The organism is Bartonella mastomydis (assembly GCF_900185775.1).
GTDB classification, from domain to species: domain Bacteria; phylum Pseudomonadota; class Alphaproteobacteria; order Rhizobiales; family Rhizobiaceae; genus Bartonella; species Bartonella elizabethae.
Genome location: NZ_LT883138.1, coordinates 692,739 through 750,409, shown reverse-complemented (window position 1 = coordinate 750,409; position 57,671 = coordinate 692,739). Strand labels below are relative to the sequence as shown.

Here is a 57,671-nt window from a genome sequence, read left to right as displayed (position 1 = left end):
GGAGGAAACGGTTGAGTCTGCTTAAAATAAATTGCCATAATGATAAGAATGCTAGCAGTGACAAAAATGCTAAAACCGATAATTTTCTTTAAGCTTCTTAGATTGAAATGAGAAAGAAATTTTTTCATGAAATAAAGAAACTGCCACTATTATTATAACGCATTCTATTGAGCATTGTTTATAATTCTTTCCAAAAATTTTATTCACATGACGAAAAAACATTCCGTTTTAATGATAAAATTTCTGTTAGATATTACAAAAATCAAATACGCGCGCAGTATAATATGTAAGAAACTTAAACAATAAATCAACTTAGCTGAATCTGTATAGACCATACAAAACAAATTTAAAGTTATACAGATTTTAAAATAAAATTAAAAAAACAAAAAACACTCCTCAGAAAATAACTTTGAAGAGCAATAATCCCACATTTCTTTTGAAGTATAAAACCTACCAATAAGGATTGGCTGATTTATTTAATTTTTGTTTCTTTAAATTCAACGTGCTTTTTTACAACTGGATCATATTTACGTTTGCTCATTTTATCTGTCATTGTACGGCTGTTTTTCTTTGTTACATAGAAAAAACCAGTATCTGCAGTTGATAAAAGCTTGATCTTAATGGTTGCTGCTTTAGCCATAATGTAAAAACCCTATTTATACTGAAAAAAATATTATCGCTGTCAGAACGTATTTCTGACATCACCAAATTTTCTGGCAACAGTACGGATGTTCTCAAAAAAGTCAAGAGCTGATTAATTTTCTCATCAGTTGGATAAATAGCAAAATGACATATAAACCGAAAAAAACAGCCATGGCTATTGAAAAACCAAAAAGATCAAAGATATCCATGGATTTTCCGATAAAGGTTGGTCCTATGAGCATACCAATTCCATAGCAAAAAATAAAAGCAGAATTAGCAGCAGCAAGTTTTTGCCCCGTAAGACGTGCTCCTAGATGTGCAAGACCAATTGTATAAAGGCTTGCTGATACACCACCTAGAATAAATAGATCAAACATCAGAATCCATAGATATTGAATAATCCATGGTACTATAAAAGTTCCCACAAAACCTAAGATAGCACAACCTATCAGCGGATAGCGCCTATCTTTGACGTAGTCGCTTAACATGCTGATAGGAATTAAGAGGACAATATTCCCGAGTGCAAGGGTTGCCATAAAGTGTGCTGCTTCATTCTCATGATAACCAATGGATAAACTAAAGGGGATTATAAGCGTTAATGCGCCCATTTGAATAGCCCCGTAAACAAGGGCGGCCATCATCGCGCTTGGAACGTGAAAAAGATAACGAAAAAATGGCGTATATTGATTTTTTTGAAATTTTGGACTTAACTTCCAAGCTGCAAGAATTGGTATAGTAGCAAGTATAATAAGGCTATAGCCAACCGCAAAAGGAATAAATCCCTGTGTTCCCACTTTTGCTAGCAGTGTCAGGCCTATCACAAACCCTAATCCTAAGACAATAGCATAAATAGAAAGAATCAAACCGCGTTTTTTAGGGGAAGCATAACTGTTGATCCAAAACTCTGATAGGATAAACATAACTGTCATCGTGAAATGTAATATAAACTTTAAAATAAACCAAACCCATATAAATTCAAAAAAATAGAATCCTAAAAAACTTAAAGATCCTATCGCCATCATAAGCAATATTGTTTGAGCGATGCCTAAACATAAGGCAATTCGAGACGTAAAAATAGCTGCAATAATTGTGGCGATTCCACCAACTGTTCCACTATAGCCGATCGTACTGTTGGAAAGTCCTTTCTCTGCCATAAGAAGAGAGACAAGTTGTGTTCCCATTGCCAATGCTGTTCCAACAGTGCCAATGGTTGCAATAGCGGCAATAATTGCACGCAAAGAATTATTTTGAGAGTCAAATTTTTTTTTCATGAGAATGGCTTAAGGTACTTTTGTTTATTAAAACAACGAAAAGGTGAGCTGAAATGAAAGAAAAATCAAACTAATTTTTGCAGATTCTCTCACTTCATTGAGTATAAAAAACTCTGAAATACTTTTAATATAAAATAAAACTTATGCCTTTATATGCTAAAGAAAGCATATTGTATACATAAAATAATATAGTACTCAATATTATAGACAGTTTCTTAGTTTAGAGCATTATAATCTTATTTATTATTAAATATTGAAAAGAGAGTAAAAAGCTTAATTATTTTTTAATAAAACTTTTTAGCATTTAAAATACAAAAGGTGATCGTGAAAATTTAAGCACTATTTTTTTATTTTTAACTAATATTTTCTTCTTCCATAAAAACGATGCTTTTGTTTTTTTAATTTGTTTTTATGGTAGGATGTCGGTGAAAATTTGATGGGACGAGGCTCTGTTAAAAGCTCAAAGCTTAAAGCACCAGCAAAGGGTTGTACTGTTATAAGTTTTACTTCTACAATATCACTGAGCTGATAGCCTTTATGGCTCTGTTGTCCTATAAGAACATGTTGCACTTCATCAAAATGATAATAATCATTTTTAAGTGTAGAAATATGGACAAAACCATCTGTATTGAGTTTATCAAGTGAAATAAAAAGACCTGCTTTTGTGACTCCAGAAATGCGGCCTGTAAAAACACGGCCAATTTTATTCGTTAAATAGTGCGCAACAAGCCGATCAATCGTTTCTCTTTCAGCGATCATTGCACGACGCTCATATAAAGAAATTTGCGTAGCAATTTCTGCAAGATTTTGTTCTTGTGTATCCGTTAATTGATCATTTCCTAGTTTGAGAGCTTTAATGAGTGCTCGATGAATAATGAGATCAGCATAACGGCGAATTGGTGATGTAAAATGTGTATAATTCTGCAAATTCAAACCAAAATGGCCACTATTTTTAGGATTGTATTCCGCTTGTGATTGTGAACGCAAAATAACTTGATTGACCAGCTCTTGTTGTTCGGTATGAGCAACCTTTTCTAAAATTCTATTAAGGCGTATTGATGTTAATTCTGCACTTTTTGAGAGTGATATCCCTAAACTTTGAAGAAAATTTCGCAATATTTCTTGTTTGGCAAGAGAGGGTTTGTCATGAATACGATAGATGAGGGGCTGATGATGTTTTTTTAATGTTTCAGAAGCTGCAATATTGGCTTGTATCATAAACTCTTCAATCAAACGATGCGCTTCTAAATGTTCTTCACTTACAACATCTTGGATGCATCCATTTTGATCAAGAATAATCTTTTTTTCTGCTATTTCTAATTCTAGGGGCTGTCGACGATCCCGCGCGATTTTAAGGCACGCATAAGCTTCCCATAAGGGCTGCAAGATATTCTCAAGCAGGGGAGCATTTTTTTTATGGATATGTCCTTTTCTTGCCAATTGTACTTCTTGATAGGAGAGTTTGGCTCTTACACGTATCATAATACGATGAAAACTATGTTTTTGTTTATTACCGTTTGCATCAAAAATCATACGAACGGCTAAAGCTGGCCTTTCTTTCCCTTCATGCAGAGAACATAAATCATGAGAAAGGCGTTCAGGCAGCATTGGTACAACAGTATCAGGAAAATAAATAGAATTTCCGCGTTTTAATGCTTCTTTATCTAAAGCACTTCCTGTTTTGATATAGTAAGAAACATCTGCAATGGCCACAATAATAATCCAACCACCATTATTGCTTGGGTCCTTATCTTGGCTTGCATAAACTGCATCATCATGGTCTTTTGCGTCTGGTGGATCAATCGTAATAAATGGTATTTGTCGCCAATCTTCGCGATTATCCATATTGGCGGCTTTGATATGTTTGACTTGCTCAAGAACGCTTTCAGGAAAAATATAAGGAATTCCTTTTGAAAGAAGAGCAATCATTGAGAGTGTTTTCTCACTTTTTATATGCCCTAAAACATTTTTTATTTGCGCACTTTTTAGTCCATAACCCGTATTTTTTTTTATTTCAACTTCAACGAGATCACCTGTTTCAATCTTTATTTCTGGAGACATTTCAATGATGAGCTCATTGGTTTTACGGTCTATAGGATCAAGGCGCCATTGATTATTTTCTAGCTTTCGTACAACACCAAATATGCTCTTTGGGGATACATCAATTTTACGAATAATTTTTCCCGTATAAGCAGGATTTTGAGAATTTTTATTTCGAAAAACTTTTATAAGAACATGATCTCCAACGCCAATGCTCTCTCCCTTTATATGACGAAAAGAGTGTATTTCGATATTGGGCTTTGGCGTATCTTCCCATTCAAAAGGTTGTGCAATAAAACCACCATCTTTATCACGGCCGCTAATTTTTACTAAAGCAACAGGGGGTAATTTTCCTTTGTTTATTGCTCTTTTGCGCTGTTTAGATATAAGATTTTGATTCTTTAATGCCCGTAATATATCTCTAAGCCAGATACGAGAATCGCCTTTTAAATTAAAAGCTTTGGCTATTTCTCGTTTACTTGATCGATCAGGGTTTTCATTGATAAAGGAAAGAATTTCTTGCCTATTGGGTAATTTTCCTCCCCTGATTGAGGAGAGGAATTTTACGTTTTTTTCACCTTTAGCCAAATTTTATGTCTCTTTTGTTTTTGCTTTTGTTTTGGAAGAAGCTTTTTTTGATGTTGTCTTTTTACTCGATGCTTTAGCTGATATAAATTCTAATGCCTCTGAAAGGGTTACACTAATGGGATCTTTATCTTTTGGCAATGTTGCATTAATTTTACCCCAATTGACATAAGGACCATAACGTCCATTGCGTACAGTGACAGTTCCTCCTTCGGGGTGTTCCCCTAATGTTGCCAATGCTGCAGATGTTGTTCTGCTTTGCTTGGTTTTATTTTCTTGTTGTTCTGCCAATACTGTAACAGCACGATTGATACCAATATCAAACACTTCATCTGCATGAAGAAGGCGTGCAGATTTTCCATTATGACTAAGGTAGGGACCATAACGTCCAATTGTCGCTGTGATCATTTTGCCAGTTTCAGGATGAATGCCAATTTCACGGGGAAGGGAGAGTAAAGCCAAGGCTTTTTCAAGGGTTATATTTTCTGCCTGCCATTCTTTTGGTAGTCCTGCACGCTTAACATCTTTACTTTCACCCAATTGGATATAGGGGCCAAAGCGTCCATTTCGAAGAGAGATATCTTTTCCTGTTTCAGGATCAATACCAAGCATAACAGGTTCGTCATTGTGCACAACTTTATTTTCTTCTTCTGTCTCTGTTCCAAGTTGGCGTGTGTATTTACATTCAGGATAATTGGAACAGCCAACAAAGGCACCATAACGACCGAGTTTTAAGGATAATTGACCATTTTTACACAGAGGACAGGAACGTACATCACTTCCATCTTCGCGTTCAGGAAAGGCGAGAGGTGCTAATGTTACATTTAAAACATCAAGGACATTGGCGATACGAAGTTCTTGGATATTGCTAATAGACGCATTAAATCCATCCCAAAAATCACGCAATACGTCTTTCCAAGAAAGTTTGCCATCAGAGATAAGATCCAGCTTTTCTTCAAGATCTGCTGTAAAACCATATTCTACATAGCGATTAAAGAAATTTTCTAGAAAGGCTGTAACAATACGCCCCTTAGCATCAGGAATCAGCTTCCGCTTATCAATGACAATATATCCACGATCACACAATGTTGCTAATGTAGAAGCGTAAGTGGAAGGACGACCAATCCCTAACTCTTCAAGCTTTTTAATTAATGAGGCTTCAGAATATCGGGAAGGAGGTTCTGTGGTATGTTGTACAGATTCAACTTTTTCTTTTGTAAGTGCTTCACCCGTATTGATTTGTGGTAAACGTGTTGTTTCATTTTCTTCATTATTTTCTTCATCTCGTTGATCCGTATAGACGGAAATAAATCCGTCAAAACGAATAACAGATCCTGTTGCACGAAGATTTGCATGATTGTCTCCCTGCTGGGCTTCAATTTCAACGGTTGTACGTTCAATTTCAGCAGAACGCATTTGGCTGGCAATAGCGCGTTTCCATATCAGTTCGTAGAGCTTTGCCTGATCACTGTCTAGAAAATTGCGGACTTGGTCGGGGGATCTTTGAAAATCTGTTGGACGGATTGCTTCATGTGCTTCTTGTGCATTTTTTGCCTTTGTTGAATAAAAACGCGGTTTTTCAGGAACATAGTCTTTTCCAAAAGATTCATGAATGACTTTTCTTGCTGTATCAATGGCTTCTGGCGCCATTTGCACACCATCGGTACGCATATAAGTAATAAGTCCCGCCATTTCGCCGTTAATTTCAATCCCTTCATAAAGCTTTTGGGCAATTTGCATCGTGCGAGAAGCTGAAAAACCTAATTTTGAAGAAGCCGCTTGTTGTAGTGTAGAGGTTGTAAAGGGAGGAAAAGGATTTCTTTTTGTAGGTTTTGCTTCAACACTGAGTGTGTGATATTGGGCCTTCTCCAACATAAGGCGAATTTGATCTGCTTGTTCTTGAGATTGAATATCAAGTTTGCTAATCTTTCTTTGATTAAACATTGTCAATCTTGCTTGGAAATGATCATTTCTGATGGTTTTTAACTGTGTTGTAATGGTCCAATAATCTTCTTTGATAAAATGCTCTATTTCTGATTCACGATCACAAATAATCCGCAAAGCAACCGACTGAACACGCCCAGCCGAGCGTGCACCAGGCAGCTTACGCCATAAAACAGGTGAAAGTGTAAAACCAACAAGATAATCGAGAGCACGACGTGCAAGATAAGCATCGACCAGTGATGTATCGATATCACGTGGATTGTTCATAGCATCAAGCACAGATTTTTTTGTGATGGCATTGAAGACAACTCTTTTAATAGGTTTATCTTTTAAAACTTTTTTTTGATGAAGAACATCCAGAATATGCCATGAAATAGCTTCCCCTTCACGATCAGGGTCTGTTGCTAAGATAAGGCTATCGGCTTCTTTAACGGCTTTTGCTATTTCATTTAAACGTTTAGCAGCCGCAGAATCTATATCCCATTTCATTGAAAAATCTTGATCCGGTAAAACGGAGCCATCTTTTGCAGGCAAATCACGAACATGTCCAAATGATGCGACAACTTTGTATTGAGACCCAAGATATTTATTAATTGTTTTTGCTTTTGCTGGAGATTCAACGATAACGATATTCATAATTTTACCCGAATATTGAAATAAAAAACTTTTTTATAAACGCCTTTCACGCGAATAGCTAATGGCAATTGCTTAAGAACACATAAAAAAAATATTAGCCATATAAAAAACATGAATATTGTACAACTTGTGATTGTTATTATTAAAGTGCACCCTATATAGAATTACACGATTTATTTTCCACTGTTATTACAAAAACATACGGCGAAATACTAAGATAACGTCTATTGAGAGGTAGGAGGGGAAATGCTCAAGGATAGAGGATTATGTTTATAAATCATTTGAAAGTTATCCAATATATTACAGACATGTCAAAGCAAATGAATCAGATGGCGCGTCAGGCGCATAGTCCGCTTTTAGCATTGCTTTTGGATATGGTTGCCAAAGAAGGGCAAAGTATTATTAATAGTGCTGAGGCTCTTGGGGAAGATCAAGATTCGACAATGACACACAACCACCAGAGTGTCGAATAAGCTTTCCAGAAAGCTCGAGTTCTACCAATAAGAGGTAGAGAGTTGGGAGTGGAATGCCTGTGTGGGTACTGAGTGTATCTATGTCTATTGGCGTTGTTGAAAGGGCACAGAGAACTGCTGCGCGTGCTGCATCGTCATCTGTTAAAGAGGAATGAGAGTTTTTTTCATCTGCTGAATTAAAATTCTCCTTTTCAAGTTGTAAAGAGGATTCTTCCTCAAAAAAATTGAGTTGGGAATTGGGAAGCGGTGAAATTAATGGCGTAAGTGTTTCGATGATGTCAGAAGGATGTGTGGTGAGGAGAGCTCCATCCTTGATAAGGTTATTTGTACCAACAGATCTTGGATCAAGTGGAGAACCGGGAATGGCAAAAATCAGCCGTCCCATTTCAGCTGCTTGGCGTGCAGTAATTAAAGATCCTGAGCGCAGGGCTGCTTCTACAACCAAGAGACCAAGTGATAGAGCCGCAATAATACGGTTTCTTCTTGGAAAATCGATAGCACGCGGCTTCCAAGAGATGGGCATTTCGCTGATGATAGCTCCACCGTTAGCGATGATGTCTTCATGCAACTTTTTATTTTCAGGAGGATAGATATGATCAATTCCTCCAGCCATGACTGCAACAGTTCCTGTTTTTAAACTTGCTTGATGCGCAACGCTATCAATTCCACGAGCAAGCCCAGAAATTATTACAAAATCTGCTTCTCCGAGACAATGCGCAAATTGAGCTGTAAGCTTTTTTCCCGCAGCTGAGGCATTTCGAGAGCCTATAATGCCAATAGACGTTTTTTGAAAAATCGAAACATTACCTTTGATAGCAATAAGTGGCGGAGGGGCTTCTGTAACTTTCAGAAAAGCTGGATAATCCGGTTCTCCCATACCGATAAACCGAATACCTAATCTTTCAGCTTCTTGTATTTCTTTTTCTGCATCTTCTAAGCTTGCTATTTTAATAGATGCAGAACCACCTCCTTTTTGACTAAGTTCTGGCAGTGCTGCTAGAGCATTTTCTGCTGTTTTATAATGATCAATGAGATTACGAAAACTGACAGCTCCAATATTTTCACTGCGCAATAACCGTAACCAGCTTAGACGTTGACGATCAGTAAGCAGAATTCCTTTATTTATCTCTGTTTTGCGTACCAATCTTATTTTCTTCCCCAATTAATAATCTACGGATATTTGCAGAATGTTTTATGAACACAAATAGGCTCATCGCAATTAGCATATAACAGAAATAAGAATCGGAAAAATAAAAAACAAATATCGGCGTGATCGTAACGGCAGCAAGCGCAGATAATGAAGAATAACGCATGAGAAGAAAAATCGCACTCCATACAATAATAAAAATAATTGCTGCGGGCCAATAGACTCCTAAGCAAACCCCTAGATAGGTCGCAACACCTTTGCCACCTTTAAATTTAAGCCATACGGGAAAAAGATGTCCTAAGAAAGCGAAAAAACCCGCTAGAGAAACAAAGATACTATTGTCGAGTGGATCACTAAAGAACTTTATAACGAAAATAACGATAGCTCCTTTTAACATATCACAAAGAAGTGTTAGAGCAGCAACTTTCTTATTTCCTGTTCGTAAAACATTTGTTGCTCCAATATTGCCGGAACCGATTGCTCTTATATCGCCAAGTTTGGCCAATCTCGTCAACAGAAGACCAAATGGAATTGAGCCAATGAGATACGATACGAGGAAAATAAACCATGGAGTGGACTGAAAAAATATTTCTGTTTCATTCATAAAGAATCTCATTAAGTTTGTTGATCAAGTTTAAAAACGGATTTCCCTTTCACAAAGGTCTGGAGAACACGTCCTTGAAAACATGCATTCTTAAAAGGAGTATTTTTTGAACGTGAATAGAGCTTCTCTGTTGAAACAACCCATGGTTCTTCAAGATCAACCATAATAAGGTCTGCATAAACACCTTTTTTGAGTGTTCCTGCATTGAGTCCAAAGAGCTTTGCAGGCGTCGTTGACAAAAGTTCAGTTATCCGGAGAAGAGATAGATTCTCATCATGATAAAAACGCAAAGTTGCACTCAATAAGGTCTCCATACCAACAGCACCAGCTGTTGCATCATTGAATGGTAAATGTTTTGTGTCGATACTCTGAGGGTCATGGGAAGAAACAATAACATCTATAGTTCCATCTCTTATTGCTTCAATCAGTGCTATCCGGTCTTCTTCTGTACGCAATGGAGGCATGAGGCGGAAAGAAGTTTGATATTGACCAATGTCATTTTCGTTGAAAGATAAATGATTAATCGATACACCGGCTGAAATTTTCTCACTGCGTTGCTTGCTTAAGCGAAGGGAATCAGCAGAGAGCGCAGTCGATATCTGAGCGGCATGATAGCGTGTTTGCGTTAGTGCTGCTAAGCGCAGGTCCCTTTCAAGTGAGATCACTTCTGCTTCGCGGGGGATGCCAGAAAGACCAAGCCAACTGGCGAGCAGTCCTTCATTCATCACGCCTTGTCCTGTAAGATCTTTATCTTGCGTTTCGTGGATCAATGGGACATCAAAATCGCGTGCATAAGTCATTGCACGTCGCATAACAGATGAATTTTGGAGTGTTTTTTTTCCTTCACTAAAAGCAACGGCGCCTGCATCCTTGAGCAAACCAAATTCAGTTATTTCTTGTCCGTTGAAACCTTGTGTGATTGCCGCAACGGGATAAATATTGACCGATGACATTTCCCCTGCTGTGCGCTTAATAAATTGAACGAGGGCAACATTATCAATAACTGGATGCGTGTCTGGCATCATAAGAAAGGAAGTAATACCACCTGCTGCAGCTGCTTGACTTGCAGATGCAATTGTTTCACGATTTTCATTTCCTGGTTCTCCAACAAAAACACGCGCATCAACAAGTCCAGGAAGAATTGCTTTATTTTGTGCATTAATAACTTCTGCTTCTGCAGGGATTCCTTGATTCAAAGCTTCTTTTCCAGCGGCTGTAATCCGTCCATTTTCAACAATAACTGTACCAATTTCATCGATTGCGCGTGAAGGATCAATAATACGAGCCTGTTGAAAAACAATTGGTTTTATCATTTTTTTTCTCCATTGATCTTCAAGCGTGAATCTAATAAAGCTTCCATAACCGCCATACGCACTGCAATTCCCATTTCTACTTGTGTATGAATCATACTTTGTGGCCCATCGGCGATATCCGATGCAATCTCCACACCACGGTTTATGGGACCAGGATGCAAAATAATGCAATCGCTTTTCGCATAGGCTAAATTTTCTTTATGTAAACCAAAATAATGAAAATATTCACGCGTGGAGGGAATAAAAGAGCCCGTCATCCGTTCATGCTGTAAGCGTAACATCATGATAACGTCAGCATCTTTAAGGCCTTCTTTCATGTTGTTAAAAACCTCAACACTCATCTGATTAATTTCGGTGGGTAAGAGTGTTGAAGGGGCAACAGCACGAACACGAGCACCCAAAGCATTAAGACTAAGAATATTAGAACGTGCAACACGCGAGTGCAAAATATCTCCGCAAATGGCAACCGTTAATCCTTCAATACGATCTTTTGCTCTTTTAATGGTTAGAGCATCTAATAAAGCTTGGGTTGGATGTTCATGAGCACCATCACCTGCATTAATGACACAACAATCAACTTTTTGCGCTAATAAAGCTGCGGCTCCCGCACTGCTATGGCGAAAAACCAGTATATCTGGCTTCATCGCATTAAGCGTTGCAGCCGTATCAAGTAACGTTTCTCCTTTTTTTACAGATGAGTTGCCAATCGCGATACTCATCACGTTTGCTCCCAACCTTTTGCCGGCTAATTCAAAAGAAGATTGTGTTCGCGTAGAAGCTTCAAAAAAGAGATTAATTTGAGTCCGTCCGCGCAAAATAGATTTTGTTTTATCAATTTTGTTAGAAAGAATAATGTTTGCTTCTGCACGATCAAGCAATGTATTAAGATCTTGTACACTCAGATCTTTAATAGCTAAAAGATGTTCATGAGGGAAAGGTGGAAAAAAATTATCTTGAATCATAGCATTCTTCTTTATCTCTCTTTAAAACAGATTAAACAAGCATTTGTTGAATATGATAAATGTTTCTTAACTCTAAAAAGACAAATAGTCTATGATATGAATGATTTGAATATAGGAATAGACCTATGAGTGCTGTCTCTGCGCAAAATGCTCGTCGAAAAAATACATTTCTTAGCGATACGCTTATGTTTCGTATGGCTTCTACTTTGCCTAAGTTTTTACTAGCAAGCTTTGAAGAAATAGGGGATTTTGCTGCGAGTCGAGAAGCATGGAAGCTTTCTTGCTCAGCGAATCATTATAAGCCTTTATTATGTTATAACGATGAATGGGGACAGCGGACAGAAAAATTAGAAATACATTCTTCTTATCAAGACCTTCAACAATATTCTAGACAAGCGGGGTTGGTGACTTCGCTTTGGGAAAATACTTCTTCAGAAAATGGGGTACGTTATCAAGCACGTGCGATTCGTTTGGCTTTATCTGCTGGTTTAGAAACGGGGCATTTGAATGAGGTTATTATAACGAGTGCAGCGATTGCTGTCTTAATTAGTGATAGTGAGCTCTTCAAAAAATGGCAAAATGTCCTTTTGTCACGCCAATATGATTCTTCATCAAGACCTATTCATCATAAAAAATCCGCTTCTCTGACGTGTGCCTTTGATGATATTGAACAATACGCTTTCAATTTTCCAAGTGTTAAGAAAATTTCTTTCGATGAAAATATGGAGCGAGATCTGTATCGTTTAAATGTCGTAAAAACCAATGTTATTAATCCTACAGCTGATGGATATCTTGTTAGTGCAGATTTAAATGGTCATTTAAGTTGCTTTTTTGTTCCACGTATACAGGAAAATGGTGCATTAAATGGACTGATATCGATTCGTCATTTAATTCAGCGTTCTGGAGAACTTTTAACACCAGAGGGGGTTGTTGATTTTCAAGGCAGTTATGGCTGGCTTTTGGGAAATGCTGGAGAAGGTCTTAAAGTTATTAAAGATATCGAAACGATGATGCGTTTTGATCAATCTGTCATATCGGCAGGTGTTTTGCGCGCTGCCCTTCAATTTGGTATAGATTTTTTCCGCAAAAAAATGCCAAATCAGCCTTTACCACCGCTGACAGAACGTATTTTTGCAGATATTGCATTAGATATTGCTGCTTCACAAGCATTGGTTTTGCGTTTAGCGCGAGCCTTTGACAATGCAGCAAATGACCGTTCTGAAGCAGCTTTCGCGCGCATTATGACACCTATTATTGCTTACCACGTCAGTCAATTGGTTGTGCCTATTATTGGCGAAATTATTGCACAACTTGGTATTGAAAGCTTTATAGAGAACAATCCATTATCACAAATGTTGCATAATGGACCTGCGCGAATTGTGAGAAATAGTTCGGCTAATCAATTGGTAAAGGATGCCATTCTTATTGCCGAAAAAGCACCGGGATTGTTTCAGAAATTGTTAGAAAAAATTGCTCTTGATATTGGACCAGCAGGACCACGTGCCATTGAAATTATTAAGTCCGCCGGTGATATGGCCGCGGAAAATGAAGGAGCAGGAAGGTTTTTTGTTGAACAAGTAGCCTATGCAGCTGCTGCCGCATCATTACGTTCTACGGATATAGAACATGTTGCAAATGCCTATATGGAAAGCCGCCTTGGGGGACAATGGAGATCTTCTTACGGGATGCTCATTGCACGCTATAATGCAGGGCATTTGCTCAATGTTCTCTATCCTTCCATATGATGAAAGTTTTGAATTCTATTGAGAGCACCTTGTAATATAAAAGCAGCGGCTGCCGAATCAATTCTGCTTGCTCTTTTAGCGCGCGATACATTCATTTCTAACAAAGAGCGCTCTGCGGCAATGGTTGATAAGCGTTCATCCCAAAAAACAAATGGAATTTTTGTATGTTCTTTCATATTGCTCACAAAGGCTTTGGTTGCTTGAACACGAGAGCCACTGCTTCCATTCATATTAAGAGGTAAGCCAATGATAATAACACCTACATTTTCATGATCAAAAATTTTAATCAATGTTTGGGCATCTTCTGTAAATTTTTTTCGCTGCAGCACAGGACGCGGGTTAGAAACAGTCAACCCCATATCAGAAATCGCAATTCCAATCGTTTTTGTCCCTAAATCTAAGCCTGCTATTGTTTGTCCAGGCAAAAGATGCGTCATAACTTCATTGATATTAATAACAGTCATAAGAATTATAATACGTTTTTTTATGTTACAGATCTATAATTATATTCTTTATTCATGTTATCTAATATTCTTGCGCTTGCAAGCGCAGCCTTGTATAGCGAGAATAAAGATCAATGCATAAAACAAAAAAAACAGAAAGGCGTAAAGAGTATGTCTGTTGATCAAGAAACCGTCAAGCGGGTTGCTCGTTTAGCGCGGATTGCCATCCACGATAATGAGATAGAACCTATGACAAAAAAATTCAATGCTGTTCTCGGTTTTGTAGAGCAGTTAAATGAAGTTGATGTCAGTGAAGTTGAGCCATTAACATCTGTGATACCGATGACTCTACGAATGCGTGAAGATCATGTTACAGATGGCAATAAAGCAGCAGATATTGTCGCCAATGCACCTGTTACAGAAGAAAATTTCTTTCTTGTCTCAAAAATTGTTGAGTAACTTTTTATATTTTTGAAATTTGAGAACCAATATGACTGATTTAACAAACCTCACAATTGCACAAGCTCGTGATGCTCTCATAAAGAAAAAGCTCAAAGCAACGGAATTAACGGAAGCTTATTTAAAAGCAATTGAACTGGCTAATCCAACTTTGAATGCTTATGTAACAATAACAGCAGAACAAGCAAGAAAAATGGCTGCTGAATCAGAGGGCCGTTTGGCGAGAGGAGAGGGGGGGACTTTGGAAGGAATCCCTCTAGGAATTAAAGATCTTTTTGCAACCCGTGGTGTTCATACTCAAGCCTGTTCAAATATCCTTGATGGTTTTAAACCGCACTATGAATCAACCGTTACGGCTAATTTATGGCAAGATGGTGCCGTAATGCTCGGAAAACTTAATATGGATGAGTTTGCTATGGGCTCCTCTAATGAAACGTCATATTATGGTCCTGTTATTAATCCATGGAGAAAAAAAGGCTCGAATGAAAAACTCGTCCCCGGTGGTTCTTCGGGGGGATCATCTGCCGCTGTTGCTGCACAAATTTGTGCGGGTGCAACAGCAACAGATACAGGTGGTTCAATACGTCAACCAGCAGCTTTTACTGGAACTGTAGGAATAAAGCCGACTTATGGACGTTGTTCACGATGGGGCGTTGTCGCGTTTGCTTCATCCCTCGATCAAGCTGGACCTATTGCTAGAGATGTTCGTGACTGTGCTATCTTACTCAGATCAATGGCCTCTTTTGATGAAAAAGATTCTACTTCCATGAATTTACCAGTTCCTGATTATGAAAGTTATCTTGGTCAATCAATTAAAGGAATGAAAATTGGTATTCCAAAAGAATATTATCTGGATGGAATGTCTTCTGAGGTTATTGAACTTTGGCAAAAGGGAATAAATTGGTTAAAAGATGCGGGAGCTGAAATACACGATATTTCTTTACCTCATACAAAATATGCTCTACCTTCTTATTATATTATAGCTCCTGCAGAAGCCTCTTCTAATTTAGCGCGTTATGATGGTGTCCGTTTTGGTTTGCGTGTGCCTGGAAAAGACATCATCGAGATGTATGAAAATACGCGTTCTGTTGGTTTTGGTGATGAAGTCAAGCGGCGTATTTTGGTGGGGACTTATGTTCTTTCATCAGGCTATTATGATGCCTGTTATCTTAGAGCTCAAAAAGTAAGGACACTCGTAAAACGTGATTTTGATCAATGTTTTGATTCAGGCATTGATGCTATTCTTACCCCAGCAACACCAACACCTGCCTTTGGTATTGCTGATGAAAAAATAAAAAATGATGCTGTCGCAATGTATCTTAATGATATTTTTACGGTACCGGTTAATATGGCTGGTTTACCAGGAATTTCTGTTCCTGCTGGTTTGTCATCAAGTGGTTTACCCTTAGGATTACAACTGATTGGTAAGCCCTTTGCTGAAGAAGTTATTTTTCAAATAGCGCATATTATTGAACAAGCCGCAGGAATATTTTGTGCAGAAAAATGGTGGATATAATCATCAAACTGAAAAACATTTCTCATCAGTGATGAGAAATGTTTTCTTAAAAGTGAGGAGGAATAGATTCTATTTCCTTAATTTTTCGTCTTTATCCACCAAGATAGGCTTCTTTAACGCGCGGATCAGAAAGCATAGCTTTTCCTTCACCGTGAAATAAAATATGCCCTACTTCTAAAATATAAGCATAATCAGCGATAGAAAGTGCAGCAAATGCATTTTGTTCAATAAGAAGAACAGTTTTTCCCATATCATTAATTTTGCGGATAATCGAAAAAATCTCCCGAACGAGAAGGGGGGCTAACCCCAGTGAGGGTTCATCTAATATAACCATATCAGGATTACTCATAAGTGCGCGCCCTACAGCAACCATTTGTTGTTCCCCACCTGACATTGTTCCCCCCAACTGTCTTGATCTTTCACGTAGACGTGGGAAAAGATCAAATATCCATTCAATATCACGAGAAATTCCCTGTTTATCATGACGAATATAAGCACCCAGATGGAGATTTTCTAAAACAGTGAGATGGGGCATAATACGTCGCCCTTCAGGGCTGAGAGCAATCCCTAATCGCAAAATCTCTTCTGGTGATTTTTTAATAATTGATTCGCCATTATAGGTAATTTCTCCATAGACAGAGCGATTAAGTCCTGTAATAGAGCGTACAATACTGCTTTTCCCAGCACCATTGGCCCCAATTAAAGTAACAATACTGCCTTTTTTTATGGACATAGAAAGATTTTGAACAGCTTTAATGGCGCCATAATGAACGTGAAGATTTTTTATTTTAAGAATATCCATAAACATCTCCGCCGAGATAAGCTTCAATAACTTTAGGGTCATTACGAATTTCATCTGGTGTGCCACTGGCAATGCAACAGCCATATTCCATAACCAAAATATGTTGGCAAAGCCCCATAACCACTTTCATATCGTGCTCAATAAGAAGAATTGTAAGATCAAAGTCTTTTTGCACTTTTGCGATGAATTTTCTAAGATCTTCACTTTCTTGAGGATTCATGCCAGCGACAGGTTCATCAAGAAGAAGCAATTTAGGCTTTGTGGCTAATGCGCGTGCGATTTCTAAACGTCGCTGTACACCATAAGGTAAAGCTGTTGCTAATTGATTGGCAAGGTGATCAAGTTGTAGCCGTTCAAGAAGCTCCATGGAACTTTTATACACTTCTCTTTTTTCTCTCATTGCTTTTGAAAAAAAGAGAGCTGAATAAAACCAAGGATATTTTTGACGGACATGAGCGCCTACCATAACATTCTGTAAAACCGTTAACCCTGAGAAAAGACGAATGTTTTGAAATGTTCGGGCAATATGACGCCTGCAAACAATATAAGGAGGCTCTCCAGAAATTTTTTGTTCATCAAAAAGAATAGTACCACTTGTAGGAGCATAAAATCCAGAAATCATATTAAAAACTGTTGTTTTTCCGGCACCATTAGGACCAATTAATCCTGTTATGCTTCCTCGTTTAATGGCCATATTAACATTATTGACAGCAATTAACCCGCCAAAACGCATTACAATATCATTGAGTGAAAGAAGAGTGTCGTTCATAGCTTTCCCTCAGACTTAGAAAACTTTTTGCGTGCCAAAAAGTTATAAATTCCATTCCATGAAAATTCACGTTGTCCCATCAACCCCTTTCTCCAAAATAAAATAATTACCAGCAATAAAAGAGAGAAAACAACCATGCGAAGTCCTGGTGTTTCTGGAATATGTATAAAACCTAAGTCAAATGGACTTTCAATAATACGAAGCCATTCGAGCATGACTGTAATAATAATGCTGCCAATAATGCTTCCTGTAATTGAACCAAGACCACCAGCAACGACAATCATCAAAATATTAAACGTGAGCAAAAAATTAAACATTTTTGGATCAATGGTTGAAATAAGAGCAGCCATTAATGCGCCACCTATTCCTGCAAAAAATGCTCCAACAGTAAAAGAAAAACTACGGTAGAAAAAAGCATTAATTCCCATCGTTTTTGCAGCAATTTCATCATCACGAATAGCCCGTAATACGTTACCCGTATTGCTTCGCAGTAAGAGGACAATAAAAAGAACTGTAAATGCTAACCAACCATAGTTCCACCATAACGTTGCATTTTGAGGTATTCCTTTAATTCCCAAAGAACCATTTGTAAGCGATGTTGCATTGGTAATGACAATACGGATAATTTCTGCAAAACCCAATGTTGCAATTCCGAGATAATCGCCACCAAGACGTAATATTGGCAAAGCAATCAATAAACCGATAATTGCTGCACACAAACCACTGATAACAACAGCGACAAAAAAAGGGAATTGTAGATGGGATAATGGTTCAGCGATAGGCTCAAGAATCCACATCATCTCTTTTTGTTCAGGAGAAAGAAGTAAAATTGCGCAGACATAAGAACCAATAGCCATAAAGCCGGCATGCCCAAGGGAAAACATACCTGTAAAGCCGTAAATCAAATTAAGTGAAATTGCCAAGATTGCATTAATAGCAATCAGATTGATGATACGGAGTGTATAGTCATTAAAATGGTTATCCGCATAGAATAAAAAACCTATAAGAACGAAAATACTGATACACGATAAAAAGGTTGTCGCTGATTTTGTCATTAGATTTTCTCCTGACTTTTTTTACCCATTAATCCCGTGGGCAATACCAATAAAATCAGAATCAATAAAATGAAAGCGAAGGCATCACGATATCCAGATAGCGCGGGGAAAAATGCGATAATCATAATTTCAATAAACCCTAATAACAATCCTCCCAACATTGCTCCTGGTATCGAACCAATACCTCCGATAACGGCGGCAATAAAGGCTTTAAGACCAGGAAGAACGCCCATATAAGGCTGAATTTGAGGATAACGTAAAGACCACATAATACCAGCTATAGCAGCAAGTGCTGAGCCTATCCCAAATGTAAATGCAATAACTTTATTGACAGAAACCCCCATCAAACGCGTTGTTTCGATATCATGAGAAATTGCACGCATAGCAAGACCAGGTTTTGTTTTATGGATAATCCATAACAATAAGGCAATAAGAACCAATGATACGATAGGAACAATCAGAGACATGGGAGCAATTCTAATGACACCTTCTGCTTCTGATCCTAGGTGCCATAAAAATGGTGTTACCAGAAAATCTGGTTGTTTTACGCCTTTGGGAACACCACTAAAGAGTACAGTAGCAATATTTTCAATAAAAAAAGAAACACCGATTGCACCGATAAGTGCCGAAATACGTGGTGCATGGCGTAAAGGTCTATAGGCAAATTGATCAACAATAATCCCCACTGCACTTGTAATAAAAATGGAAAAACAAAGAGCTAAAACCCAGATCGGGGTAAAATTTTGTGGAGAAATTTTAAAATAATAAATAAATCCTAACGCAAGAATCAAAAAAACCGCCATCCAATAAGTTGGAGGGCGCCTTTTAAATCCTATAAATACTGAATAGTAAATAAGAGCAGCGAGGAATAAAAGAAGAAATGCTGCCCAAGCCGGCATAAAGCTAATTGTGGAAAAGAAAACAAAATAAGCTCCCAGCATAAAGATATCACCGTGAGCAAAGTTAATCAGTCTCAATATACCATAAACCATGGTGTAACCAATAGCGATAAGCCCATAAAGAGACCCCAATGCCAGTGCATTAAAAAAATACTGGATGAACATTTCAGTGCTCATCTCTCATCCTTCCACATTTGTTAATTTACTAGGATAATAAGAAAATCTTTAAGCTTTTTTGGTTGAGAATATTTTTCTCAACCAATTTTTGCATTTCAATTTTAATACGTACAACTCTTAAATTAAAAAGCAGGTTTAACTTCTTCTAAATAAACACGTTTTCCATCCTGTATTTTAATGATACCAATCGGAATCGTAGGGTTATGATTTTCATCCATCGACATATCACCAAAAGGCGTCTGAAAATCTTTTAACTTGCTTAGTGCAATGGTAATTTTCTCACGATCAGCGCTGCCAGCATTTTCAATAGCTTTCATGAACATCATATAACTTGTGTATCCCAAAACTGAATTGATATTTGGCTCTTTGTCAGGATAAACTTTTTTCCATTCCTCTGTAAATTTTTGCGCAGCGGCTGACATATTTGGCATATCCTCACTATAGGGAAGTGTCGTATGTAAAAAACCTTCTGCAGCACTTCCTGCAATCGTAATAGTTTCTGGATTGTCCATGGCATCTCCACCCATAATTTGAAACTTCGCCCCTAATTCACGCGCCTGTTTCATGATGATGGCTCCCTCAGAAAAGTAAGATGGAATGAATAAAATATCAGGTTTTTGCGCAATAATTTGTGTGAGAACAGCTGAAAAATCCTGATCTCCGGAATTATAATTTAAATTTGAGATAACTTCACCACCTAATTTTTTGAAAGCACGCGTAAAATAACTTGCAAGCCCAATGGCATAATCGCTTGAAATATCTTTGAGGATAGCGGCCTTTTTTGCCTGTAAAACTTGGCTTACATAAGTTGCGATTCCTACGCCTTGATAGGAATCAATAAAACAAGCGCGAAAGTAATATTTTTTACCCTGTGTAACAAGGGGGTTCGTTGAAGAAGTTGCAATGGTCGGAGTCTTTGCTTTTTCAGATATTTCACCACCTGCTAGCGAGAGTGAAGAACCATAGCTACCAATGATTCCACTCACCTTTTCACTTGCTGTTAAACGCATAACAGCATTCGCCGCTTCCACTTTATCAGACTTATTATCAATAATAACAAGTTCTACTTTGCGTCCCAAAATTTCTGGGACTTGTTTATGGGCTAATTCGATCCCTCGAATTTCAAGCTGACCTCCAAAGGCATTTTGACCACTTAATGGAAGATAAACACCAATTTTGATGGGGTCACTCGCATAAACATTCGCTGTAAGTGCCATAAAAGCGGTGATTGTCGTAAGGATTTTCTTCAATTGCATTGCGCATTTCCTTAATTGAATTGTCGTTTTTGCACCTTATATTGAACTTCTTCATCATGCAAGTTTCACATTAATGAAAATATCATTATGTAAAAAAACTTTTATATGATCTTTTTTGTAGAGCCCTCTTTGTAGGATATGTAAAGCGCACAATCAAATAGTTTTATAAATATTTTTTATAAATTTCATGTTGATATTAATATGTAAGAGATACGACAATATGGGGAAATCTTATCTTGGGGCTTGCGTGTTAATACAATAGCAATGTTTACTTAAACTTAGAGAATCAATATCGTACAATTTATAAGCTACAGGATCACGTTATTATGACGAGTAAGGATGCATTCAAAGATTGTTCCCTATCTGAGGATAGTATAGGTGCTTGTGGGGAAATTATCGAAATCAGTGGTGTCATTAAGTGGTTTGATGGTAGTAAGGGCTATGGATTTATTGTACCTGATTTACCTCATTTTCCCGACATATTATTGCATGTTACAGTCATGCGAAGGGATGGTTTCCAAACAGCTTTAGAGGGCGCTAGAGTTGTTTGTGCTGTGGAAAAAACTGAGCGAGGATTAAAATGTGTTCAGGTGAAATCCATCGATTGTTCTTCAGCGGTTCATCCATCAGAAGTTCCTGCCCGTACTCATGTTGTGGTTACTCCAGAAAGTGGACTAGAACGTGCAATTGTTAAATGGTTTAATCGTGACAAAGGTTTCGGTTTTCTTAGCCGTGGGCAAGGGACAGAAGATATTTTTATCCATATGGAAACCTTGCGCCGTTTTGGTTTAGCAGAGCTTCGTTCAGGACAAGTTGTCCTTGTCCGGTTTGGTAAAGGGGAAAAAGGTTTGATGACAGCAGAAATTTATCCAGATATAGGATTTCCTTTTGCTACACATTAAACCGCTACTCATTGAACTTTCGAGTAAAACCTTTTAAAGGATGGTTATTGCGTAAACAGCTATAGAAGTATCTCTGTTATAGCTCTCGTGAATTTATAAATTAAATGAGAAAATGCGCGTATCTATAAAAAAAATAAGGAAAAAAGAGAACAACTCTCTTTTTTTTGGCTTTTGAACTCTGATTATTTTTATTTCAGAAACAAAATTTAAGATTTTTTTGTGGTGGAGACAAAAATGTTAAAACCTTTTAAAAGAGGGTATATTGTTTTATTGGCGGTGTTTTTTATGCTAGAGATGCGCGTTGTTGTCGCGAAGGAGCCCATGGAGCTTCCTATTCACCCGATTCCTTTAGAAATACACACAAACCAGGGCACGATTTCTTATAAGGTAGAGATTGCTTTTACCCCCTCTCAAGCAGCAGCTGGTTTAATGTATCGGACTGATTTTCCACGCGATCGTGCAATGCTTTTTAAACAGCAAAAAAGTTATCAATCGGGAGATGAACAGAAGTTTTTTATGTGGATGGCTAATACACCTTTGCCCTTAGATATGATTTTTTTAAACTCTGAAGGCATTATTGTATCGATTATTGAAAACACTTCTCCATTTTCAAAAAAAACCATTTCATCAGGCGTTCCTGCAGCTTTTGCACTTGAGATTAACGCTGGTGAAGTTTCTGAAAAACAGATACAAAAAGGGCAACGTATTATTCATCCTGTCATTTGTGGAAAGTGCAATAAAAAATGACAGCTGAGGACGTTCGTTTTTTTGAATATGATGGTTTGCGATTTGCTTATCGAGAAGAAGGGGAAGGTGCACCTATTTTGTTGATCCATGGTTTTGGATCTTCTGCTCGGGTGAACTGGTTTGCAACGGGTTGGTTTCGTATTCTCACTGAAGCAGGGTATCGTGTTATTGCTCTTGATAACCGAGGGCATGGAGATTCAGTTAAAAGTTATGATCCTAGCTTTTATACGCCTCAAGCTATGGCTGGCGATGCCGTAAGACTCTTACAGCATTTAGAGTTATCTAAAGCCCATGTTATGGGATATTCTATGGGAGCTCGTATTAGTGCTTTTATGGCTCTTTTACATCCAACATATGTGAACAGCGTTATTTTTGGTGGTTTAGGTATTGGTATGGTAACGGGAGCAGGAAATTGGGAGCCTGTTGCTGAGGCTCTTTTAGCGGAAGATCCCTCTACCATTACCAATGCGCGTGGTTTAATGTTCCGTAAATTTGCTGATCAAACGAAAAGTGATAGACGTGCTCTGGCTGCTTGTATTATCACATCAAAACAAGAGTTAACGGCATCTGAAATTTATAAAATTGAACAACCTGCACTTGTTGCCGTTGGTTCATTAGATGAGATTGGCGGTGCTGCAGAGCCATTAGCAGCTTTGTTGCCTTGTGGTGAAGCTTTACCAATTCCTGGTCGAGATCATATGCTTGCTGTAGGTGATAAAGTTTATAAAAAAGGTGTTATCGATTTTCTCTCTCGTTATCCTATAAGATAAAAATTTTTGATAGATCTTAGCATTTACAAAAATACCTAATACTTTTGCGTATAAACTGAAAAGATTATTTAAAAACTTTCCTATTTGGACATAAATTTTTATAAAAAATAGGCAGACAGATAAGCTCTGATCGCTTATTTTATATATTTTTGAAGTTGTTTAATTCTTTTAAGGTTAGATAACTATATTTAAAATTCATTGAAAAGAATTATTTTTGAATGATGTAATAATATTTTTTGCTAAAAAATGTAGTTTTAAATAAAAAATTATTATTATTTTAATTTTTTATAGAAGTAACAAAATTATAAATCGTTGATTAATTTTTCTTCTAAACAAACCTCATAAATGCAGATGCTAAAATTGGAGATAAAGTAAAATTATTTTAAATATACACAGTTTTCTGCCATTTTTTTATCTATACGGGTATATTTAATAATGATAGACTCCTTTTATAAAAGTTCTTTATGAAGATATAAAGAAAGAGCTGTAAATATATGTAATATTAAGTCAATATTCAGATTAAGCTTTTTTACTGGCTTTACAGAATCAGATAAGTGTCTTATTCGCGCGACATGCAATTATTTTAATCGTTTCAAAAAACAGGAGAGCATAGTGAATGCTGATGAAATAAAAAAACTTGATAATTATTTAAAAAATACATTCCAAAACTCAGCATTGCAAGTCAGAGCACGCCCTAAAAAGGATGATTCTTGTGAGGTTTATATGGGGGATGAGTTTCTAGGTGTTATCTATCGAGATGAAGATGAAAATGAGCTATCCTACAGTTTCTCAATGGCTATATTGGATATTGATTTAGAAAATTGATTGACTATTTTCATCCTTGAATGAAGTCTTTTTTCCCATAAGGTTTATATGAGTTTTAATGCTTTAAAGCTTGTATGGTTATGGCGTGCAATAATAAGGTGATCATGGATCGTAATGCCTAATGCATTTGCTGCGTCTTTTAATCTGTATGTCATTGTTATATCTGCATCAGAGGGGGTAGAATCACCAGAAGGATGATTGTGGACTAAGATAAGTCCTGATGCGGATAACTCTAAAGCTCGAGAAATAACTTCACGAGGATAAACAGGGGTATGATCAATGGTTCCAGTTTGTTGTACTTCATCGGCAAGTAAGCCGTTTTTCTTATCGAGAAATAAAATACGAAATTGTTCACGTGTTTCGTGAGCCATAACCGCTTTACAATACGCTAATACTTTATCCCATGATGAAAAAATATCACGTTTAAACAACTCTGCACGAGCAAGGCGTCCAGCAACATCTGAAATAATTTTTAAATCAATTGCTGTTGCGGGGCCACATCCTTGAACCTCTTGAAGTCGATGAATATCAGCTCCTAACACATCAGCGAGTGAACCAAAATGTGCTATCAAATTTTTAGCTATAGGTTTTGTGTTTGCGCGGGGTATTGTGCGAAAAAGCAATAATTCAAGATATTCATAATCTTCAAGTGCATTTCCTTTTGACTTTAAATAGCGCTTTCGAAGACGTTCACGATGTCCTTGATAATGTTTATCAAGCTGTGTGTTTTTCTTAGGAGCTTTACTTTTTCTTTCTGATACTGAGGTGGGGGGAGAACTTGATGTTAATGCAAAGTGATTACTTTGAATATCTTCCTTTTGATTTAATTTTTTAGCCATAACATCTCTACAGTGGATTAGGTCTGAGAATTTGGAATATAAAAGATATTTTTAGGCGATTGTGTAAATATTTCATACCCTTCATTTGTAACACCAATTGTATGCTCATATTGTGCTGTAAGAGAGCGGTCACGAGTAACAGCAGTCCAACCGTCAGATAAAATCTTAACTTGTGGCTTACCAAGATTAATCATAGGTTCAATCGTAAATATCATCCCTTGTTTTAATTCGATTCCTTCTCCAGGATTTCCATAATGGAGAATATTGGGGGCATCATGAAACAGCTGACCGATACCATGTCCGCAAAAATCTCTCACAATTGAGCACCGTTCAGATTCTGCATATTGTTGAATGGCTGCACCAATATCACCTGTCGTTGCTCCAGGTTTAACCACAGCGATTCCTCTCATAAGACTTTCATAGGTTATTTCTAAAAGGCGTTCTGCAGCACGTCTGATTTTTCCAACAGGATACATGCGGCTTGAATCACCATGCCAACCATCAAGAATAAAGGTTACATCAACATTCACAATATCGCCTTCTTGCAAGGGTCTTTTATTGGGAATACCATGACAGACAACGTGATTGATAGATGTACAGCATGAATGGCTGTATCCATGATAATTTAGGTCAGCAGGAAGAGCCCCTTTTTGGGCACCAAAAGTAAATACAAAATCATCAATTTCTTGCGTAGTGACGCCAGGTTTAATGATATCCATAAGAGCATCAAGGCATTCTGCCGCAATACGACCAACTTCACGCATTTTAGCAAAAGCATAGTCATCGAAAATGCGAATTTTCCCGTTAAATTTTAAAGGGGTTTTATTATATTCAATATACTCAATCATCGTTTTTTCTGTTTTCTATTTTTACTCTCTGAATCGGAAAAATACCTTCTACACTTACATGACACTTTACAGCATAACATTCTACTCCTGATTTTAATGCTAAATCAAACTTACGTCCATAGAGTGGATCAAGATCGCGACAGATTGTAAAAGCAGAACAATCTTCCCGTTGAATAACATAAAGCATAGCAGCTCGTTTTCCTTGTTGTACGACTTGTATGAGTTCTTCAAGGTGACGGGCGCCCCGTTTTGTTGCGCTATCAGGAAATTCTGCTAATCCTTTTTGACGAATAAAATGAACATTTTTGACTTCTAGGTAACAATCAGGAAGAATGTCATCCTGCAAAAGAAAGTCAATGCGTGATTGTATCCCATAGCGTTGTTCTTTTAAAATTGTTTTATACCCACTTAATTCTGGTAGTAATCCGTTTTGAATTGCTTCTAATGCAAGTTTATTAGGTAAAGCAGTATTAATACCAACTAAAGTATTATCGGATTCAACAATTTCTAATTGATAGGCATATTTTCTCTTGGTATTTTTATGATATGAAAGCCAAATATTGGCGTTGGAAGTTGTCAATCCAAGCATTGATCCTGTGTTTGGTACCGACACAGTGAAGATATGTTGGTCATCCTGTTTAACATCTGCAAGGAAACGTTTATAACGACGGATAAGCTTTGCAGGAAAAAGTTTGGGAATAAAGTACATATTTCTTTTTTAGGATTTATGATTTCATAATTCAACTGAGGTTATGATTTGTAGAGGCTCTTCCCTATTAAAAAAGATAAAATTGATGTAAAAAACGCTACGATATCTTATATAAATTGTTATAAACTTCATCGTTTACTTTAATGGCTTTTAAAATTTTTATGAGAGAATTTATACCTTTTGAGTGAAAAAATAACATTGTTTATAATTTATTATTAAGCAACATTAGAGTACTGTGAAGAAGGTTGCATTAAAAAATAGTGGAGAGGGAGATTATTTAAGTGAAACTAGGTAAGGTTGATGGCTGGAACGAATAAGAATCGTGAAAATTTAACAAAGGGGCCCATTATTATTTTAGTTGAACCGCAGCTTCCGGAAAATATTGGTATGGTCGCAAGGGCAATGGCAAATTTTGGGCTTTCTAAGCTTCGGCTTGTCAAACCTCGAGAAACATTTCCAAATGAAAAAGCTAGAGCTGCTGCAAGTAAAGCTGATCATGTCATTAACAACACCGTGATTTTTGACACATTGTGTGATTCAATTGCAGATTTACATTATGTCTTTGCTACAACAGCCCGTGAAAGATGTGGATTTAAAACTGTAAAAAGTGCAGTCGAAGCAGCAAATGTACTCCGTCAGCGTGAGAATATCGGACATAAAACAGGTATTGTCTTTGGAAGAGAGAGATGGGGACTAGAAAATGATGAAATCAGCCTTGTTGATGAAATCATCACTTTTCCAGTTAATCCTGCTTTTGCATCACTTAATATTGCACAAGCAGTTCTTTTGATGTCTTACGAATGGATGAAAACAGGTCTAGAACATATAAGCGATACGGCATTTCGTGCAGTAGAGATGGAGCCTGCAAATAAAGCAGTATTTCATGGTTTTTTATCTCAATTAGAAGAGGCTTTGGATATTCGTGGGTATTTTAGACCTCGAGAACGAAAAGAGGTTATGCTTACAAATTTGCGCTCTGTTTTTACGCGTGCTAACTTTAGTGAATCTGAGGTTCGCTTATTGCGAGGCGTTATATCTTCATTAGATCATTTTTCTCCAAAATATCCACGGGGGAGTAGAGCCCCTAAAGAGCGTGATCGTCAAAAAATTAAAAACAAGTGTGAAAACTGATGGATCTACGACCTGTTCTTTTTTTTGATAGTGGTGTTGGTGGTTTAACAGTGTTAAGGGAAGCACGCGTTTTTATCCCTGAAATACAATTTATTTATGTGGCTGATGATGCTGGATTTCCTTATGGAAATTGGGAAGAAAATGTTTTAAGAGAACGTATTTTAAAGATTTTTACAAATCTTTTAATACGTTATAATCCCGTCTTATGTGTGATTGCTTGCAACACTGTTTCTACATTGATGATGGCAGATCTACGACAGAATTTTCCTCATGTCCTTTTTGTGGGAACGGTTCCTGCAATTAAATCAGCTGCTGAACAAACGAAATCTGGTTTTATTTCCGTATTAGCGACTCCTGGAACAGTTAAACGTGCCTATACAAATGAATTAATTAACTCTTTTGCTGGACAGTGTCATGTTCAACTTGTAGGAAGTGAAAAGCTTGCTGGATTTGCTGAAGATTATTTACGAGGAAAATCTATCGATTTAGAAGAGTTAAAAAAAGAAATCCTGCCATGTTTTGTAGAAAAAAATGGCAAATATACTGATGTTATCGTTTTAGCCTGCACTCATTATCCTTTTTTGATTAAATTCTTTCGTGAACAAGCTTTATGGTCCGTTAAATGGATTGATCCAGCAAAAGCGATCGCCAAACATATCAGATCATTATTGCCCTTGTCGGAAAAGATACATCAGCCCCCCATAAAGAAATATCAAGATTTTGCGTTGCTGACATCAAAAAATATTACTTCTTCAACAGAGCATTTATTAAAAGGATTTGGCTTAAAACTGATGAAAGGAGTTGACTTTGAGATACGGGATCAATAAAGATACTCTTCTAGCTTTTTCTTTCAAGAAAATGGCTGTCATTGACGTGTCCCGTGGATAGTTTTGTATCATTGGTATGTTAAGCTATTCTGTCAGTCTTTTGTATTTAAAGGCAGAGGAGGGCGCGTTTCCTTGGGATCTTAAGATCTCGTGTTTTATTTTAAAGGAAATGCGATGAGTAAACGCGAAACAACAAAATATAAAATTGACCGACGTATGGGAGAAAATATTTGGGGGCGTCCAAAATCTCCTGTCAATCGTCGTGATTATGGTCCAGGTCAGCATGGACAGCGTCGTAAAGGAAAACTTTCTGACTATGGGGTGCAATTGCGCGCTAAACAAAAGTTGAAAGGGTTTTATGGCGATATTTCAGAAAAGCAATTCCATAAGACTTATGTGGAAGCTGCTCGTCGGCGGGGTGATACGGGTGAAAATCTTATCGGTCTGTTAGAATCACGTTTGGATGCTGTTGTCTATCGTGCAAAATTTGTGCCTACGATTTTTGCTTCTCGCCAATTCATTAATCATGGTCATGTGAATGTAAATGGGCGGCGTACAAATATTCAATCGTATCGTTGTAAGCCAGGTGATGTTATTGAGGTTCGGGAAAAATCAAAACAACTTGTTTTGGTTTTAGAATCAGTACAATTAGCAGAACGTGATGTCCCCGATTATATTGAAGCAGATCATAAACATATGAAAGCGACCTTTACACGTATTCCTGCTTTTGCAGATGTTCCTTATGCTGTGCAAATGGAACCTAATTTGGTTGTTGAATTCTATTCTCGATAATTTTTATGAGAAAAGTGGTCTCTCTTCTATTATTATAATTTCAAGCTATTGTGTTGTTTTTATAATCTTTGAAGTCAGCAAATATTTTCAAATGGTTCTATATTAAGTTTGTTACACTATTTTAGTGTCATAAGCTTATATAGTTCCATTTCTTTTTTCATATCTATTTTTATAAATTCAAAAAACTTGAAATGTAAGCTTGCTTTATATTTGTTTTTATCTTTGAAAATGGGCTATTACTTGTGCAGGATATGATCTTATGAATGATGTTTCCGTTGAATATCAAGCAATAGAAGAAAACGAAGAGAAAGATGATCTTTTAACAAGCAAAGAAGATGATTGCCATCCAATATTTCGGCGTGCTCCTTCAAGTGTGGAATTTAATAAATTGCGCAAACGACTTTTGCGTCATATGAGGCAAGCTTTAGATGATTTTTCTATGCTCTCTACTGGAAAAAAATGGCTTGTTGCTTTATCGGGCGGAAAAGACTCTTATGGTTTATTAGCACTTCTTTTAGATTTAAAGTGGCGTGGTCTTTTACCCGTTGAAATTCTCGCTTGTAATCTTGATCAAGGTCAACCAGGTTTCCCTAAACATATTCTTCCAGACTTTTTGAGTTCTTATAAAATTCCCTATCGTATTGAATATCAAGATACTTATTCCATTGTTACAGATAAATTGTCAGAAACACAGACATATTGTTCACTTTGTTCTCGATTGCGACGGGGTAATCTCTATCGTATTGCACGTGAGGAGGGGTGTTCGGCATTAATTTTAGGGCATCATCGTGATGATGTTTTGGAAACATTTTTTATGAATTTGTTTCACGGTGGCCGATTAGCCGCTATGCCTGGAAAACTTAAAAATGATGAAGGTGATCTTTTTGTGTTACGTCCTCTTGTCTATGCCACTGAGGAAGATATGGAAAAATTTGCTCAAGCAATGCAATTTCCGATTATTCCTTGTAATCTTTGCGGTAGTCAAGATGGTTTACAACGTAATGCAATGAAAGAAATGCTGAAAAATATCGAAAGACAAATGCCAGGACGCAAAGATACAATGATTCGCGCTTTAACGAATGTGCGCCCAAGTCATTTACTTGATAAGAAATTCTTTGATTTTAAAACATGTGAATAAAAATGAAGCATTGTTAAAAAATAAGTTTAAAAATTTCAATTTAAGTCACTTATTTATAATAATAATTCACTGTTTTGCAATTTAACTACCATAAATATTGTATTTTGAATTTTCTTATATTGTATCCATAAAAAATATCCCCCCATATCACAAGCAGAACTCTTGGACATATAAAACATAATTTAAAGAGATTCTTTTAAAATTGGTTTGCTCTTTTTTAAAGTAAACATGAAAGAGTCTTGTAGATTTTATCTTATTCTGTTGTGCAATAAAACATTGTCATTTAGAGCGATAAATGAAGAGAATATAAAATTCTTGATAAAAATAAGTTGTTTTTAGAATGTACAGCGAACATTCAAGACAGGGATTGCCTATAAATTCTCATGAAGTGAATCACATAAGTAACCAAACCCTATCGTGAGCAGTTGCTTTTTTATAAACTAACACTGATGGAGAACCTTATCATTGGGATGGGAAGAAGCTCAATTTTTTAAACGGCTATACCATAAAGGTCATAAGCATCTGATTGTTCGATTTTAACGGTGACAAACTCACCAACACGCAAGGGGCGTCGTGATGATATATGGACAACACCATCTATTTCTGGAGCATCGTATTGACTACGTCCTTTGGCGACTTTTCCTTGACTTTCATCGATAAGAACTTGGAGTCTTTTTCCAATTTTTTTCTTTAAAAGATGTGTAGAAATTTGTTGTTGTTTTGCCATAAAACGATGCCAGCGGTTTTCTTTCACATCTTCAGGAATATTTTCTAATCCCAAATCATTTGCAACGGCTCCTTTTACTTCTTCATATTTAAAGCATCCAGCGCGTTCAATTTTTGCTTCTTCTAGCCATTCTAGAAGCATATTAAAATCCTCATTTGTTTCGCCTGGAAATCCAACAATAAATGTTGATCGCAAAGTAAGGTCTGGACATATTTTTCGCCACTTTTCAATTCTACGGTTTGTTTTTTCCATAAGAGCAGGACGCTTCATATGACGCAAAACAGTCGGTGATGCATGCTGAAAAGGAATATCCAGATAAGGGAGAATTTTTTTTGCCGCCATAAGTTCGATGACTTCATCCACATGGGGATAAGGATAAACGTAATGCATACGTACCCAAATGCCCATATCACCTAGTTCGCGACAAAGATCAAAGAATTTTGTTTTAATTGTGCGATCTTTCCAAGAATTTTCGAGATATTTAAGATCAATACCATAAGCACTCGTATCTTGTGAAATAACTAAAAGTTCTTTTACACCTGCTTTTACCAACTTTTCAGCCTCACGAAGAACATCACTGATGGGACGTGAAGTGAGATCACCACGCAGGGTAGGGATGATACAAAAACTACACCTGTTAGAACATCCTTCAGAAATCTTTAAATAGGCATAATGGCGAGGTGTTAAACGAATACCTTGGGGAGGAACTAAATCAAGAAAAGGATCATGAACAGGGGGAATTGCCGTATGAACAGCTTGTATAACACTTTCATAAGCTTGTGGTCCTGTAATCGCCAATACATTAGGGTATTTTTGGCGAATAACATCAGGATCAGAACCAAGACACCCTGTTACAATAACTTTTCCATTTTTTTTGAGAGCTTCATCAATATTGGCTAGCGATTCTTTTCTGGCAGAGTCGAGAAAACCACAGGTATTTACAATAACGACATCAGCTCCTTGATGTTGACGTGAAATTTCATACCCTTCAGAGCGGAGACTTGTAATAATTCGCTCAGAATCTACGAGTGCTTTTGGGCATCCGAGGGAGACAAAACTAATACGAGGTGCTGCCATGATAATCCTATAATTACTATGAAGATTGCGTTCCGCTTTTATTGACTTAAAAAATCAAAAAATGTTCTTTATTTTTACAGATAATAATTTGTTATAAATCGATTTGATTTTTTTCTACAATATTTTGTGTATGCTTACAATTTTATCTTATTATACATACTATTATTGAGAGCGGTGATATAAGACAGACTCCTTCAAAATATTCAAGCTCTTTTAGAGTAGGTGGTGAATATTTTTAAGCTTTTTTGTCGAGCCTTACGTGAGTGAACAATATATGAGAGCAGAGGGGTAGTGAAACGAGTCCCATAAGGATTTAGATTTATTTATAAACCCAATTGGAGGCATCTTTTAGCTATGGGGAGAAAGTCAACTGCGTGTGGCACAATATTTTAAAATACTCAATAGTTTTTTACTGTATTTTATTGCGATATATACTCCATATATAAGTTTATTTTTAATATTTGCGAATAAGTCCGGTAAGTTTTCCTTGTATTTCTACACGCTCAGATTTGTATGTACGTACTTCGTAGTGAGGATTAGCAGCTTCTAATGCAACAGATGTTCCTTTGCGTCGATAACGTTTTAATGTTGCTTCTTTTTTATCAATAAATGCGACAATAATTTCACCTGATATTGCTGTATTTTGACGTTTTACAATAATCGTATCTTTATCAAGGATCCCAGCCTCAACCATAGAATTATCTTTAACTTCTAATGCATAGTGCTCACCTGTATTAACCATATCGTGTGGGAGAGAAAGAGTGCTTGTTTGTTGCAGTATAGCAGAGGCGGGCACACTCGCAGAAATACGTCCCATAATGGGGATTGTGATATTTTTTTTTTCTTCTTCCTCAACACTTCCAAGATTAGCCAAGTTTTTTGATATTTCTCTTTTATTTTTTTCTATCACACTGGGAGAAATCTTACGGGCTAGAGAAAGGTTAAATGTTATTTTTTCAGGGAGTCGAATCACCTCCACTGCACGAGCACGATTGGGTAAACGACGTATAAACCCCCGTTGTTCCAAGGCGATAATAAGCTTATGAATGCCAGACTTTGAAGAAAGCTCTAAAGCATTTTTCATTTCTTCAAAAGAAGGAGGAACACCTGTTTCTTTTATATGATTGTGAATAAACAAGAGGAGCTCATATTGTTTACATGTCAGCATTCAATGTTCCAATCAAAAAATAAAAAAATTACAGTAAAAAATACGTGTATATAAATAATTATACAACTTTTTTTGCTAAATCAAAATTATTTGCTTTATTTTTGATCTTATAAGTGAAGTTAATTAGGCAATATGTTTATTTATAGACATATTTAATATATAATAAGTATGAAATTTTACTTTCATAAATTTATCATAATATTGTTTATATATTATAAAACTACACTAATATTAAATGATATATAAAAAATATTTTATAGCTCTGACTGAATAATTTAACACTCAATTTTATGGTCAGTATTATCCTTCTACTTTTTATACATCTATGTTTTTTATTATTTTCTCATATAATAAAATTAAATAAAATACATTCTCTCAATAGCGCAACGGATCACTCTATGTATATTTAGAATCATTTTGCACATTTTTTCTATTTTTTTATTGTTTAGTCAAATTATCTACAGTAACAATAATGAGCATAATTTATAGTCGTGCCTGATATTTTCAATGAGACTGAATTTTTTTGTTTCACAGCTGCTTTATTCTATAAAATAATCGGCTTTTATTATAGAATCATCGTGCTTGAATAAAAGTCACATCCTCAAAATGCCATTGTTGCTCGTTCACATATTTATTTTAAAAAAGATATCTTTCAATGTACTCGCTTCCATCAAGATGATTTTGCAAATAACATAAAATCTCTTAGGCAACGCTACCTTCACATCTTAATAATCTACACCACCATACTTATTTTTCCCACCCCTCATGTTGTGATAATTTTTGTTTATTGAAAGAAAATACAAGAGGCAGTTTTATTTTTTTAATCGATTTATTTTTCTCTTTGTGTTGAGCCAAGCAAATGAGTTTTATAAGTTCAATATAAAAGAAACAAACGAATTAGAAATAAGAAAATCTTACGGTATTCAGATCTCTCACTCGAGTAAGAAAATAATAAATTATTATAAATCAATATGTTATTTTATAAATCTCTATTCATATTTAAAAATTAAAACATAAAATAAAAATGATATAGAGTAGGAAGTGTTTTTCTGCTCACCCCATGATGCTTCATAGCCTATGTATGGAGGAAGAGGGGGGCGTTTTTTGTAATTTTAGCATTTCGAATCTATGAAATATTTTTATCGTTAGATTATTTTTTTATCGAAATTTCAAAAAGAAGATCACAGAGCAATTCTATAATGATGAAGAAAGGAAAAAAACGGAAAATTATTGATAACTAAAAAAAATAATAATATTTTTTTCAAAAGGTGTTGACCAAATGAAAAGTCAACCGTATGTTCCCCTCACTTTCTGCAAACTAGATAGCTTGTGTGAGAGCGCGTAGCTCAGCTGGTAGAGCAACTGACTTTTAATCAGTAGGTCCAGGGTTCGAATCCCTGCGCGCTCACCAACTTTATATGATACCGATAAGCTATGCAGAAGTTTGAGAGCTTTTCTATTTTGATTCTTTTTATTTTTTTGATTGCCCTAGTTTTTGGGGGCGTTTTTTGGTTGATTCTATAGCCAATCATTTTTTATCAGCTATTTGTATGTTAGAGTGCTCTTTTGTCCAATCTAAAGGTGTGCTTTAAAGCTTGTGATACAATTACACTTGCGTTGATAGCTGGTATGGCTACTCGTCTTCGTAATTTATAGGCTGTTTTTTAATACCGCTCTATTACATAAAACAAGCTGGTAAAATCGTCATACTTATTCACAGTTTGTATTTATTCACAGCTTATCTTATAAGATAATTTTCTATAACATATTGATTTATCTATTCTTTATTGTTTTTACACTTTTATATAGTGCATTTATTTCTTATGACAATCACAAAATGGTTAACAATGTGTTAATTTTTTGATAAAAGAAGCAAATTCAAGGATGGTATATGCGCGAGGGATATCATTTAAAAACGTGAATACTCCTCTCGCGTATAGAAAGCGTGATGTGGTTTTTGCAGTAGTACTTAACAAAAATAAGTGGACTGAATAGATGCCTTCAAATAGTAAAAAGAAATTTACTTCTATTATCAAACAGACATTTCAATTATTTTCTATGATCGTTATTTCTCAATCATTGGTGTCTTGTTGCGCAAGCGAAACCGCACATTTTTCAATAAAAGATTCCTATCATAATAAACCAATTGACGTAAATACTTCTGTTCTACCGAAACAAATATCCAATAATAAAAATCAATCAGAAGCAAAAAAACGTGGGCGGGCGGTTGTTGGTAAACCTTATCAAATAAAAGGGAAGTGGTATTACCCTGAGAATGATCCAACGTATACACGTGTTGGTGAAGCATCATGGTATGGTTCAGATTTTCATGGGCGTCTAACGGCAAACGGTGAGATTTATGACATGAATCTTCTGACTGCTGCTCATCCTACAATGCCTTTACCTAGCTATGCTCGTGTTACTAATTTGAAAAATGGATCTTCACTCATTGTTAGAGTGAATGATCGCGGACCTTTTATGAAAGACCGTATCATTGATTTATCAAAGCAAGCTGCAACAATACTTGGTTATGTAGATAGAGGCGTCGCAGATGTTAAAGTAGAATATATTGCTGAAGCACCCATTGGCTATTATGATGGTGCATATTTAATGGCCTCTTATACTCCTGGAAATACTGCCTCATACTCATTAGCGTCAGAAAACGTTTCGAAAAAAAGAGAAACTGTTTTGTTCAAGGAGCGCAATATAGAAAACAAAGAAGAATTAGCTAAAGCAGATCCTGTTTCACAGGAACAACGCAATAAAAATGTTGCAGTGAAATTACCAGAAATTGGTCCTATCATGGTTGATAAGCCGGTGCCATTCGATCAAGTTGCTTCTATAAATAAGCTCAACAAAAAAACAAAGGTCAATTGGCTACAACTGTTTTAAGAAAAAATGCATTGAATTTTAATCTATATCATTTTCAAATAAAAAGTATTAAAAAAGGAGGAGAGTGTTATTATTAATAATTTAATACATCTCTCCAATCCATTGTCAGTCTTTTTTTGGTTTTATGACAGTATTTGCTTATAAAACACATGCTTCTTCTGCTGTGACAAGCTTTTGTCAAGTGAAGGTAAGCGGATTGTGTGAGTCTGTTAGTGTAATCTCTAAAAACGACTGTAAAATTTAATGGAGAAAGAATATAAAACTTAAAAAGAAAAAATATTTCTTTTTGATTTGACTTTGCAGTCTTCTAAAACATCCAAGGTAATAATATCTTATGAAGAGATTGCGCATTTTCTCATGTTTTTTTACCGATTTCCTAATGGAGTAACTCCCTTCACGTAAACGAGACACCTCAAACGAAATATACTTTTGCATTGTCAATTCTCACACGTTCATTTTAAGGAGGCATATCTGGCTCTCAAACCTATTTTATGACAACGTTTGTGAAAAGTAAAAAGTGAGCATTTATCATTAATAAATCAATACTCTACCAATGAAAAAGATAAAAAGTCTTTTTGTCTTTCATGTTTTAAAATTAACTCTCGCGTGGAAGATAAAAAGTATATCATTTTACTTTTGCTCATGTTGAATAAGAACAAAATCTTTTTTGAGTTGTCAATAATCTCTCAATTTACAGAAATAAAAGAGTTTTTTCCTATATAATGATTCTCTATATTGATCTTTGGGATGGGAGGAGCGGTTGTGTGTACAATATTAAGGATCTTGTTGATCTTATGGGGAGTATTGGCATTTAATACGTGGGGGAGAGCACAGGATTTTCAAACTTCTGCCTCACAAGTGTTGTTACTTGATGACAATACAGAAACAATACTTTATGAAAAACAAAGTGATATTCCTTTTTTTCCTGCTTCATTAGCGAAATTAATGACGGCGGAAGTCGTCTTTCATCAATTAAAGGAGGGATTGTTAAGAAGTACCCAAGAATTCAAGGTCAGTGAAAATGCTTGGCGCAAGGGTGGGGCCCCTTCCGGTACAACCACGATGTTTGCAAAAATAAAGACAGAAATCAGTGTTTCTGATCTTTTACGTGGTTTAATTATTATGAATGGAAATGATGCTGCTATTATTCTTGCTGAAGGAATATCAGGAGATGAGGCTCATTTTGCAAAGCTGATGAATCAGCGCGCTAAAATAATTGGATTATCTCAGAGCCATTTTGTTAATGCAACAGGGCTTCCCGAAGAGGGACAATTTGTAACAGTGCGCGATATGATTGTATTAGCGCGTTATATTGCTCAGGAATATCCAGATTATTATGCACTTTATCGTGAGCCTCATTTTACATGGAATAATATTTTTCAGCGGAATAAAAATCCTCTTATTTCTAAAGAAATAGGTGTAGAAGGATTTGGTTTTGGCTACAGTGAAAAAGAAGGGTTTTCAATGGTTGCCACCATTTATAAAAATCATCGACGTCTTTTTTTAGCAATTAATGGTTTGCAGGATGGTAAAAAACATACAAAGGAAATAGAACGTATTCTTCAATGGGGAATGACAGCTTTTGATCTCAAAACGATTTTTACAAAGGAAAAAACGGTTGGTCGTGCTTCTGTTTATGGTGGAAAGAAAAATTTTGTTCCACTTATTGTTAAAAAACCGATAAGTTTTATGCTTTCAAATGAAAAAAAAATCAATGTTAAAGCAAAAATTAAATATCATGGTCCCTTAAAAGCGCCCATCGTTTTAGGGCAATCAGTTGGGGTTATTCAAATTTTAGAAGGTAAAAAGGTTCTTTTGGAAAAACCAGTTTTTGCCGGTGATAATGTTCAGGAAGGAGGTTTCTTTACAAAAGTAAAAGATGCATTCTATGAAACAACAATTGGATGGTTACGGAAATATTTATAGTTACGCGCTAATAAGGTTAAGGTTCATACGTGTCAGGTTATTTTATCACATTCGAAGGAGGGGACGGGGTAGGAAAAACGGTGCAGATTTCTTTACTTGCTGAATATCTCTCTCACCAAGGTTATGATGTTGTTACAACACGAGAACCAGGAGGAACACCAGGAGCAGAAGCAATCCGGCATATTTTATTGTCAGGGCAGGCACAACAATATGGACCGTTGATTGAGGCTGTTTTGTTTACAGCGGCACGCACCGACCATGTTGCAGAGATTATCGCCCCTTCTTTGCAAAAAGGTAAAATCGTTTTATGTGATCGCTTTATTGATTCTACACGCGTTTATCAAGGACTTAATGAAACTGTCAATTCTTCTATTCTTTCTGTTTTAGAGTGTATTGCGCTCAATGGTATCATGCCTCATTTAACATTTTTATTAGATATGCCAGCAGCGTGTGGTATAAAGCGTGCAAATTTGCGAAGAAAAAAAACAGAAGCAATCGATTATTTTGAAAAAGATCGGTTGGAAATTCAAGAACAAAGGCGTCAAGCTTTTCTTCAATTGGCCAAACAAGAGCCACAAAGATTTCGAGTCATTGATGCGACTGGCTCAGTGAAAGTCATTGCGCATCAAATAAAAAATATTTGTCATCAGATGTTGGATCAATTTTCATGAGTGATGTCATAAATATCTTACGCCAATATGATGATATTGATACAATTTTATCTCCCTCCCAGAATAATGTTATTTTTGGTCATGAGGATGTTCGTCACTTTTTGACACAAATGCTTAAAGAAGGGCGTTTGCATCATGCGTTATTATTTGAAGGAGAATACGGAATTGGAAAGGCGACATTAGCCTTTCATCTTGCTTGGAATATTTTAAGTTCTCAAAAGGAAAATTTCTTAGAACCCGATCCTCATTCCATCACATGGCGTCAAATTACACAAGGGAGTCATCCTGGTCTTTTGTATATTTCACGTCGATTTGATATCAAAACACAAAAGTTTAAAACAGGAATACTCATTGATGATATCCGTGATATTATACACTTTTTAAGTCGAACATCGCAAGATAATGGATGGCGTATTGTTATTATTGATTCTGCAGACGATATGAATAGAAATGCCGCCAATGCAATTCTTAAAATACTTGAAGAACCCCCTGCAAAGGCGCTCTTTATTATTATCGCGCATTCTTCAGGAAAATTGCTTCCAACCATTCATTCACGGTGTCAAAAAATTTCTTTTCGCCCACTCAATCGTGATGAAATGCAAAAAGTCATTACACATATTTTCACCAATCAGGATTTACCTGATGAAAAAACGATTGAAATGATTATTAAAAAATCCAAAGGAAGTCCTCGAAAAGCGGCTTTACTTATTCGCCATGGCGGTCTTGAAATTATTAAAACAATTGATGCCCTTTTAAAACAACCTGTTTGTAACGCAACGATTGTACACACGCTTGCTCAAACATTTTCATCTGTTTCTTCCCCATTCCAATTTCAACAATTTTGCGATGAAATTCTTGATAAAATTCAACAAAAAGCTATCACATTCGTTGAAAAAGAAAACTTATTTCTCTCAAAAAAATATGCGCAAAAATGGCAAGAGATTCATAAAGAAATAGAGGAAATACAACTATTTAATCTCGATAAGAAGCAGTTTGTTATTAACTTACTTTTTAGAATTCATAAGCTCATTCATGAAGATTAGTTTTTCCGTGACAATATGATAAACAGGCGTTATGTCATTATATCTTTTATTTATAGCGTTTTACAACGAGTATGACATGCGTGACACATATTACATAACAACTCCCATTTTTTATCCCAATGGTAATCCGCATATTGGGCATGCCTATAGTGCCATTGCAAGCGATGTTTTAGCCCGCTTTCAACGATTAAACGGAAAAAATGTATTTTTTCTTTCTGGTACAGATGAGCATGGTCTAAAGATGCAGCAAACCGCAGCTACATTAGGCATAACACCTCAGCAACTTGCAGATCGTAATAGTGCTGTGTTTCAAAAAATGCTTGCGGTATTAAATTGCTCTAATGATGATTTCATCCGTACGACAGAAGAGCGCCATTCTCAAGCGTGTCAAAAAATATGGAAAAAGATGGAAAAAAATGGCGATATTTATCTCGGCCGTTATAAGGGGTGGTATTCGGTTCGCCAAGAGGCCTATTATGAAGAAAAAGATACGGAAGTTGGACCAGATAATATTCGTCGCGAAAAAGAATTAGGCTCTCCTGTTGAATGGAATGAAGAAGAAAGTTATTTTTTTAAACTTTCTCGTTATGAAAAGGCACTTCTTGAATATTATGAAAAATATCCTGATTTTATTGCTCCCATTGAGCGGCGTAATGAAATTATAAGTTTTATCAAATCGGGTTTAAAAGATATTTCTATTTCACGCACAAGTTTTAATTGGGGAGTTGCTGTTCCTGATAATCCCAAACACGTGATGTATGTTTGGGTTGACGCGCTTACAAATTATCTATCTGCAATTGATTTTTTTAATGAAAATTCAAAAAAGCGTGATTTTTGGCCAGCCAACACACATATTATTGGTAAGGATATTATTCGTTTTCATGCCGTCTATTGGCCAGCATTTTTAATGTCTGCTGGAGTTGAATTGCCCCAAAATATTTTTGCACATGGTTTTTTACTTAATCGTGGTGCAAAAATGTCAAAGTCTGTTGGAAATGTCGTTGATCCTTTTGAAATGGTTGATCATTATGGTCTTGATCAGGTTCGTTATTTTCTTCTTCGTGAAGTACCCTTTGGACAAGATGGTAGTTATAATCATGAAAGCCTTGTGAACCGTATTAATGCCGATCTTGCTAATGATCTCGGTAATTTAGCACAGCGCTCTTTATCGATGATTGCCAAAAATTGTGATGCAAAAGTCCCTCCACCCGCTGCATTTTTAGTTCAAGATAAACAGCTTTTAGAACAATCTCTTCAAGTGCTTGAAACTGTACACCAAGCAATGTCTTCCCATAGTATGCATTTAGCCCTTTCAGCTATTTTTTCAATTGTAGCAGATGCCAATCGCTATTTTGCCAACGAACAACCTTGGAGTTTACGGAAAAATGATCAAGAGCGATTTTCTACAGTTCTTTATATAACTGTCGAAATCTTACGACGAATAGGAATTATGCTTTTGCCTTTCATTCCCCAATCCGCAACAAAACTTCTTGATAGCCTTGCGGTTGCTGAAAATGATCGGTTGTTGTATCATATAAGCCATGCAAAAATTCAAGAAGGAATTGATCTTCCTCCACCAGAACCGATTTTCCCTCGTTATGTCTTGAAGAAAGAAGATTCTCATCATGCTCATTGATACACATTGTCATCTTGATTTTGAAGATTTTTCACAAGATTTGGATAATGTTATCCAACGGGCTTTCGATGCTGACATTGGACGTATGATCACAATTTCAACCCATATTCGTAAGTTAGATAAGCTGTTAGCTATTGCACAAAGCTATGAGCAAGTCTTTTGTTCCGTTGGAACACACCCTAATCATGCGCATGAAGAACAAGATATTACAGCGGAAAAACTTATACAGCTTTCAAGACACCCTAAAATTGTTGCGTTTGGGGAAGGGGGGCTTGATTACCATTATGATTATTCTACACCAGAAGAGCAAAAGAAAGTATTCCAAGAACATATCATTGCTTCTCGAGAAACACAGATTCCTCTCGTTATACATTCACGCGATGCAGATATCGATATGGAGAAAATCTTACGCGAACAAATAAAGGAAGGGGCTTTCCCCTTTATTCTTCATTGTTATTCATCTGGAATGCAGCTTGCTCGTGCTGGTATTGAACTTGGGGGTTATATTTCTTTTTCAGGGATTCTTACTTTTAAAAATGCATTTGAAATCCGTGAAATAGCAAAAATTGTACCCCATGAGCGGTTGCTAGTGGAAACAGATGCACCATTTTTAGCCCCCACTCCTCATCGGGGAAAAACCAATGAACCATCTTTTGTATGCTATACAGCAGCCGTTTTGGCTGAAACAATTGGCTTAAGCATTGAAGAAACAGCTCAATTAACAACGCGGAATGCTTTTCGTTTATTTAGCAAAATGAAATAAGGCAAAAGCTATGTGCGATCAGTATCGATTTACAATATTAGGCTGTGGTCCCTCTCCAGGTGTCCCACGACCCAATGGTGATTGGGGAACATGTGATCCCAATAACCCTAAAAATAAACGCTACAGAAGTTCTTTATTAGTTGAACGCATTAAACCATCAGGGAAAAAAACAACGGTCGTTATTGATACAGGTCCAGATTTTCGTTCACAAATGATCGATGCGCGTGTAAATCATCTTGATGCTGCTCTTTACACGCATTCTCATGCAGATCATATCCACGGTATTGATGATTTACGCAGCTATGCTCTTGCACAAAAATGTTTAATTGATATCTATGCAGACAGGTTTACACTAGAACATCTCAAAAATGCTTTTGGATATTGTTTTCAAACACCAAAAGATTCTTCTTATTCACCTATCTTAAAAGAACATCTTATCGATGAAGATAGCCAATTTATTATTCAAGGGCAGGGGGGAGCAATAAGCGTCAATACGCATTTACAATATCACGGAAATATTCATTCCTTAGGTTTTCGTATTGGGAATGTTGCCTATTGTACAGATGTTAGTGAATTTCCTAAAAAAACATTATCCAAATTAACGGATTTAGATGTTCTTATTATTGAAGCACTTCAATTTAAACCTCATCCGAGTCATTTTTCTGTTGATCAAGCATTACAATGGATAGAATATCTAAAGCCCAAACAAGCCATACTTACACATATGGATAGATCTCTAGATTACAACGAGGTTATCAATTACGTTCCAGCTTATGTAAAACCGGCACATCAAGGCCTTATTTTCGAAACAAAGGTATAACCCCACTTAACGCAATATCCCACGTAAATAAAAACAGTTTCTAATAAATTATCCTTTATTTTGTTTTATTTTTGTCGTAATGAGTGCTTTTTTGTGTCAAAAGTGAGGTTTTTTTTATGCATAAGTGTTTTAAGCGGGGAATATGTATTGTGGCTTTAGCGGTTTCCTTGACAGCATGTGGGGGGCGTTTAGAAAAAAATATTTCAACGACAACACTCCATGATGGAACAATGAGTTGTGCCGATATTCAACGGGAATTTTCTGCTAATAAGCGTCAGATTAATGATACAATTGCAGAGCGTTCTAAAGCAAGAAATAAAAATGTAGCTTTAGCAGCTGCAGGTGTTATATTTGTGCCTGCTTTGTTTTTTATGGATGTAAAATCAAGCGAAAGTAATGAAATTGCAGCTTTAAATAATCGTAATGCTGTTTTGAGTGATCTTGCACGTATAAAACGTTGTAAAATAGCACAATAATTTTTCTTATTTATTATAATTATTTTAATATTTAAGATAAGATAACTTATTTTTTTATAGTTTATTTAAATTAAAAAGATAAAATACTTTATTATATTATTTTTTGTCTAATTATTGCCATAATTTTGTTTTAAAAGAGAAACATGCGACGTAAATATGATGCATTCATCAAAAATGAGGAGTCGCTTGTTTCTATTGGGAGCAGACTTTTATTTTTATATCGTTTTATCGCATAATATATATTATGGAACTTTTATGGAGAGGGAGTTATTTTATGGCAATGGCACTTTGGGGAACAATAGCATCATTACTATGGATATTCTGCACAAAAGCAGAGAGTCCTTGGCAATTATGGTGGGTACCTTTTATTTAAAGAAAACTTATAAAAAAGATTAAAAAACTCAAAGACGGGCTAGTCATTCTGGCCCGTTTTTTAATTTATAATTGTTTTTTATTTTTTATTCTTTTTAAAAAAATCATTATAATTTGTAAGACCACAAAAGCTAAGAATAATATTCCATGAGATAATGGTACAAATGGCCGATCAACAAAATTGGAATAATAAAGTGTTATTGTTTCAATCAATGCTGCAAGACACCATAAAATAATGCCCCATAAAGAGTACATCCAAAGTCCAATCAAGGCAATAGGATAGAGAATAGCCAATATCGCTGATGCAAATTGCCACTGCCAAGGCATAAGGTCAAAACGCCATAAAATACCTGGAAAAACACCAACAAGGCGTATCCAATAAAAAATACTCAAACCTAAACAAATAAGCGCCAAAAACCGTAAATAACAGTTATAAATTAAGTTGATTTTTGAAATCCGTTTGTGAGAACTATTTTTCACAATAATAACTCTTGTTCAACAGGTTGGAAATAAGAATCTACCATTTCTTCTGTTACATTTGAAAGTTTATCAGGCTGCCATTGAGGTATTTTGTCCTTATCAATTAACATAGCCCGTATTCCTTCATAAAAATCGTGTGAATTAATCATATGATGTGCAATGCGGTTTTCAATTTTCATACAATCTTCCAAAGTTTGAGCTGTATTTTGTCTCATTTGTTTCCAGATAACTTTTAAACTTATCGGAGAACGTGACTGCAAAATATCATAACATTCTTTAGCAAATAAACTACTTTCATTACTTTTTTTATGAAGCAATTCAAGACATTCTTCTAATGTCTGGGCACTAAAACAAGTGTTAATAATACAACGTATTTCATGACTCGTTTCATAGTCTTTTGTAATTGCGTGCTCATTTAAAGCTAAAGTAGGATCTCCCTGCTCAATAACTGCTTTCCTAATCATATCGAATTTAGCTTCAGGAACGGCATGTGTGGCTAATCCTAAATTTAAACAATCTCCCCATTTTAACTGTGTACCAGTCAATGCAAGATAAATACCAAAATAATTGGGAAGAGATGGTAAGAAAAAACTTGCACCAACATCTGGAAAAAATCCAATCGCAGCTTCTGGCATAGCAAAAACTGTATTTTCTGTAACAATTCGATGGGAACCATACAAAGAAATACCTACCCCTCCTCCCATCCAAATACCGTTTAAGAAAGAAATATAAGGCTTTGGAAAACGTTTAATATAAGCATTTAAACTATACTCCTCTCTAAAATATTGATAAGCAGAGGCACTTTTCCCCATATGATAGATTTCTACAACATCTCCACCAGCACAAAAAGCACGTCCCTCCCCTTCAATTAAGACACATGAAACATCATTATCCGTTTCCCATGTTGTGAGAGCTTTTTTTAAAGCGGAAACCATTCGCCCATTAAGAGCATTTAATGCTAAAGGGCGTGAGAGTTTTATAATACCAGCACACCCTTCTTTCGTAAAAGAAATATCATTATCCGCTCCAAAATCAATTTGCATCTCACACCCTTCTTAAAACAATTACTCTATTGTTTTTTTTATATTTTTTGCCCCAAGTTGGGGAAATATTTGCATGATCGCGCCAATACAATATATATAAATCCCTGTTATTGAAATTCCTATTTTTACCCAATATGGAGCCTCTAATTGATAAAAGAAGGCCGCAACACCAAAGAAACACCATAAGAGAAAAATTGGAAAATTAATTCTTCGTAAACGACAGACTCTTACAGGATGGATGAAATAAATTGGTAAGAAAGATATAATGGCCGATAAAATAATGATGATAAAGGTAACCCACTCCTCTGGTCTAACGACAAAAAGTGTAAAAACCATCATATTCCAAACAACAGGAAATCCTTTAAAAAAGTTTTCTTTGGTTTTCATACCCGTATCGGCATAATAAATAGCCGATGAAATAACAATGACTGCACTCAATGAAAATGATACCCCTACCCCCATAAAACCACTTTGATAGAGGGCAAAAGCAGGAATTAAAACATAAGTTACATAATCAATGATATTATCTAACAACTCTCCAGACCATGTTGGAAGTACATATTTAACATCAAGTTTGCGTGCAATGGGGCCATCTATACCATCAACGAGAAGTGCAAGTCCAAGCCAACAGAACATAGCTGTCCATTCTTTTTGAGAAGCCGATATAAGAGAAAGAAATGCTAAAAATGATCCCGAAGCTGTTAGTAAATGAACAGAAAAAGCTTTTGCTTGTGGCATTGTTACTTTTTTATGGCGTAATAATTTAGCATTTGTTTTAATTTGTTTTGTTAGTTTACGTTTCAAGGTTTTCTTATCCTCGTTTTTACAGTCTTCATCTACTATCAATACGCCATTTTTACCCATGATATGACTCAGCATAAAAAAAAATCATAAAAAGGTTACTTTTTTATATCGCATTATTTATTACATAATATAATAGAAGAGCTTCATACAATAAAAAGAGAGCAATCATTTGGAAATGTTAAAATATTTGCTCTATTGAGGAAAGGCTCAACTCGTTGTGATGCTTGAAAAGAAAGAACATAAAGCTATTGCTGTTATTGGTGCGGGCCCTGTCGGGATGTTAGCCGCATTGAGGCTTGCGCATAAGGGGTTTTCTGTTTTTCTTGTTGGCCCCCCTGCTCTTACAGATGAGTTACGGACAACAGCTCTTATGATGCCTGCAATACGTACGCTCCAAAAACTTAATATTTGGAATAGTCTTCAGAAAAAGGCTGCAGCTTTATCATCCATGAGAATTATCGATATAACTTCTAGGATTGTACGTGCACCTACGGTGCATTTTTCTTCTGCTGAAATTGGTGAAAAAGCTTTTGGCTATAATATACCCAATCTAGAATTGAACTCTGCTTTAGTGGATGCTGTTACACAGATGCCTAATATTAAAAGATTTGTTTCTGAAGCTAAATCTTTTCATCACACAAAAAGCCATGTATCTATCACTCTTGCTGATGATCGAGTCATTCAAGCACCCCTTGTTATTGCGGCTGATGGACGCCACTCTCTTACGCGTGCGGCAGCAGGAATAACTGTCAAACAGTGGAACTATCCACAAAAAGCACTTGTTCTTAACTTTTCTCATGAATTTTCTCATCAAAATACATCAACTGAATTTCATACAGAACATGGTCCATTTACACAGGTTCCGCTCCCTGGGCGAATATCCAGTCTTGTATGGGTTGTTCACCCTTCTCGTGCTGAAGAATTATTGAATATAGAATCAAAAGAAATTGCAAAAATAATTGAAAATAAAATGCAATCAATGCTTGGAACGCTAACCTTAAAAACATCAATTCAAGCATGGCCGCTTTCAGGACTTCTCGCTCATTATTTTGCTGCGAATCGAACGATCTTAGTGGGTGAAGCTGCTCATGTTTTTCCCCCTATTGGAGCACAGGGATTAAATTTAGGATTCCGTGATGTTCAAACTTTGATTGATATTTTACCCAATCAAATATCCGATTTTAACTCTGAAATGATTGTTACAAAATATAACCAATACCGCAAACCAGATATATTCATCCGCAGTGGAGCTGTTCATACCCTCAACTCTGCTTTACTTTCTCATATGTTACCTGTTCATATCATGCGCAGTCTTGGACTTAGTCTATTACATCATTGCTCGCCATTACGTAATTTATTTATGCGCGAGGGAATGTATCCCGGTTACGGCTTCAAGGAAATGATGTCAATATTTCCAACAAAATCACCGAAACAACTCTATTGAGAAATAAGAGTAATAACGGAAAATAAATGTTAATTTTGTATCTAATGTACCCATGTAAAATAAAAAAATAATAAGTACTAACCTATAAATAGCAAAAGAAATAGTTATTTTTAAAAATGCATTTTGTAAGTACATTTATTTAGTAAAAATATAATATTCTAGCATATAATAAAAAAGAATTATTTCATGATTTAAGAGATAAATATAACTCAAATCCTTTTTACCAGTTTTATAAAAATTCATACTAGAATGTTCATTCTATTGATTTACGTGCTTGTTTTAAAGCAACATCTCGCACTTAAACTCGTTTCTCGTAATAGCGCTGCATTAATAATATAAACGGAAAACTATTAAACACAATCATTTTATGCTTATGACGCTTGCAAAGCTGTGCACATCAAAGCTGTTTGTCATCCTCTAATATTTTAGAACTCTCTTATATTTGAGATCGTTTCTAAGCGATATTTTATTCTCTTATAGCTTTTTACTCATACACCAGATTCTTCGAGTTTGTATCACAATATATGTATAATTAATATTTCTACATCTCATATTATCTAAAAAATTACGCTATATATTTGGTATATTAATATAAAATAATTAAAAATATAATATATATTTATTATATATCCTGTATGGAATAGCAAATTTATAGATAAAAAATAGTTTTATTTAATCAATAAAATTTCATTTTTTTGTTAAGTATAATATTAAAAATAAAATCTTCTTGGGAACCTGTTAGCAATACAACGGTTAATGAAGTGTTGTTTCAACAGAGAGTGACAAGATGAACCTAAATAACATTTTGAAATTAAGTGTTTTTTTTATGATGATTGTATGTGTTTCATTGATCGTCACTACTTCAATCAGTGAAGTTTTTCAACTTCCTTATTGTCAAACCTTTACCTATAGCTCCAGTCAAAATGTCACTAAAATAGGTCAGAATTCATTTACTGCTTCACAAATTAAAAATTGTCTTATGCAAAACGGTTTTGAAAACATTAAACGATTGCGTTTAGATGACAAAGGCATTTGGCGTGCTTTAATAAAATTTAAAAAGTCCCATTTTTTTGTGTCCGTTGACTATTCAGGAACAGTTAGCATTCAAAATGAAAGAAAAAAATATGATTGAGTTTAAAACTTACAGCAACGTTTCTATTCATCGTTGTAAGAAAAATTTTTTCAAAAAGTGCTATCATTCTATTAAAGAATTTGCTTTCATTGGCGGTTTAAATGGTAGCATATCAGGAGCAATCGCAGCAACTCTTGCTACTTATGGTTACATTGCCCTTCCAGGATTTGGTCCATTTATCGCAATGGGTATAGGAGTAGCACTTTCTGCCGGAACAATAATAGGAGCGCTGATAGGATCCGGAATGGGCGTGAGTGTTGGTATATGCTGTATTTTATGGGAAATTTATAGCAATCATAGTAGTCCTTTCTCTTATAAATTTCGCAATGAATAGGAAGCTATTGTCATTTTTTCTATAAACAGAACATTAAAACATTAACCAAATTATATGCTCTGTTTTTTGCTGAAATGATCATCATATTATGAGATAACTTATTCAAATTGCTTGATTAATTTCTTAATATATCTCAAAAAATATATTTTTTTTAAGCATCCCTTGAAGAAAGGTAAGCGAGATATAATTATCCATCTATAAAGCTATATTTTTATAGCTCAAAAAAATAAAAGTTATGTTTAAAAATACACTTTAATTTATTTATTCTTTATAAGAATTAATATTTCCATGTGGTTTATTTTTTAAAAATTAAATTTAGGTTATTTTTGTGTATTTAATAATATATATTACTACTATAATATTTAAATTAAGACTATTTTTATAGTTAAAATTTATTTAAAGTAAGTATAAAGGTATTTTATGAAAAAATATTTACTATCATTATTCGTTTTTATGGCGTTTTTAATGCATAAAAACTCTGCTTTAGCACTATCAACAACAGTAAATATTTATAAACTAGAAGATAATAATTACAAAAAAGCTATTGGTAGCATTAAGATTGAAGAAAATACATACGGTTTGATTTTTATCCCTAATTTATCTAATTTACCAGAAGGGATGCATGGTTTTCATGTACATGTAAATCCTTCATGTGATATAAAAGATGGCGTAATTGGTGGAAGCGCAGGTGGACATTATGACCCTGAACATACCGGAAAACATTTAGGCCCCTATAATATTGATGGTCATCTTGGTGATTTACCTGCACTTTATGTTGATAAACAAGGATGTGCCACGATGAGCGTTCTTGCTCCACGATTGAAAAAAATCTCTGAAATTACAGGCCGCTCATTAATGATTCATTTAGGGGGTGATAATCAATCAGATAAGCCATTACCGCTTGGTGGAGGTGGTGCACGCATGGCATGCGGTATTATTGAATAAATAAAAGAGAGAATTGTAGTAAACTGTAACAGTACACACTCCCTTATTATAATATGTGATAGAAATTTATTTTTAAATCCATTTTAATAAGTTAAGTAGCCTATGAGAATATTTAAATCGATATTTTTGGGGATACTTAATGCGGATAGCAAAAAACTTAATATAATCAAAACGAACAGCAATTAAATCTAAAAAACAGCCGTATGTTTTCTCTGTAAGAAGAGTTCAATATGAGGAAGCAATATTTTTAATGCGCGATATAAACAAAGCAACAAGGCTTTATTTTACTCTCTACAACAGAAAATTTGTAATAAATTATAATCATTAAATCTAGTATCTAATGAAATCACGCCCAACGTACAAAAATAGAATGTTCCAAACAGAACTTAATGTATACGAAAAAGTTTTAATTGATTCAACATCAATATAAGATGGTTTGAAACAATTGAATTTTGCAATATTTTAATCTCTCATTTAAGTTTTAAAAGGATAATTATCATTTATAAATCAATATCATCCGTCAAAAAAATAATTAGAGTCATTTTCTGTTGCTCTGAACAAAAGAGCTTTTAAAAAATAGAGTTTTTTAATACTCCTCATAGATACATATGATCCCAATCGGATGGACGCATCTCGCCAGTTTGATAAAATTGACGAATGAGCTTAATATAATGAAGAAAGTCTTTATTTTCATCCACTAGTCTATTAGCGGTATCCCAATCAATATCACTCCGTTCTTTAGCTGGAATTATGATCTCGCTCTCGGAAGCATTTTCCTTGTCGAGCCTTATAAATCCAATTCCATGCAAACTTGAAAGCATCCGAAGCTCTTTTAATGTATCAACACCTTCAACTTCACTAGCAACTAAATAACTGAAATTAGCCCACGAAGAATTACTCACTGTTTGAAAAAATGCTTTTCGTAAATTTGAACGATTGATGAGAATTTTGACTTCAAAAGACCAAAGCTTTGTCTTTTTATCAAAATATTGCAAAACGCACTCTTTGATTTCACGGTTCCACTCTTTACTTAAATCTTGTATCCCAACGAGATCTGGATAAAGCCATTTATTCCCGCCGGCACCATGTTTATTACAAGAACGTTTCTCATCAATACGCTTACTGTAAACTGCAAGTTCTGACCATAAAAATTTAGATAATAATGGATAAAGATCATGCTCTTTAATAGAGGCATTTTCTATTCTACTCTCTGTATTGTCTTCTACTGCATCAATTTCAGCTCTATCTGATTGTTCTGTAAAATAATACTGCCGTGGTCGTCCTTCAGTGGTTTTAATTTCTGGATAATGCTTTTGTAATTGAGGTCTCTGAGATCCTATTTCTGCAACAATTTGCTGGATAAGAGCTGTATCATTTTTAAGAGGAGTAACTGTTGCCGTTGAACGCTTTTGTTTTTGGCGGCATTTTTCTGGATAATTTTCAAATATCCATTGAGCAATTTCTCGCGCAGTAAATTTTTTTGTTGGGTTTTTCTTTAAAAAATTAAAAACAGTGTTTGTTAAATTCAAAGTCATATGTAGAATCGTTCCCTTTTATCCTCTAAATATCCCACTCTATTCAGATTTTTCAAAAGAAAGAACCATAAACTGTTTAAGTTTTTTTCATATAAAAAAGTAAGATTGTTTTTTATCAAAAATATCCTGAGATGATATTTGATGCAAAGCATGATAAGACTTTGCAAAATTTTCTAACAAGATACAAAGTTCTAATTTGGGGCGTTTTTCTTTTCCAATCTAGGTAAGTTCTAATTTTTGTTGATTATAATGCATGTGATCGTTTTGAAATCCAACTGTTTGTGAAAATGATGCACTTACAAACAGTATTGTTAATACCATCCAACAGCAATTTGCGCTTCTTCTGACATACACTCAGGTGTCCACGGTGGATCAAAAGTCATCGTGACTTCAACATGAGAAACCCCCTCAACGGCACTGACAGCATTTTCTACCCATCCTGGCATTTCACCGGCAACAGGACAGCCTGGCGCTGTAAGAGTCATTTCAATTTTTACTGAACGATCATCTTCAATATCAATACGATAAATCAGTCCTAGCTCATAAATATCAGCAGGAATCTCTGGATCATAAACTGTTTTAAGAGCAGCAATAATATCATTCGTCATACGATCAATTTCTTCTGCGGGAATTGCTGATATGTAAGAATTTTCATTTTCGCTTACAGTTTCAGCAGATTCTGTAGAATGACGCTCTTCTATTAACTCACCCATTAAAAAATGTCCTTGTTTCTTTCAATGCTTCGACTAATTGATCTATATCTTCTTGATTATTATACATGGCTAACGATACACGACAAATAGATGTTAAACCAAAGCGCTGTAATAAAGGCTGTGCACAATGAGTTCCCGCACGTATTGCAACTCCTTTTCTATCAATAAACATAGCGATGTCATGGGCGTGAATACCTTCAATTGCAAATGATATAATCGCCCCTTTATTGGGAGAATGACCATAAATACGCAATGATTCAACCGTTTTAAGCTTCTCATGCGCATAAGCTGAAAGAGACATTTCATGGGCATGAATTGTACGGAGACCTTTCTCTTGTATATAGTCAATAGCCGCAGCTAATCCAATAGCTTCAACGATAGGAGGTGTACCTGCTTCAAAACGGTAAGGAGGAGCATTATAAAGAACCTTATCGGTTGTTACCTCCTCGATCATTTCACCTCCTCCTTGAAAAGGACGCATTTCCTCTAATCGATGTTCCTTACCATAAAGAACACCAATACCTGTGGGACCATAAAGCTTATGTCCTGTAAAGACATACCAATCACAATCGAGATCTTGTACATCAACGGTTAAATGTATTGCTCCTTGAGAACCATCAACAAGAACAGGAATAGAATTTTGATGTGCTCGCTTAATCATCTCTTTAACAGGAGGAACAGTCCCTAATATATTAGACATATGCGTTATAGCGACAAGCCGCGTTTTTTCGCTTAAAGCCTTTTGAAAATCCTCAATATGCAGAACTCCATTTTCATCAACAGGAACAAAAATAAGTTTAACCCCTTTTTGTTCACGCAGAAAATGCCAAGGAATAATATTTGCATGATGTTCCATGATCGTTAAAACAATCTCATCACCCTCCTTGAGTTTGGGCATCGCCCAACCATAAGCAACCGTATTAATCGCTTCCGTTGCATTTTTCGTAAAAACAATTTCTTCAGCTTTTTGAGCATTTAGAAAAAGACGAACAGTTTCACGAGAATTTTCATAGGATTGTGTTGCTGCATTGGCTAAAAAATACATTCCCCTATGCACATTAGCATAACGATAGTGATAATAATTATTCATTACATTGAGTACTGATTGTGGTTTTTGAGCAGAAGCACCACTATCAAGATAGGCTAATCGCTTTCCATAAACTTGATGATGCAAAAGAGGAAAATCACGTCGAATTTCTTCGACATTATAATTGAATGTTTGTACGTCATTTTCCATTTTTTCTCTCTTAAACATTTTTTTCAAGCCATTGAGCAATGATATTCTCCAAAACAGTCTGGATATTCTCTTGCTGGATGTCATCAATAAGCTCGGCAATAAATCCTTTAATCAAAAGAGCACGAGCCGTTTTAAAGGGAATACCGCGTGCCATGAGATAGAAAAGATAATCACGATTAATATTAGCAACTGTTGCGCCATGACCACAGGCGACATCATCAGCAAAAATCTCCAGTTCAGGTTTTGCATTAAATTCTGCATTATCTGAAAGGATAAGGCTATTGCAAGCCATGCGTGCATCGGTTTTTTGCGCTTTTTGGGCAACACGTATGATGCCTTGAAAAACACCCACAGCCTTATCTGTAACTACATTGCGTATAATTTCAGTTGATGTTGAATTTTCTTCCACATGACGAACAGTCATTGTAAGATCACTATGGGTTTGTCCTGATAGTAAATTTATAACACGTAATTGAAAATCAGATTTTTCTCCCTGTAACTCAATATCGACTTCCTGACGATTGAGTTGACTCCCTATATTAATGACATAAAGTGATAATTTTGCTCCTTGAGCAAGAACAGCACGCAATCGACCAAACTGCGTAGAATTAAAACCACGATTGCGAATAAGAATCCATGTAACTTCACTATGAGCGGTAATATTTAATGAAAATATTGAACTGACAAAGGTCTCTTGATCATTGCCAACCTGATGTTCAATAAACATAACTTGACTATTTTTATCAACTTTTATGTCTGAAAAAGTATGAGATTGTCCTCCCATTTGTATATTTTGTAATTCAATGGGCCTATTTAACTTTGTATTTTCAGGAATGTGAAAAAGCCAACCCTCTGTAACGAAAGCTGTATTTAATTGCCCAATAAAATCCTCATCAGAAATATTTTGATCTATCGATACAGAATTGTCTTCTAATGCATCTGAAAGGCGTTTTACTGTAATCTTGTCGACCCTTGACTGCGCCGCTATTTTTCCATTGTTCATGGAAAAAACAGCGCTTTCTGAAAGTAATGCATCAACCGATTGACTGTCTTGGCCTTTTGAAAAATCGCTCACAGACTTCAGTAACGTGCGCAGATTGGTATAATGCCAATTTTCGATTTTACGAGAAGGAAGACGTGTCGTTTGAAACTGATCAATAGCTTTCTTGCGGATTGCTTTCACAGCTTTATCACCCGGTAGGTCATTGATATACTGATTAAATTTACTAAGTATATCCTCTTCAACCGCTAATAAGTTTTGCTGTATCTTCATAATAGCCTCAAACCGCCTCCTTGATAAGGTCAGCATACCCATTTTGCTCTAAATAAAGCGCTAAGGATTTGTCTCCGCTTTTAATAATTCGTCCTTTATAGAGAACATGTACCGTATCAGGAATAATATAATTAAGTAGCCGTTGATAATGGGTAATCACCAAAAATGAACGTTTTGAATCCCGAAGTTTATTAACACCATCTGCAACAATTTTTAATGCATCAATATCTAAACCAGAATCCGTTTCATCTAAAATGCACAGTTTAGGTTCAAGAAGTGCCATTTGTAAAATTTCAGCGCGTTTTTTTTCTCCCCCTGAAAAACCTACATTTAATGGACGTTTTAGCATATCCATATCTATTTCAAGTTTTGCTGAAACCTCTTTAACATATTTTATAAATTCAGGAATTTTAAGCTCTTCACTCCCACGTGCTTTGCGTTGAGAGTTCATTGCGACTTTTAAAAATTCCATCGTTGCTACTCCTGGTATTTCCATTGGATATTGAAATGCAAGAAAAATACCATATGCAGCACGTTCTGCTGGATCCATTTCTAAAATTGATTGGCCATTATAGAGAATATCGCCTTCTATTACTTCATAATCATCACGACCAGCTAGCAAATAAGACAAAGTTGATTTTCCGGCTCCATTTTGCCCCATAATCGCAGCAATTTCTCCATCTTGAACCGTTAAGTTTAAACCACGAATAACTTCTGTATCGGTCCCAGCAATGCGGGCGCGCAAATTTTTTATCTCTAACATCATTAAATCCTGTTCTGGCTGTTTTTTTCAGATACCAATGCGTACTATTTTGCCTTAACATCCATCTCTTTTGTAATCACCATAGAGATCATTTTTTTTACCTTATTTTCCACTGTTACAGCCGTTTTGCATCAAGTCTTCGATTTCTCTCATTCAATAAAATTATCCAACACTCCCCTCAAGGCTAATACCAATAAGCTTTTGTGCCTCAACAGCAAATTCCATGGGAAGTTTTTGAATAACTTCTTTTACAAAACCATTGACAATTAATGCTATTGCCTCTTCTTCGGGAATTCCTCTCTGCATAACATAAAAAAGTTGGTCATCAGAAATTTTTGATGTAGTGGCTTCATGTTCAAATTGAGCTGTTGCGTTTTTTGCTTCAATATAAGGCACTGTATGTGCCCCACAATCATTCCCGATTAACAAACTATCACATTGTGTAAAGTTACGTGCATTTTGCGCTTTTCGATGGGCTGTGACTTGTCCTCGATAAGTGTTATTTGAAAAACCAGCAGAAATGCCTTTGGAAATAATACGACTGGAGGTATTTTTTCCTAGATGAATCATTTTTGTACCGGAATCAATTTGTTGGTAACCGTTTGCAACAGCAATGGAATAAAATTCTCCACGCGCATTATCACCACGGAGTAAACAGGATGGATATTTCCAAGTAATCGCAGAACCGGTCTCAACTTGTGTCCATGAAATTTTAGAGTTATGTCCTCGACAATCTCCACGCTTCGTCACAAAATTATAAATACCGCCCTTTCCCTCTTTATCGCCAGGGTACCAGTTTTGTACTGTAGAATATTTAATTTCTGCATTTTCAAGGGCAATAAGCTCAACGACAGCAGCATGAAGTTGGTTTTCATCACGTTGGGGAGCTGTACACCCTTCAAGATAAGAAACATAGGAATCTTCAGCAGCAATAATCAATGTTCGCTCAAATTGCCCTGTATTGCGTTCATTAATCCTAAAGTAAGTTGAAAGCTCCATAGGACAACGAACCCCTTTGGGAATATAAACAAATGAACCATCAGTAAAGACAGCTGCATTTAAGGCTGCATAATAATTGTCCCCTACTGGTACAACTGTTCCCAAATATTCTTTAATAAGCTCAGGATGTTCAATAATTGCCTCTGAAATAGAGCAAAAAATTACACCAGCACGCGCCAATTCTTTTTTAAATGTTGTCACAACCGAAACAGAATCAAAAACCGCATCAACAGCCACCTGCCCCGATACAGACACATTGTCATCAAAGGTAGAAGGATCAGACTGTTTTCTGACCCCCGCTAAAATCTCTTGTTCCTTAAGAGGAATACCAAGTTTTTCATACGTTGCTAATAACTCAGGATCCACTTCGTCCAAAGATTTTGGCCCCGTATGATTTTTAGGAGCAGCATAATAATAAAGCTCCTGAAAATCAATTTTAGGATACTCAAGACGCGCCCAATGAGGCTCTTGCATTGTCAGCCAACGACGGTAAGCTTGTAAGCGCCATGTTAGCATCCATTCAGGCTCATTTTTTTTAGCAGAAATAAATTTGATAATATCTTCATTTAAACCTTTCGGCGCTTTATCCGTTTTAATTTTCGTTTCAAAGCCATATTTATATTGGTCAACATCTATTTCACGGACTTGGCGTATCGTTTCTTGTACTGCCGGCATAAATCTTCTCCATTTTTTGGCATCAAAAACCGGTAACTAAAAGTCTTGTTTTTACAAGATTAAAATTAAGCAAGTTATTTCTTAAGGCTATAGGCAAAGTGCTAAAATTTCAATCCAAGTTATTTGATTTTTAAAATAATTCTAATTTTTATAATTTTCTCATGATAGAATTTCATTCTTTTTTCTGCTTATCATTTGAGAAAAAAACAATAGAAAATCATCAATATCTTCAGAGGTTGTCTCACGTCCCAGCGAAATGCGAATGGCACCATTTGGAATATGATACCCCATTGCTTCCAATACTTTGCTTTGTTTTACTTTTCCCGAAGAGCAAGCAGAACCAGCTGACACAGAAAATCCTTCTAAATCAAAAGCAATTTGCATGGTTTCAGCTTTTATATTTTTCACGGTAAAGTAAGTTGTATTTGGCAAACGTTGAACTCTTTTGCCAAAAATT

53 protein-coding genes, 1 tRNA gene and 1 pseudogene (2 of these 55 cut by a window edge) are annotated in these 57,671 nt (G+C 35.7%); 25 read left to right on the top strand and 30 right to left on the bottom strand.

Annotation, left to right across the window (positions count from 1 at the left end; translation table 11 throughout):
- The 5 genes from FJG96_RS06455 to topA form a co-directional block, all read right to left on the bottom strand.
- Positions 1-128, bottom strand: the beginning of a protein-coding gene (locus FJG96_RS06455) for a thermonuclease family protein (RefSeq protein WP_139413254.1). 433 nt of this gene lie to the left of the window's left edge; the window shows 128 of its 561 coding nt (coding positions 1-128); its start codon is at positions 126-128; its stop codon lies off the left edge, out of view.
- A gap of 344 nt (positions 129-472) precedes the next feature.
- Complete coding sequence (gene rpmG / locus FJG96_RS06450) at positions 473-640, bottom strand: 50S ribosomal protein L33 (RefSeq protein ID WP_004864083.1); 168 nt, start codon at positions 638-640, stop codon at positions 473-475.
- A gap of 103 nt (positions 641-743) precedes the next feature.
- On the bottom strand, positions 744-1,913 hold the full coding sequence (locus FJG96_RS06445) for an MFS transporter (protein ID WP_139413253.1): 1,170 nt from the start codon (positions 1,911-1,913) through the stop codon (positions 744-746).
- A 357-nt stretch (positions 1,914-2,270) separates the two neighbouring features.
- Entirely contained in the window at positions 2,271-4,541 is a 2,271-nt protein-coding gene (gene rnr, locus FJG96_RS06440; RefSeq protein WP_139413252.1) for a ribonuclease R, read from the bottom strand.
- 3 nt (positions 4,542-4,544) lie between these two features.
- Positions 4,545-7,118 (bottom strand): type I DNA topoisomerase, encoded by a 2,574-nt coding sequence (topA, locus tag FJG96_RS06435; protein WP_139413251.1) that lies wholly within the window; start codon positions 7,116-7,118, stop codon positions 4,545-4,547.
- Between the two features lie 266 nt (positions 7,119-7,384).
- Between topA and FJG96_RS06430 the strand changes: the two genes are divergently transcribed.
- Positions 7,385-7,591, top strand: coding sequence for a hypothetical protein (locus tag FJG96_RS06430; protein WP_005773510.1), 207 nt, complete (start codon positions 7,385-7,387; stop codon positions 7,589-7,591).
- Here FJG96_RS06430 and dprA read toward each other — a convergent pair.
- From dprA to FJG96_RS06410, 4 genes are read right to left on the bottom strand one after another with little or no spacing between them, the layout of a single operon-like run.
- Positions 7,521-8,753, bottom strand: coding sequence for a DNA-processing protein DprA (gene dprA, locus FJG96_RS06425; protein ID WP_139413250.1), 1,233 nt, complete (start codon positions 8,751-8,753; stop codon positions 7,521-7,523). The two genes, FJG96_RS06430 and dprA, sit on opposite strands and share 71 nt — an antisense overlap.
- Positions 8,710-9,342 carry a glycerol-3-phosphate 1-O-acyltransferase PlsY gene (gene plsY / locus FJG96_RS06420; protein ID WP_139413249.1) on the bottom strand — a complete coding sequence of 211 codons (633 nt, stop codon included), beginning with the start codon at positions 9,340-9,342 and terminating at the stop codon, positions 8,710-8,712. Before plsY ends, dprA begins: the two co-directional genes overlap by 44 nt.
- An 11-nt stretch (positions 9,343-9,353) precedes the next feature.
- Positions 9,354-10,655: a dihydroorotase gene (locus FJG96_RS06415; RefSeq protein WP_139413248.1), complete on the bottom strand. Its 1,302-nt coding sequence runs from the start codon at positions 10,653-10,655 to the stop codon at positions 9,354-9,356.
- On the bottom strand, positions 10,652-11,617 hold the full coding sequence (locus FJG96_RS06410; protein ID WP_139413247.1) for an aspartate carbamoyltransferase catalytic subunit: 966 nt from the start codon (positions 11,615-11,617) through the stop codon (positions 10,652-10,654). Before FJG96_RS06410 ends, FJG96_RS06415 begins: the two co-directional genes overlap by 4 nt.
- A gap of 125 nt (positions 11,618-11,742) precedes the next feature.
- Between FJG96_RS06410 and FJG96_RS06405 the strand changes: the two genes are divergently transcribed.
- Positions 11,743-13,362, top strand: coding sequence for an acyl-CoA dehydrogenase family protein (locus tag FJG96_RS06405; RefSeq protein WP_139413246.1), 1,620 nt, complete (start codon positions 11,743-11,745; stop codon positions 13,360-13,362).
- Here the strand turns inward: FJG96_RS06405 and ruvX are convergent.
- Positions 13,347-13,826 (bottom strand): Holliday junction resolvase RuvX, encoded by a 480-nt coding sequence (ruvX, locus tag FJG96_RS06400; protein ID WP_139413245.1) that lies wholly within the window; start codon positions 13,824-13,826, stop codon positions 13,347-13,349. The genes FJG96_RS06405 and ruvX overlap by 16 nt on opposite strands.
- Before the next feature lie 150 nt (positions 13,827-13,976).
- On the opposite strand from ruvX, the gene gatC reads away from it, so the two are divergent.
- Entirely contained in the window at positions 13,977-14,264 is a 288-nt protein-coding gene (gatC, locus tag FJG96_RS06395; RefSeq protein WP_139413244.1) for an Asp-tRNA(Asn)/Glu-tRNA(Gln) amidotransferase subunit GatC, read from the top strand.
- 31 nt (positions 14,265-14,295) lie between these two features.
- Complete coding sequence (gatA, locus tag FJG96_RS06390; RefSeq protein ID WP_139413243.1) at positions 14,296-15,780, top strand: Asp-tRNA(Asn)/Glu-tRNA(Gln) amidotransferase subunit GatA; 1,485 nt, start codon at positions 14,296-14,298, stop codon at positions 15,778-15,780.
- Between the two features lie 91 nt (positions 15,781-15,871).
- Here gatA and FJG96_RS06385 read toward each other — a convergent pair whose 3' ends face one another.
- The 5 genes from FJG96_RS06385 to FJG96_RS06365 all read right to left on the bottom strand — a co-directional run bounded on the left by FJG96_RS06385 (position 15,872) and on the right by FJG96_RS06365 (position 20,738).
- On the bottom strand, positions 15,872-16,582 hold the full coding sequence (locus tag FJG96_RS06385) for an ABC transporter ATP-binding protein (RefSeq protein WP_139413242.1): 711 nt from the start codon (positions 16,580-16,582) through the stop codon (positions 15,872-15,874).
- A complete protein-coding gene (locus FJG96_RS06380) occupies positions 16,569-17,351 on the bottom strand; it encodes an ABC transporter ATP-binding protein (protein WP_139413241.1) in 783 nt (260 codons plus the stop codon). The genes FJG96_RS06385 and FJG96_RS06380 overlap by 14 nt, the downstream gene beginning before the upstream one ends.
- The gene (locus tag FJG96_RS06375) at positions 17,348-18,406 is read right to left on the bottom strand and encodes a branched-chain amino acid ABC transporter permease (protein ID WP_139413240.1); all 1,059 of its coding nucleotides are present in this window, start codon (positions 18,404-18,406) and stop codon (positions 17,348-17,350) included. Before FJG96_RS06375 ends, FJG96_RS06380 begins: the two co-directional genes overlap by 4 nt.
- The gene (locus FJG96_RS06370) at positions 18,406-19,482 is read right to left on the bottom strand and encodes a branched-chain amino acid ABC transporter permease (protein ID WP_139413239.1); all 1,077 of its coding nucleotides are present in this window, start codon (positions 19,480-19,482) and stop codon (positions 18,406-18,408) included. Before FJG96_RS06370 ends, FJG96_RS06375 begins: the two co-directional genes overlap by 1 nt.
- Positions 19,483-19,604: 122 nt before the next feature.
- Positions 19,605-20,738, bottom strand: coding sequence for an ABC transporter substrate-binding protein (locus FJG96_RS06365; RefSeq protein WP_139413238.1), 1,134 nt, complete (start codon positions 20,736-20,738; stop codon positions 19,605-19,607).
- A 326-nt stretch (positions 20,739-21,064) separates the two neighbouring features.
- On the opposite strand from FJG96_RS06365, the gene FJG96_RS06360 reads away from it, so the two are divergent.
- The 4 genes from FJG96_RS06360 to FJG96_RS06345 all read left to right on the top strand — a co-directional run bounded on the left by FJG96_RS06360 (position 21,065) and on the right by FJG96_RS06345 (position 23,982).
- Complete coding sequence (locus FJG96_RS06360; protein WP_139413237.1) at positions 21,065-21,640, top strand: cold-shock protein; 576 nt, start codon at positions 21,065-21,067, stop codon at positions 21,638-21,640.
- Positions 21,641-21,874: 234 nt separating this feature from the next.
- Positions 21,875-22,387, top strand: coding sequence for a DUF192 domain-containing protein (locus tag FJG96_RS06355; protein WP_139413236.1), 513 nt, complete (start codon positions 21,875-21,877; stop codon positions 22,385-22,387).
- Positions 22,384-23,157: an alpha/beta fold hydrolase gene (locus FJG96_RS06350; RefSeq protein ID WP_139413235.1), complete on the top strand. Its 774-nt coding sequence runs from the start codon at positions 22,384-22,386 to the stop codon at positions 23,155-23,157. Before FJG96_RS06355 ends, FJG96_RS06350 begins: the two co-directional genes overlap by 4 nt.
- A gap of 612 nt (positions 23,158-23,769) precedes the next feature.
- On the top strand, positions 23,770-23,982 hold the full coding sequence (locus FJG96_RS06345) for a DUF3126 family protein (protein WP_139413234.1): 213 nt from the start codon (positions 23,770-23,772) through the stop codon (positions 23,980-23,982).
- Between the two features lie 44 nt (positions 23,983-24,026).
- Here FJG96_RS06345 and radC read toward each other — a convergent pair whose 3' ends face one another.
- From radC to sfsA, 3 genes are read right to left on the bottom strand one after another with little or no spacing between them, the layout of a single operon-like run.
- Positions 24,027-24,821, bottom strand: coding sequence for a RadC family protein (radC, locus tag FJG96_RS06340; RefSeq protein ID WP_139413233.1), 795 nt, complete (start codon positions 24,819-24,821; stop codon positions 24,027-24,029).
- 17 nt (positions 24,822-24,838) lie between these two features.
- Positions 24,839-25,669 (bottom strand): type I methionyl aminopeptidase, encoded by an 831-nt coding sequence (gene map / locus FJG96_RS06335; RefSeq protein ID WP_139413232.1) that lies wholly within the window; start codon positions 25,667-25,669, stop codon positions 24,839-24,841.
- Entirely contained in the window at positions 25,662-26,378 is a 717-nt protein-coding gene (gene sfsA, locus FJG96_RS06330) for a DNA/RNA nuclease SfsA (RefSeq protein WP_139413231.1), read from the bottom strand. The genes map and sfsA overlap by 8 nt, the downstream gene beginning before the upstream one ends.
- 300 nt (positions 26,379-26,678) lie before the next feature.
- On the opposite strand from sfsA, the pseudogene FJG96_RS06325 reads away from it, so the two are divergent.
- From FJG96_RS06325 to ttcA, 4 genes and pseudogenes are all read left to right on the top strand, one after another.
- Positions 26,679-27,537 (top strand): annotated as a pseudogene (locus tag FJG96_RS06325) (RNA methyltransferase).
- Complete coding sequence (gene murI, locus FJG96_RS06320; protein ID WP_139413229.1) at positions 27,509-28,336, top strand: glutamate racemase; 828 nt, start codon at positions 27,509-27,511, stop codon at positions 28,334-28,336. The pseudogene FJG96_RS06325 and the gene murI overlap by 29 nt, the downstream one beginning before the upstream one ends.
- 174 nt (positions 28,337-28,510) lie before the next feature.
- Positions 28,511-29,128 carry a 30S ribosomal protein S4 gene (gene rpsD / locus FJG96_RS06315; protein ID WP_139413228.1) on the top strand — a complete coding sequence of 206 codons (618 nt, stop codon included), beginning with the start codon at positions 28,511-28,513 and terminating at the stop codon, positions 29,126-29,128.
- Between the two features lie 259 nt (positions 29,129-29,387).
- Positions 29,388-30,266 carry a tRNA 2-thiocytidine(32) synthetase TtcA gene (ttcA, locus tag FJG96_RS06310; protein WP_139413227.1) on the top strand — a complete coding sequence of 293 codons (879 nt, stop codon included), beginning with the start codon at positions 29,388-29,390 and terminating at the stop codon, positions 30,264-30,266.
- Positions 30,267-30,756: 490 nt separating this feature from the next.
- Here the strand turns inward: ttcA and rimO are convergent, their stop codons facing one another.
- Both rimO and lexA read right to left on the bottom strand, forming a co-directional pair.
- Positions 30,757-32,070 (bottom strand): 30S ribosomal protein S12 methylthiotransferase RimO, encoded by a 1,314-nt coding sequence (gene rimO, locus FJG96_RS06305; RefSeq protein ID WP_139413226.1) that lies wholly within the window; start codon positions 32,068-32,070, stop codon positions 30,757-30,759.
- Between the two features lie 454 nt (positions 32,071-32,524).
- The gene (gene lexA / locus FJG96_RS06300; protein WP_139413225.1) at positions 32,525-33,238 is read right to left on the bottom strand and encodes a transcriptional repressor LexA; all 714 of its coding nucleotides are present in this window, start codon (positions 33,236-33,238) and stop codon (positions 32,525-32,527) included.
- 1,335 nt (positions 33,239-34,573) lie between these two features.
- Between lexA and FJG96_RS06295 the strand changes: the two genes are divergently transcribed.
- The 9 genes from FJG96_RS06295 (at position 34,574) to FJG96_RS06255 (ending at position 43,465) form a co-directional block, all read left to right on the top strand.
- A tRNA-Lys gene (locus tag FJG96_RS06295) sits at positions 34,574-34,649 on the top strand.
- Positions 34,650-35,233: 584 nt separating this feature from the next.
- Positions 35,234-36,130, top strand: coding sequence for a septal ring lytic transglycosylase RlpA family protein (locus FJG96_RS06290; protein ID WP_139413224.1), 897 nt, complete (start codon positions 35,234-35,236; stop codon positions 36,128-36,130).
- Between the two features lie 762 nt (positions 36,131-36,892).
- Positions 36,893-38,056: a D-alanyl-D-alanine carboxypeptidase family protein gene (locus tag FJG96_RS06285; protein WP_139413223.1), complete on the top strand. Its 1,164-nt coding sequence runs from the start codon at positions 36,893-36,895 to the stop codon at positions 38,054-38,056.
- A gap of 29 nt (positions 38,057-38,085) precedes the next feature.
- Positions 38,086-38,727, top strand: coding sequence for a dTMP kinase (gene tmk, locus FJG96_RS06280; protein ID WP_139413222.1), 642 nt, complete (start codon positions 38,086-38,088; stop codon positions 38,725-38,727).
- Positions 38,724-39,770: a DNA polymerase III subunit delta' gene (locus tag FJG96_RS06275; RefSeq protein ID WP_139413221.1), complete on the top strand. Its 1,047-nt coding sequence runs from the start codon at positions 38,724-38,726 to the stop codon at positions 39,768-39,770. The genes tmk and FJG96_RS06275 overlap by 4 nt, the downstream gene beginning before the upstream one ends.
- A 76-nt stretch (positions 39,771-39,846) precedes the next feature.
- On the top strand, positions 39,847-41,406 hold the full coding sequence (metG, locus tag FJG96_RS06270) for a methionine--tRNA ligase (protein WP_139413220.1): 1,560 nt from the start codon (positions 39,847-39,849) through the stop codon (positions 41,404-41,406).
- Positions 41,396-42,169: a TatD family hydrolase gene (locus FJG96_RS06265; RefSeq protein ID WP_139413219.1), complete on the top strand. Its 774-nt coding sequence runs from the start codon at positions 41,396-41,398 to the stop codon at positions 42,167-42,169. Before metG ends, FJG96_RS06265 begins: the two co-directional genes overlap by 11 nt.
- A 10-nt stretch (positions 42,170-42,179) precedes the next feature.
- Positions 42,180-42,989, top strand: coding sequence for an MBL fold metallo-hydrolase (locus FJG96_RS06260; protein WP_139413218.1), 810 nt, complete (start codon positions 42,180-42,182; stop codon positions 42,987-42,989).
- Between the two features lie 116 nt (positions 42,990-43,105).
- On the top strand, positions 43,106-43,465 hold the full coding sequence (locus FJG96_RS06255; RefSeq protein WP_139413217.1) for a hypothetical protein: 360 nt from the start codon (positions 43,106-43,108) through the stop codon (positions 43,463-43,465).
- Positions 43,466-43,903: 438 nt separating this feature from the next.
- Here FJG96_RS06255 and FJG96_RS06250 read toward each other — a convergent pair whose 3' ends face one another.
- Genes FJG96_RS06250 through pcsA form a run of 3 tightly spaced genes read right to left on the bottom strand, consistent with a single transcriptional unit; the run spans position 43,904 to position 46,224 of the window.
- The gene (locus tag FJG96_RS06250) at positions 43,904-44,317 is read right to left on the bottom strand and encodes a DUF6163 family protein (protein ID WP_139413216.1); all 414 of its coding nucleotides are present in this window, start codon (positions 44,315-44,317) and stop codon (positions 43,904-43,906) included.
- Positions 44,314-45,360, bottom strand: coding sequence for an enoyl-CoA hydratase/isomerase family protein (locus tag FJG96_RS06245; protein ID WP_139413215.1), 1,047 nt, complete (start codon positions 45,358-45,360; stop codon positions 44,314-44,316). The genes FJG96_RS06250 and FJG96_RS06245 overlap by 4 nt, the downstream gene beginning before the upstream one ends.
- Before the next feature lie 21 nt (positions 45,361-45,381).
- Complete coding sequence (gene pcsA / locus FJG96_RS06240; protein ID WP_139413632.1) at positions 45,382-46,224, bottom strand: phosphatidylcholine synthase; 843 nt, start codon at positions 46,222-46,224, stop codon at positions 45,382-45,384.
- 160 nt (positions 46,225-46,384) lie between these two features.
- On the opposite strand from pcsA, the gene FJG96_RS06235 reads away from it, so the two are divergent.
- The 4 genes from FJG96_RS06235 (at position 46,385) to sodC (ending at position 50,019) form a co-directional block, all read left to right on the top strand.
- Positions 46,385-47,608 (top strand): UbiH/UbiF family hydroxylase, encoded by a 1,224-nt coding sequence (locus tag FJG96_RS06235; RefSeq protein WP_425456579.1) that lies wholly within the window; start codon positions 46,385-46,387, stop codon positions 47,606-47,608.
- 787 nt (positions 47,609-48,395) lie between these two features.
- On the top strand, positions 48,396-48,740 hold the full coding sequence (locus FJG96_RS06230) for a hypothetical protein (protein ID WP_139413213.1): 345 nt from the start codon (positions 48,396-48,398) through the stop codon (positions 48,738-48,740).
- Complete coding sequence (locus tag FJG96_RS06225) at positions 48,718-49,074, top strand: hypothetical protein (RefSeq protein WP_139413212.1); 357 nt, start codon at positions 48,718-48,720, stop codon at positions 49,072-49,074. Before FJG96_RS06230 ends, FJG96_RS06225 begins: the two co-directional genes overlap by 23 nt.
- A gap of 453 nt (positions 49,075-49,527) precedes the next feature.
- Positions 49,528-50,019 carry a superoxide dismutase [Cu-Zn] SodC gene (gene sodC, locus FJG96_RS06220; protein WP_425456578.1) on the top strand — a complete coding sequence of 164 codons (492 nt, stop codon included), beginning with the start codon at positions 49,528-49,530 and terminating at the stop codon, positions 50,017-50,019.
- Between the two features lie 596 nt (positions 50,020-50,615).
- Here sodC and FJG96_RS06215 read toward each other — a convergent pair.
- The 7 genes from FJG96_RS06215 to FJG96_RS06185 form a co-directional block, all read right to left on the bottom strand.
- Complete coding sequence (locus tag FJG96_RS06215; protein ID WP_139413210.1) at positions 50,616-51,554, bottom strand: COG2958 family protein; 939 nt, start codon at positions 51,552-51,554, stop codon at positions 50,616-50,618.
- A gap of 311 nt (positions 51,555-51,865) precedes the next feature.
- Positions 51,866-52,267, bottom strand: coding sequence for an SUF system Fe-S cluster assembly protein (locus FJG96_RS06210; protein WP_139413209.1), 402 nt, complete (start codon positions 52,265-52,267; stop codon positions 51,866-51,868).
- Entirely contained in the window at positions 52,260-53,504 is a 1,245-nt protein-coding gene (locus FJG96_RS06205) for a cysteine desulfurase (protein WP_139413208.1), read from the bottom strand. Before FJG96_RS06205 ends, FJG96_RS06210 begins: the two co-directional genes overlap by 8 nt.
- A gap of 10 nt (positions 53,505-53,514) precedes the next feature.
- A complete protein-coding gene (gene sufD / locus FJG96_RS06200) occupies positions 53,515-54,777 on the bottom strand; it encodes a Fe-S cluster assembly protein SufD (protein WP_139413207.1) in 1,263 nt (420 codons plus the stop codon).
- Positions 54,778-54,784: 7 nt separating this feature from the next.
- Positions 54,785-55,540 carry a Fe-S cluster assembly ATPase SufC gene (gene sufC / locus FJG96_RS06195; protein ID WP_139413631.1) on the bottom strand — a complete coding sequence of 252 codons (756 nt, stop codon included), beginning with the start codon at positions 55,538-55,540 and terminating at the stop codon, positions 54,785-54,787.
- 162 nt (positions 55,541-55,702) lie between these two features.
- Entirely contained in the window at positions 55,703-57,214 is a 1,512-nt protein-coding gene (sufB, locus tag FJG96_RS06190; RefSeq protein ID WP_139413206.1) for a Fe-S cluster assembly protein SufB, read from the bottom strand.
- Positions 57,215-57,373: 159 nt separating this feature from the next.
- Positions 57,374-57,671, bottom strand: the final stretch of a protein-coding gene (locus tag FJG96_RS06185) for a cysteine desulfurase family protein (protein ID WP_139413205.1). Its footprint extends 860 nt past the window's final position; the window shows 298 of its 1,158 coding nt (coding positions 861-1,158); the start codon falls outside the window, past its right edge; it ends in the stop codon at positions 57,374-57,376.

What these genes read in the sequence shown, in the direction of transcription:
- FJG96_RS06375 (WP_139413240.1), bottom strand. Translation starts at nt 18,406, where the DNA reads ATGACAAAATCAGCGACAACCTTTTTATCGTGTATCAGTATTTTCGTT.
- FJG96_RS06225 (WP_139413212.1), top strand. Translation starts at nt 48,718, where the DNA reads ATGAAAGAAAAAAATATGATTGAGTTTAAAACTTACAGCAACGTTTCT.
- FJG96_RS06405 (WP_139413246.1), top strand. Translation starts at nt 11,743, where the DNA reads ATGAGTGCTGTCTCTGCGCAAAATGCTCGTCGAAAAAATACATTTCTT.
- FJG96_RS06415 (WP_139413248.1), bottom strand. Translation starts at nt 10,655, where the DNA reads ATGATAAAACCAATTGTTTTTCAACAGGCTCGTATTATTGATCCTTCA.
- metG (WP_139413220.1), top strand. Translation starts at nt 39,847, where the DNA reads ATGCGTGACACATATTACATAACAACTCCCATTTTTTATCCCAATGGT.
- ruvX (WP_139413245.1), bottom strand. Translation starts at nt 13,826, where the DNA reads ATGACTGTTATTAATATCAATGAAGTTATGACGCATCTTTTGCCTGGA.
- FJG96_RS06255 (WP_139413217.1), top strand. Translation starts at nt 43,106, where the DNA reads ATGCATAAGTGTTTTAAGCGGGGAATATGTATTGTGGCTTTAGCGGTT.
- sufD (WP_139413207.1), bottom strand. Translation starts at nt 54,777, where the DNA reads ATGAAGATACAGCAAAACTTATTAGCGGTTGAAGAGGATATACTTAGT.
- sodC (WP_425456578.1), top strand. Translation starts at nt 49,528, where the DNA reads ATGGCGTTTTTAATGCATAAAAACTCTGCTTTAGCACTATCAACAACA.
- lexA (WP_139413225.1), bottom strand. Translation starts at nt 33,238, where the DNA reads ATGCTGACATGTAAACAATATGAGCTCCTCTTGTTTATTCACAATCAT.
- sufB (WP_139413206.1), bottom strand. Translation starts at nt 57,214, where the DNA reads ATGCCGGCAGTACAAGAAACGATACGCCAAGTCCGTGAAATAGATGTT.
- FJG96_RS06265 (WP_139413219.1), top strand. Translation starts at nt 41,396, where the DNA reads ATGCTCATTGATACACATTGTCATCTTGATTTTGAAGATTTTTCACAA.
- FJG96_RS06245 (WP_139413215.1), bottom strand. Translation starts at nt 45,360, where the DNA reads ATGCAAATTGATTTTGGAGCGGATAATGATATTTCTTTTACGAAAGAA.
- FJG96_RS06365 (WP_139413238.1), bottom strand. Translation starts at nt 20,738, where the DNA reads ATGCAATTGAAGAAAATCCTTACGACAATCACCGCTTTTATGGCACTT.
- FJG96_RS06360 (WP_139413237.1), top strand. Translation starts at nt 21,065, where the DNA reads ATGACGAGTAAGGATGCATTCAAAGATTGTTCCCTATCTGAGGATAGT.
- gatC (WP_139413244.1), top strand. Translation starts at nt 13,977, where the DNA reads ATGTCTGTTGATCAAGAAACCGTCAAGCGGGTTGCTCGTTTAGCGCGG.
- FJG96_RS06290 (WP_139413224.1), top strand. Translation starts at nt 35,234, where the DNA reads ATGCCTTCAAATAGTAAAAAGAAATTTACTTCTATTATCAAACAGACA.
- pcsA (WP_139413632.1), bottom strand. Translation starts at nt 46,224, where the DNA reads ATGGGTAAAAATGGCGTATTGATAGTAGATGAAGACTGTAAAAACGAG.
- rpsD (WP_139413228.1), top strand. Translation starts at nt 28,511, where the DNA reads ATGAGTAAACGCGAAACAACAAAATATAAAATTGACCGACGTATGGGA.
- radC (WP_139413233.1), bottom strand. Translation starts at nt 24,821, where the DNA reads ATGGCTAAAAAATTAAATCAAAAGGAAGATATTCAAAGTAATCACTTT.
- rpmG (WP_004864083.1), bottom strand. Translation starts at nt 640, where the DNA reads ATGGCTAAAGCAGCAACCATTAAGATCAAGCTTTTATCAACTGCAGAT.
- FJG96_RS06215 (WP_139413210.1), bottom strand. Translation starts at nt 51,554, where the DNA reads ATGACTTTGAATTTAACAAACACTGTTTTTAATTTTTTAAAGAAAAAC.
- FJG96_RS06445 (WP_139413253.1), bottom strand. Translation starts at nt 1,913, where the DNA reads ATGAAAAAAAAATTTGACTCTCAAAATAATTCTTTGCGTGCAATTATT.
- sufC (WP_139413631.1), bottom strand. Translation starts at nt 55,540, where the DNA reads ATGTTAGAGATAAAAAATTTGCGCGCCCGCATTGCTGGGACCGATACA.
- FJG96_RS06385 (WP_139413242.1), bottom strand. Translation starts at nt 16,582, where the DNA reads ATGGATATTCTTAAAATAAAAAATCTTCACGTTCATTATGGCGCCATT.
- sfsA (WP_139413231.1), bottom strand. Translation starts at nt 26,378, where the DNA reads ATGTACTTTATTCCCAAACTTTTTCCTGCAAAGCTTATCCGTCGTTAT.
- FJG96_RS06350 (WP_139413235.1), top strand. Translation starts at nt 22,384, where the DNA reads ATGACAGCTGAGGACGTTCGTTTTTTTGAATATGATGGTTTGCGATTT.
- FJG96_RS06260 (WP_139413218.1), top strand. Translation starts at nt 42,180, where the DNA reads ATGTGCGATCAGTATCGATTTACAATATTAGGCTGTGGTCCCTCTCCA.
- FJG96_RS06235 (WP_425456579.1), top strand. Translation starts at nt 46,385, where the DNA reads ATGCTTGAAAAGAAAGAACATAAAGCTATTGCTGTTATTGGTGCGGGC.
- FJG96_RS06430 (WP_005773510.1), top strand. Translation starts at nt 7,385, where the DNA reads ATGTTTATAAATCATTTGAAAGTTATCCAATATATTACAGACATGTCA.
- murI (WP_139413229.1), top strand. Translation starts at nt 27,509, where the DNA reads ATGGATCTACGACCTGTTCTTTTTTTTGATAGTGGTGTTGGTGGTTTA.
- topA (WP_139413251.1), bottom strand. Translation starts at nt 7,118, where the DNA reads ATGAATATCGTTATCGTTGAATCTCCAGCAAAAGCAAAAACAATTAAT.
- FJG96_RS06370 (WP_139413239.1), bottom strand. Translation starts at nt 19,482, where the DNA reads ATGAGCACTGAAATGTTCATCCAGTATTTTTTTAATGCACTGGCATTG.
- FJG96_RS06210 (WP_139413209.1), bottom strand. Translation starts at nt 52,267, where the DNA reads ATGGGTGAGTTAATAGAAGAGCGTCATTCTACAGAATCTGCTGAAACT.
- FJG96_RS06380 (WP_139413241.1), bottom strand. Translation starts at nt 17,351, where the DNA reads ATGAACGACACTCTTCTTTCACTCAATGATATTGTAATGCGTTTTGGC.
- plsY (WP_139413249.1), bottom strand. Translation starts at nt 9,342, where the DNA reads ATGAATGAAACAGAAATATTTTTTCAGTCCACTCCATGGTTTATTTTC.
- ttcA (WP_139413227.1), top strand. Translation starts at nt 29,388, where the DNA reads ATGAATGATGTTTCCGTTGAATATCAAGCAATAGAAGAAAACGAAGAG.
- rimO (WP_139413226.1), bottom strand. Translation starts at nt 32,070, where the DNA reads ATGGCAGCACCTCGTATTAGTTTTGTCTCCCTCGGATGCCCAAAAGCA.
- FJG96_RS06230 (WP_139413213.1), top strand. Translation starts at nt 48,396, where the DNA reads ATGAACCTAAATAACATTTTGAAATTAAGTGTTTTTTTTATGATGATT.
- gatA (WP_139413243.1), top strand. Translation starts at nt 14,296, where the DNA reads ATGACTGATTTAACAAACCTCACAATTGCACAAGCTCGTGATGCTCTC.
- FJG96_RS06410 (WP_139413247.1), bottom strand. Translation starts at nt 11,617, where the DNA reads ATGATTCAAGATAATTTTTTTCCACCTTTCCCTCATGAACATCTTTTA.
- FJG96_RS06205 (WP_139413208.1), bottom strand. Translation starts at nt 53,504, where the DNA reads ATGGAAAATGACGTACAAACATTCAATTATAATGTCGAAGAAATTCGA.
- map (WP_139413232.1), bottom strand. Translation starts at nt 25,669, where the DNA reads ATGATTGAGTATATTGAATATAATAAAACCCCTTTAAAATTTAACGGG.
- FJG96_RS06275 (WP_139413221.1), top strand. Translation starts at nt 38,724, where the DNA reads ATGAGTGATGTCATAAATATCTTACGCCAATATGATGATATTGATACA.
- FJG96_RS06355 (WP_139413236.1), top strand. Translation starts at nt 21,875, where the DNA reads ATGTTAAAACCTTTTAAAAGAGGGTATATTGTTTTATTGGCGGTGTTT.